This is a genomic window from Gulosibacter sp. 10 (genome assembly GCF_900163695.1).
Lineage (GTDB): Bacteria > Actinomycetota > Actinomycetes > Actinomycetales > Microbacteriaceae > Gulosibacter.
Window position 1 is genome coordinate 56,041 of record NZ_FUIC01000016.1, and the last position, 57,671, is coordinate 113,711.

The following is a 57,671-nucleotide window of genomic DNA, read 5'->3' on the forward strand; positions in this document are numbered from 1 at the left end:
ACTGGTAAGACGCTGCTCGCGCGGGCCGTGGCGGGCGAGGCGGCCGTGCCCTTCTACTCCATCTCCGGCTCGGACTTCGTCGAGATGTTCGTCGGCGTCGGCGCGAGCCGCGTCCGCGACCTCTTCGAGCAGGCCAAGCAGAACAGCCCGGCGATCATCTTCATCGACGAGATCGACGCGGTCGGCCGCCAGCGCGGCGTCGGCATGGGCGGCGGCAACGACGAGCGCGAGCAGACGCTCAACCAGCTGCTCGTGGAGATGGACGGCTTCGACGCCACGACGAACATCATCCTCATCGCCGCCACCAACCGGCCCGACGTGCTCGACCCGGCGCTGCTGCGCCCGGGTCGCTTCGACCGGCAGATCGGTGTGGACGCGCCCGACATGGAGGGACGCGCCGCGATCCTCAAGGTGCACGCGCAGGGCAAGCCGCTCGCCGACGACGTCGACCTCGGCATCGTCGCGCGCAAGACCCCCGGCTTCACGGGCGCGGACCTCGCGAACGTGCTCAACGAGGCGGCGCTGCTCACGGCCCGCATGAATGCGCAGATCATCGACGCCCGTGCGATCGACGAGGCCATCGACCGCGTGATCGCCGGCCCCCAGCGCCGCAGCCGGGTGATGAACGATCAGGAGAAGCTGATCACCGCTTATCACGAGGGCGGGCACGCGGTGGCGGCCGCCGCGCTGCGGCACACCGACCCGGTGACGAAGATCACGATCCTGCCGCGCGGCCGCGCGCTGGGCTACACGATGGTCGTGCCGCTGGAGGAGAAGTACTCGGTCACCCGCAACGAGCTGCTCGACCAGCTCACCTACGCGATGGGCGGGCGCATCGCCGAGGAGATCGTGTTCCACGACCCGACCACCGGCGCCTCCAACGACATCGAGAAGGCGACGAAGACGGCGCGCAAGATGGTCACCGAGTACGGCATGTCCAACACCGTCGGCGCGCTCAAGCTCGGCGACAACGAGGGGGACTCGCCCTACTCGCAGTCCACAGGCTCGCCGTACTCGGACTCGACCGCGCACGTGATCGACCGCGAGGTGCACGCGCTGCTCGAGAACGCGCTGCAGGAGGCCTGGTACGTCATCAACCGCAACCGAGGGGTGCTGGACCGGCTGGCCGCCGAGTTGCTCGAGTACGAGACCCTCGGGCACGAGCGGCTCGAGGAGATCTTCGCCGACATCGAGAAGCTGCCCGAGCGCCCGCAGTGGCTCTCGAGCTCCGAGCGGCCCGTGAGCGATCTGCCGCCGGTCGAGCTGAAGCCCCACCTGCCGGTGGACGAGCTGGGCCAGGGCGGCGGTCACCGCGGCGGCGCCGCGAACTCGCAGCGTCCGGAGTAGCCGATGGCGGTCGATCGAACCCGCGCCGCGGCCGCCATCCGCGAGTTCCTCGCGGCCTGCGGCCTGGCCGAGGACGATCCGCGCCTGACGCGCACCCCTGCGCGCGTGGCCGCGGCCGCCGAGGAGCTGTTCGCGGGGGAGGGCGCCGACCCGGTGCCGGCCCTGCGCGAGGGGCGGATCTCCGTGGACGCCTCGGCGGATGCCGCTGCCGGCGCGGCTGCCGGGGGCGGTGGCTTGTCGGACGGCGCCGCCTCGGCGAGCGCCGCTCCGGATGGCGTCGCGGAGGGCGATGTCGCGGCAGGGGACCCTGGTGAGGGGGACAGGGGCGGCGCTGAGGACGGCGCCGCTTCGCCGGCCGATGCCGGCGTTCCCGTCTCGGCGGAAGATTCGGCCGGCAACCTCGTGCTGGTGCGGAACGTGCGCTTCCGGTCGATGTGCGAGCACCACCTCCTGCCCTTCGACGGCTGGGTGCATCTCGCGTACCTGCCGGGCGACTCGATCATCGGCTTCGGCCGGCTCTACGACCTCGTCGAGACGGTGTCGAGCCGGCTGTCGCTGCAGGAGCGCCTCGGCGAGGACCTCGTCGAGGCGATCATGGAGGGGCTGGACGCGCTCGGCGCGCTGGCCGTGGTCGAGGCGCGTCAGGGGTGCGTGGCCGATCGCGGGCCGCGCCAGGCCGACTCCGATTCGGTGACCCTCGCGGCGCGGGGCTCCCTGCTCGACCCGCAGGCGCGCGCCGACGCGCTGCGGCTCATCTCCCTCGGAGGCCAGGACCGCGAGTAGCGTCCGCTGCTCCGCTGCTCCGCTGCTCCGCTGCTCCGCTGCTCCGCTGCTCCGCTGCTACGGCGAGCGCGCCGCTGCGGGCGCCCCGCCGCGCCTGGCCGCGCCCGGAACCGCGCGCCCTGGCGGTTATACGTCGCCGTCGAGCCTTCAGATCCTGGGCTGTCGGGTGCTCGACAGCCGCTACTGCCGCTGTCGGCGGTCATCGCCGCCCTTGATCTGCACTAGGAGGGCTATTTCGGAGCCATCCCCGTCATATGGAGGGGATGGCGTCGTCAGTGCCCTCCTAGTGCAGATTCACGTCGCCGCCCCGTGACGGGCGGGGTGTAGGAAGCAGCCCTGGGGGAGAGCGGCTTCGGGGCAGAAAAGCTTCGCAGAACAGCTTCACGGAGCAGCGCACCCGCGGGGGCAGCGCACTCCCCGGGAGCAGAGCGGCTTCGGGGAGCGGGGCACCCCTTGGGCAGAGCAGCTTCGAGGAGCTGGGCAGCTCCGGAGGTAGAGCCGCTTCGAAAACCCCGACAGTCCTGGGCACGGAGCAGCTCCGAAAGCAGCACCCCGGGAGCAGGACAAAATCCGGAAAGCGTCCGCGGCCGTCGCAGCCCGCCTCGGCATTGCGCACTGGAATACATCTGTATACAGTTGCATTCCGAAGGGGTGATGCGCCTCGTCTGGAGGGGGTGATGCGTCTAGGCAAGCGGATTTCCGCGACGACGCCGCTCACGCCGAGCGCTTTGCGGAGTCGTGAACGCTCGCCGAAGGGCGGCCGCAACAGGCCCCTCGAGAGCGGCGGGCCAGGACCGCCCGCCCCTCCGCAGTGAACCCCACCCGACCATCGCGCCGACCGATCCGACGCGGACGACGACAACCCCGGACTCTACCGGGACGAGGAGAACCATGACTGCACGAGCACACGACCGATTCGACGTCATCGTGGTCGGAGGTGGGAACGCGGGTTTCTCGGCGGCCCACGCCGCCGCGGAGCGGGGCCGGCGGGTCCTGCTGCTGGAGCGCGGCGAGGAGGACATGGCCGGCGGCAACAGCTTCTACACGGCCGGCGCCACGCGCATCAACCACGAAGGCCTCGAGAACCTCCAGGAGTTCGTCGAGCCCGACGACCGCCACGCCGCGACCGAGGTGCCGCCCTACAGCAAGGAGGAGTATCTCGCCGACCTGAAGAAGGTCACCGAGGGACGCACCGACCTCGCCATGGCCGAGGTGCTCGTCGACGAGGCGCAGGACGCCGTGCGCTGGCTGCACGGCCTCGGCCTGCGGTACCGGCTCATGTACGAGCGGCAGGCGTACGAACGGCCCGATGGCTCCTACCTGTTCTGGGGCGGGCTACACGTCGGCAACGTCGGCGGAGGCGAGGGGCTCATCGAGGATCACACCCGCGTGGCCGGGGAGCTCGGCACCGAGATCCGCTACGGGGCGCGGGCTACCGACCTGCTCGTCGAGGAGGGCGCCGTGGTCGGCATCCGCTACGAGGACGGCTCGGGGCAGGAGCACGAGGTGCGCGCCGGCCGCGTCATTCTCGCCGCGGGCGGCTTCGAGTCCAGCGCCGTGATGCGGCGCGAGCACCTCGGCGACGGCTGGGAGCACGCCAAGGTGCGCGGCACGCCGTACAACGTCGGCGACATGCTCAAGGCGGCGCTGGCGATCGGCGCCGCACGCGGCGGCGACTGGCAGACCTGCCACAGCGTGCAGTGGGACGCGAAGTTCCCCGAGAACGAGAGCAACCGCGAGTTCACCAACCGCCTGACCCGCCAGAGCTACCCGCTCGGCATCATCGTGAACCGCGAGGGCCGCCGATTCCTCGACGAGGGCGCCGACTTCCGCAACTACACCTACGCGAAGTACGGCAAGGAGATCCTGCGGCAGCCGGGCTCGATCGCATACCAGGTGTTCGATGCGACGCTCCGTCCCAAGCTCCGCGAGGAGGAGTACGACATGCCCGGCATCGGCGTGATCACGGGCGAGACGCTCGAGGAGCTCGCCGCGCGCATGGATGTGGACGCCGAGGCGTTCCTGGGCACCGTCGCGGAGTTCAACGCGGGCATCGCGAAGGAAGCCGAGTTCGACCCCACCGTGCTCGACGGCCGCGAATCCGACGTCGTGCCGCCCAAGAGCAACTGGGCCTGGGCGATCGAGAAGGGGCCGTTCTACGCGTACCCGGTGACGTGCGGCATCACGTTCACGTTCGGCGGGCTCAAGGGCGACCTCGACGGGCGCGTGCTCGACGAGCGCGGCGAGCCCATCCCCGGACTGTTCGTGTGCGGCGAGATGCTCGGCGGCCTGTTCAGCAACAACTATCCGGGCGGCTCCGGCCTCGCCGCGGGGATGGTCTTCGGCCGCCGCGCGGGCGCGGCCGCCGCCGATTCGCCGGAACCGGGGCAGGATGGTGCATAGATAGGCAGACCGTGAGGGAAGGGAGCGGGCCAGTGGGCGTGTACGACGAGATCCGTGCCGCGATCATCGATGGCAGGTTCCCTTCCCACCAGGTTCTGAGCGAGAGCTTCCTCGCGAACGAGTTCGGCACGAGCCGCACCCCCGTGCGCGAGGCGCTGTACCGGCTCGAGCACGAGCAGCTCATCGAGCGCGCCTCGCGAGGGGTCCGGGTGCGCGATTCGTCGCCCGAGGAGATCCTCGACATCTACGAGGTGCGGATCACCCTCGAGGGGGCTGCGGCGAGGGCGGCCGCGCATCGCGCCACCGCGCTCGACCTGGCCCGACTGCGGTCGGCGCAGGAATCGATGCGGGATGCCGACGCCGGGGCCTCCGAGCGGTTCAACTCGAATCGCCGGTTCCACGAGGCGATCTGGGAGGCGAGTCACAATCCCACGCTGATCGACATGCTGCAGCGCCTCGACCTGCACCTCATCCGGTACCCCACCACGACGCTCACATACCGCGATCGGTGGGAGGAAGCGCTGCAGGAGCACGAGGAGCTGCTCGAGGCGATCGAGCGCCGGGATGCGGAGCGGGCGAGGGAGATCGCCGAGCAGCACATGACGGGCGCCCGCGAGGCACGGTTGCAGATGTACGCCGACGCCGAATAGCGGGCCCGGTGCCGGTGGCGCGGAGGCCCGCCTGCCGAGGGCGGCTTTCGTCCGCTCTCGCATGGTCCTCCCCGCTGCGCTCTGCTTTGCCGTGCCCCGCTGCGCCGAGCGCTCGCGGTTTCGATCTGCACTAGGAAGGCAGTTTCGGGCTCATCCCTGCGATTTCGAGGGGATGGTGCTGCCAGTGCCCTCCTAGTGCAGAAATCCCTCCGCGCGGCGGGACGACGGCGCCGCCGTGATGGGACAATGGGCGCATGACCTCACCCGTGCCGCTCCCGACGCCGCGCCCCGAGCTGATGGCCGTGCTCAACGTCACACCGGACTCGTTCTCGGACGGCGGCCTCGTAGAGGCGGCGAGCGCCGCGGACCGCACCGAGAAGGCCGTCGCCAAGGCGCTCCGGCTCGTCGACGAGGGCGCCACGATCATCGACGTCGGTGGCGAATCGACGCGTCCCGGAGCCCGGCGCGTCCCGCAGCAGGAGGAGTCCGCGCGGGTGGTGCCCGTGGTGGCGCGTCTCCTCGAGGCGGGCATCCGGGTGTCGGTCGACACGATGTACGCCGAGACCGCGGCCGCCTGCCTGGACCTGGGCGACGTGTTCATCAACGACGTCTCGGGCGGCCTGGCCGATCCGGCGATGCTCGCGACCGTCGCCGGACGCGGCGGCCGCTTCATCCTGAGCCATTGGCGCGGCCACTCGGTGGTCATGAACGAGCTGGCCGTCTACGAGGACACTGCGCAGGAGGTGCACGCCGAGCTCGTGCAGATGCGCGACCGCGCGCTCGCGGCGGGCATCGCCGCCGAGCGCATCGTGCTCGACCCGGGGCTCGGCTTCGCGAAGGACCGCGACGACAACTGGGCGATCCTCAACCGCTTGGACGACTTCCTGGCGCTCGGGCATCCGCTGCTCATCGGCGTGAGCCGCAAGCGCTTCATCGGCGCGCTGCTCGAGGAGGGCGCGCCCGTCACCGACCGGGATCTGCCGACGGCGGTGATCTCCGCGCTGTGCGCCGTGAGGGGCGTGTGGGGCGTGCGGGTGCACGACGCCCGGGCGACGCGGATCGCGATGGATGTGGTGACGGCGTGGTCGGCGGGCGCTGACCACGGGGCGGAGGCCCGCCGTGCGACGCCGTCGGAACCGGCGGCGGAGGACGGCGACGCGCTGATGCTGCCGGAGAGCGGGCCGACGATCGTCGGCACCGTCGGGGGCGCCGCCCCGGCGGATGACTCGGCTATCGGGAGGGACCAGTGAGCGAGATTCCGGAAGCGCACGGCGAGGCGCCGACGACCGGTGCGGCGCAGCCCACGGCGGGGGATGCGGGAAGCGGCGCGGCGCATCCGGCCGAGCAGGCGATCCGGCTGATGCCCACGAGGCCGGGGCCGGCCGCGCATCCGGCGCTGCCCGCGCCGGAGCTGGACCGCATCGGGATCTCGCGGCTGCACGTGCACGGCCGCCACGGCGTCTTCGCGCACGAGCGCGCGTCGGGCCAGGACTTCTACATCGACGCCGAGGTGTGGATCGACACCCGCGCGGCCGCGCAGACCGACCACATCGAGGACACGCTGCACTACGGGCACCTCATGCGGGCGCTGTACGAGGTGGCGATGCTCGAGCCGGTGGATCTGCTCGAGACGCTCGCGGAGCGGCTCGCGGCGGTGACGTTCGCGTTCGCGGGGCCGCAGGCGGTGCGCATCACGGTGCACAAGCCGCAGGCGCCGGTGAAGCTGCGGTTCGAGGACGTGACGGTGTCGGTGCTGCGCTATCGGCCAGAGGGGGCGGAGCCGGAGATGCCGCGGCGCCCGCACGCCCGCGCGGTGATCGCGCTCGGCGCGAACCTGGGGGCGCGGGAGACGGCGATCCGCGAGGCGATGGACGAGGTGGAGCGGCTCGATGGCGTGTGGTCGCGTCGGCGCTCGAGCCTCTACGAGACGCCGGCGCTCACGACGCACGGCATCGACGAGTCGGTGCCCTCGTATCTCAACGCGGTCATGACGGTGCACACGGATCTCGAGCCGCACGCGCTGCTCGATCGGCTGCAGGCGATCGAGGACGCGCACGGCCGGGTGCGGCAGGAGCGGTGGGGGAGCCGCACGCTCGATCTCGACCTGATCGAGCACGGCGGGCTGCAGCTCGCGGACGAGCGGCTCGAGCTGCCGCATCCGCGAACCTTCGAGCGCGCGTTCGTGCTGGCGCCGTGGGCCGAGATCGAGCCGGAGGCGGCGCTCACGGGGCGGGGGCCCATCCGCGAGCTGCTCGCGCAGACCACCGACGAGATCAGGAAGTATCGGCCGTGACCCGCACCAACCCGTGGCTGCTCGTGCTGTTCGCCCTCGCGGGCGGCGCGGTGACGTGGGCGATCGAGACGTGGCTGACGGCGGCGGGGGCGCGGCTGTTCGTCCCGGCCCCGCCGTTCGGGATCACGCTGCTCGTGATGGCGGTGGTGGTGCTGGTGGTGGCGTGGCCCGTGCGCCGCTACACGCAGGCGCTGCGGCGGGCACTGGATGCGCGCGCCGAGCCGGGCGGGGAGGATGCGGCGAAGAGCGAGGCGGCGGCCCGGGAGGCGGCGCGGCTGCGGGTGGATCCGTTCTGGGCCACATTCGCGGTGGCGCTCGCGAAGGCGGGCAGCATGGCGGGCAGCCTGTTCGCGGGATGCGGCGCCGCGGTGATCGCCTGGCTGGCGACCCGCACCGTGGTGGGCGGAGGCGTGGCGGAGCCGGTGTTCGCGGCCGTGGCCTCGGCGGCGCTGGTGGTCGCGGGGCTCGTGGCGGAGTCGTGGTGCGCGCTGCCGCCGGACGACGGCGCCGAGGAGGGCGCCGCGGAGCCGGTGTAGCGGGGCGCGGCGTGCTGCCGGCCCGGGGCCCCGGAGGTGTGGGAGCGCCCCGGCAGGAGTAGTGTCGTCTCGTTATGACAGAACCGTCCGTCCAGCAGTCGACCGCGTCCACGATCCCGCCGAAGCTCGAGCGCTCGCTCAGCAGCCGCCACATCCAGCTGATCGCCATCGGCGGCGCCATCGGCACGGGCCTCTTCATGGGGTCCGGCAAGACGATCTCGGTGGCGGGTCCGTCCGTGCTGCTCGTGTACCTCATCATCGGCGGGATGCTCTACTTCGTGATGCGCGCGATGGGCGAGCTCCTGCTCTCGCGCAAGTCGTACCGCAACTTCGCGGATGTGGCGGGCGACCTGATCGGGCCGTGGGCGGCGTTCTTCACGGGATGGACGTACTGGTTCTGCTGGGTGGTGACGGCGGTGGCGGATGTGATCGTCATCGCGTCCGTGTACGTGGTGCACCTCGCGCCGGCGATGCCGTCCTGGGCGATCCCGGTGATCGCGCTCTCGGTGATCGTCATCCTCATCGGCCTGAACCTGCCCACCGTGCGGGCGTTCGGCGAGACCGAGTTCTGGTTCGCGATGGTGAAGATCGTCGCGATCCTCGCGCTCATCGTCGTCGGCGTCGTGCTGATCCTCCTCGGCTACGAGAGCGAGCACGGCACCGCGAGCTTCGCGCACCTCTGGACGGAGGGCGGGTTCTTCGCGACCGGGTTCGTGGGGTTCGTGGCGGCGTTCCAGATCGCGACGTTCGCGTTCGTGGGCATCGAGCTGGTGGGCACCACGGCCGCCGAGACGAAGGACCCGGAGCGCAACCTGCCCAAGGCGGTGAACTCCATCCCGATCCGCATCCTGCTCTTCTACATCGGCTCGCTGGTGGTGCTGATGTCGGTGATGCCGTGGACGGCCTACGACGCCGACAACTCGCCGTTTATCCAGGTGTTCGACGCGGCGGGGCTGCCCGCGGCCGCGGCGATCGTCAACCTCGTGGTGCTCACCTCGGCGATGTCATCGGCGAACTCGGGCATCTACTCGACCTCGCGCATGGTGTACGGGCTCGCGACCACCAAGGATGCGCCGGCGATGTTCAAGCGCCTCTCGAAGCGGCGGGTGCCGCAGAACGCGCTCTTCCTCACCGGTGTGATGCTGCTGTCCTCGGTGGCGCTGCTCGTCTTCGGGCTGGGGGAGTCCACCGGGTTCTCGGTGGTGACCACGGTGTCCTCGCTGTGCTTCATGTTCGTGTGGAGCATGATCCTGATCAGCTACATGGTCTACCGGCGCAGGCGGCCGCAGGATCACGCCGCGAGCACGTTCCGGATGCCGCTGGGGCGGGTCATGCCCTGGGTGGTGCTGGCGTTCTTCGCGTTCCTGCTGTGGGCGTTCACGGGTGCACCGGACACGCTGGCGGGCCTGATGGCGACGCCGGTGTGGTTCGTGATCCTCGGCATCGGCTACCTCGTGCTGCGGCGGAGCCCCGCGCACGTGCAGGCCCGCAAGCTGCACCGCACCTACGCGGCGCGCGAGCTCGCGCGCGCGGAGCAGTGGCGGCGGGGTGGGATGACGGAGGATGCGCGGGGATAGCCGTCGCGTCGGCGGTCGTTGCGGAGAGACGCGAGGTTGTGGGTTCCGGCGGGAATGACGGATCCCGTAGAGCCCTCGCCGACTTCACAGATCGGCCTCATTTCAAAGCAATACTTGACAGTATTGTCCCATTGTTGAACGGATGTGTTCCAACGATTTGGATATGGACTATCCGCAGTGACAGCGTCGTTCGTGAGGAGCACGAATCTGCCGAGGTGTCGACGGTGCTCTCCGCATCCCGCGCCGGGACTCGACCCGGAGTGGTGAGGTGCGCAGCGCCTCCGCCCCGGGTATTCGGAGTGCCCGGAAGCGACGGATCGATCACGAGCGCGTTCTGCTGCGGATCGCACGGCGCGGCCGATCGCGACGTGTTGCACGGTAACTCGGGCGAAGACCGCCCGCGGACGAAGGGGTCCCGTTGTCAGCAACTCAGATTCACGGACAGCACGAAACCGCATTGCCGCCGTTGAGGAAAGGCGCCTACAGCAAGCGGCTCACCACGGTCACCATGGTCGCCACGTTGGGAGGCCTGCTCTTCGGCTATGACACCGGCGTGATCAACGGCGCGCTGCTGCCGATGACCGCCGAACTCGGACTGACGGCGTTCACGGAGGGCGTGGTCACGAGCTCTCTGATCTTCGCCGCAGCCGTTGGCGCCATCCTCGGCGGCAGGATCTCGGATGCATGGGGGCGGCGCAAGACCATCATCATGCTCGCGGTGCTCTTCTTCATCGGCGCACTCGTCTGCGTTTTCGCGCCGGGATTCGGCGCGATGGTGCTCGGCCGCATCCTGCTCGGCTTCGGGGTGGGCGGCGCCTCCACCGTCGTCCCCGTGTTCCTCGCAGAACTCGCCCCGTTCGAGATTCGAGGTTCGCTCTCCGGGCGCAACGAGGTGATGATCGCGGTGGGCATCCTGGCCGCTTTCGTGGTCAACGTCATCATCGCCAACGTCTTCGGCCACCTCGACGGCGTGTGGCGCATCATGCTCGCCGTCTGCGCCGTTCCGGCTGCCGGGCTCTTCTTCGGCATGCTGAGGATGCCGGAATCCCCGCGATGGCTCATCGCCAAAGGCCGGTACGACGATGCGCTCGCCGTGCTCAAGACGATCCGACCCGAGGAGCGGGCGGTAGCGGAGCTCGCCGATATCCGTGCCACCGCCGAGGCCGAGCAGCGCAAGGAGAAACTGGACTGGAAGGCTCTCTTCCGCAACAAGTGGGTGCTCCGCATCGTGCTCGTAGGCATCGGACTCGGCGTCTTCCAGCAGTTCACCGGCATCAACTCGATCATGTACTACGGCCAGGTCGTGCTCATCGAGTCCGGTTTCGAGGAATCGGCCGCACTGATCGCGAATATCGTTCCCGGCATCATCGGCGTCGTCGGAGGCTTCATCGCGCTCTGGATGATGGAGAAGATCAACCGGCGTACCACACTGCTGATCGGCTACTCGCTGACCACCGCATGCCACTTCCTCATCGGCATCGCATCGAACGTCTTCCCGGTCGGCGACCCGGCTCGCCCGTTCGTGATCCTCATCCTCGTGGTCGCCTTCGTGGGGTCGATGCAGACCTTTCTCAACGTCGCCACCTGGGTACTGCTCAGCGAGATCTTCCCGATGCGCATCCGCGCGTTCGGGATGGGCGCCGCAGTGTTCATGCTCTGGCTCGCGAACGCGTTCCTGAGCCTGTACTTTCCCACGCTCGTCGCCGCCATCGGTATCTCGGGAACCTTCTTCGGATTCGCGGCGGTCGGCGTGCTGGCGGTGGTCTTCGTGTACTTCGCCGTGCCGGAGAGCCGAGGACGCAGCCTGGAGGAGGTGGAGGAAGGCGTCACCACCGGCGCCATCTATGTGACCAGGGGCAAGAGGAAGTAGCCGCCCGAAGACGCTGTCCGGCGCCGACGGGGAAGCCGTGGACATATTTGTCAAACGCTTGTCCGATTTTGCCCCAAGGCATTGACTGTTCACTATCACCTAGACAAAGAAGTCAGCGGAAGGACGAAAACGTGACCAATACGACCACCAATTCCGGCATCCCGACTGCACGGAGCGTGGATCACCTGGGACTGACGGTGCCCGATCTCGAGCAAGCGGTCGAGTTCTTCACCGCCTACCTGGGCTGCGAGGTGATCTGGCGCTACGGGCCCTATGGCGATGACGGCGACATGATGCGGCGACAGCTGAACGTGCATCCCGAGGCGACGGCGCGAATCGCCTTCCTGCGCATGGGGCCGACGTTCAACCTCGAGCTCTTCGAGTACTCGGCCCCGGATCAGGTGAAGCAGGTGCCGAGGAACAGCGACTACGGGGGCAATCACCTGGGCATCTACGTGGACGACATCGAGGCGGCCGTGGACTATCTGCGTCAGGTGCCCGGCGTGATCCTGCAGGAGGGGCCGAACCTGAACGGCGGCGATGATGATCCCGCCGGGCTGAGCTTCTGCTACTTCCTCACTCCGTGGGGTGCGCAGCTGGAGCTCGTATCCGCGCCGAACGGCATGGCGTACGAGCGGCGCACCGATAGGCGCACCGCGCCGCCGGCCGAGTTCTGGCACTGCGGAGGCGCGACCGTGACGCGCCGCGACGACGAGGGGAACTGACCGATGAGCAACACTCCGAAGATCGGCGACACGGACCTGGCGGAGCTGCTGGCACGGGCCGGACGCCGTATCCGCGTCGGCATCGTGGGCGGCGGCACCGATTCGGTGATCGGCGGCATCCACATGCTCACGCATCGGGTCGACGGGCTCGCCGAGCTCGTGGCAGGGGCGATGAGCATCGACGAGGCGGTGGCGCTCTCCTCGGCCGAGGCGCAGCTCATCAGCCCCGAGCGTCGCTACACCGACTGGCGCCGGATGCTCGAGGCCGAGCGGATACGTGAGGACGGCATCGACGCGGTGATCATCGCGACGCCTCCGCAGGTGCATGCTGAACCCGCCATCGCCTTCCTCGAGGCGGGCATCCACGTGTTCTGCGAGAAGCCCCTCGCCTCGAACGTGGAGGAGGCGGAGCGGCTCCGCGAGGCGGCGGACGCCTCCTCGGCGCTGCTCGCGCTCAACCACTGCTATAGCGGATATCCGATGGTGCGCGAGGCCAAGGCGCTCATCGAGCAGGGCAAGCTCGGCGCGATCACCCTCGTGGAGGGCGAGTACGGCGTCGGCGTCGGCGCGCTCCTGCGGGAGCCCGAGGGCGATGCCCCGAAGCACTGGCACTTCCGCCCGGGGCCGATGGGCAAGGCCGTGGTGCTGGGCGAGATCGGCAGCCATCTCCACCATCTGGCGGAGTTCGTGGTGGGCGACCGGGTCCGCGACGTGCGGGCCGAACTCCAGACCATCGCTCCGCGCAGGGAGGTGTTCGACAACGCCTATCTCAGCATCGGGTTCGAAGGCGGCGCGGTCGGGCGGCTCTGGTCGAGCTACGTCGCGGCGGGGCAGGAGCACGGGCTGCGGCTGCGGGTCTACGGCAGCGAGGCCTCGCTGGCCTGGAGCCAGGAGACACCGGAGGAGCTGCGCATCCTGTACCCCGACAACGGCGCGCAGATCATTACGCGCGGTTCGGCGAACGTCACCGCGGCCGCGCGAGATGCGACGCGCATCCCGCCCGGGCATCCCGAGGGGTACGTGCTGGCGTTCGCGAACCTGTACCGCGAGTTCTTCGCCGCGCTGCTCGCCCGGCTCACGGGCGATTCGGCGGCGGCCCGGGTGGACGGCTGGCTGCCGACCGCGGAGGACGGGGTGCAGACGCTCCGGCTCATCCGCGCCGCCGAGCAGTCGAACGGCGAGGACACCCGTGTGGCGCTGTCCTCGGTGTGATGGAGGAGCGATGACTCGAACGCATCAGCCGACGTCCCGATATGAGGCGGAGCCGAGATGATGAACCGGAACGCGGTGCAGGAGGAACGTTCTGCCTCGCCCGCTTCGACGGGGCATGTGGCGCGCGTGCTCAACGCGTTGGAATCCCTGGCCACCAAGGCGCACACGGTGAACAGCCTGGCCGAGGAGCTGGGGGTGCACCCGCGTACGGTACGGCGGATGCTCGAACCGCTCATCGAGCTGCAGTACGTAGGACTGACCGGAAAGGAGGAGGGGCAGCCGCAGTACCGGGCGACGCTGAAGATCGCGACGCTCGCCGAGCGGCTGATCCGTGATTCCGACCTGCTCAAGGTGAGCGCTCCGTTCGTCGCGAAGCTGCGGAACCTCACGGGGGAGGCCTGCCACTTGAGCATCGGGGCGCGTGAGGGCGTCAGTCACATCCTGCAGGAGGCAGGCCAGAGCCTGGTCTCGGTCAAGCCCCGAGCAGGCGAATACGTGCCGTATCACGCCACGGCGGTGGGCAAGGCGCTGCTCGCCTTCGACCCGCGCTGCATGGACTACCTCCCCGAGCATCTCGTCGCCTACACGCGGCACACCCTGACCACGATGATGCAGCTGCAGCAGAATCTGGCCGAGATCCGTCGCACGGGAGTGAGCCATGACGCGCTCGAGAACAGCATGGAGTTGCGGTGCATGGCTGCCCCGGTGTGCGACGCGAGCGGAGTCGTGGCCGCGATCGGGGTCTCGGCGCCATCGTCGAGGTTCACCGAGGACCTGGTGCCGATGGTCTCCCGGCTCGTCCGCGGCGTCGCGTCCGATCTGTCCAAGGCGCTCGGCGGCGATCTGGAATCGATGATCTCGTCCGAATGACGCGGTCGATTCCGCAATGAGTTGAACGAACAGCAAAGGAGCTATTCCGTGAAGATCGGAATCATCACTACGGCACTCTTCGACAGAGACCTCGAAGGGGCGCTGGATACGGTTGCGGGTCTCGGCGTCTCGCAGGTCGAGATCGCCGCGACCGGAGGGTTCTGGCCCGACCGGCATCTGAACCCGGTGGCGGCGATGCGCGATGAGGGCATCGTCGATCGAGCCAAGGACGCGCTGGGCGAGCGGGGGATCGAGGTGTCCGCCATCTCCATCCACGGCAACCCGCTGGATCCGAACCCGGAGGCGGCCGAGTCCTACGCCCGGCAGTACCGCGCGACGTGCGAGCTCGCGGAGCGGTTCGGTACCGACCGCGTCTCGCTGCTCGCCGGGCTGCCCGGCGCGGGGCCGAGGGACGAGGTGCCGAACTGGATCGTGTTCCCGTTCCCCACCCAGCTGGGCGATGCGCTGGAGTGGCAGTGGCACGAGCGGGTCCTCCCGTATTGGCAGGAGGCGGCGGAGCACGCGAAGGCGCATGGCGTGCGGCTGTGCTTCGAGATGGTGCCGAACGATTGCGTCTACAACCCGGAGACGCTGCTGCGGCTCCGGGGCGAGATCGGCGAGGTCGTGGGCGCGAATTACGATCCCTCGCACTTCCTGTTCCAAGGAATCGATCCGCTCGCGGCGATCCGCACGCTGGGGGAGTCGATCTACCACGTCCACGCCAAGGACGTGGCGTCGAACCCGCATGTGCAGGCCAGCCGGGGCGTGCTCGACCCCACTTCCCTCGGCGCGACGGCGCAACGCTCCTGGGCGTATCGCACGCTCGGGTGGGGCCACGGCGCGGACTACTGGACGGACCTGATCACGCAGCTGCGAGTGAGCGGCTATGACGACGTGCTCTCGATCGAGCACGAGGATGCGCTGCTCTCCCCCGAGGAAGGCATGCGCAAGGCCGTCGAGTTCCTCAAGCCGCTGGTGCCCGCCGAGCCCATGCAGGCGGATTGGACGAGTGCGCTGTGAGCGGGCGTGCGCTGATCGCCGTGACGAGCTTCGCGGCTGCCGTGGATACGTCGTTCGCCGACCGTCTGCGGGCGCACGGGGTCGATGTCCGAGTCGTGACGGGGCTCGGCAAGACCTCGCTCGAGGCGGAGGTCATCGAGGCGGCGGAGGGCGCGAGCGGCATCGTCGCCGGATCGGAGACGTATTCGCGCGGGGTGCTCGAACGGCTTCCCAACCTGCGGGCCATCGTGCGCGCCGGCGCGGGCACAGACAGCATCGACGTCGAGGCGGCGCGCGAGCTCGGCATCGAGGTGGACAGCACGCCCGGCGTCAATGCCGAGAGCGTCGCCGATTACACCCTCGCGATGATGCTCGCGAGCTGTCGGCGCATCCGCGAGAACGATCGCTCGGTGAGAGAGGGCGGCTGGCGGATCCCCGAACAGGGCATCGACCTCCACGAGCGCACCGTCGGGCTGATCGGTTTCGGCGCGATCGGCAGGGCCGTCGCGCGACGGCTCGTCGGCTTCGGCTGCCGAGTGGCGGCGCACGACCCCGCCTGGCCGGAAGGACAGCAGCCGCCGGAGGGCATCGTGCTGATGTCCTTCGACGAACTGCTCGAACAGGCAGAGGTGCTGAGCGTGCACGTGCCGCTCCTGCCCGCGACTCGCGACCTCATCGGCGCGGCTGAACTCGAACGGCTGCCGCGCGGAGCGGTGGTGGTGAACGTCGCGCGCGGCGGCATCGTCAACGAGCCGGCGCTGCGCGTCGCCGTCGATGCCGGGCACGTGTCGGTCGCAGCGGTCGACGTGTTCACGCAAGAGCCCGTGGCTCCCTCCAACCCGCTCGTCGGACACCCGCTGATCCTCACCTCATCGCACATCGCAGCCTTCAGCGAAGACGGCTCGGCCGCGATGCTCGACACCGCCGCCGATCGCGTATTGGCGACCCTACGAACCTAAGGAAGATAATGCCCACCTACACCCAGAACACGGTCGAGCTGACAGTCGGTCAGGCCGTGGTGAAGTACCTCGCAGCCCAGTACACGAGTCGTGACGACGTGCAGCGTCGGCTTTTCGCGGGCGCCTTCGGCATCATGGGGCACGGCAACGTGGCCGGCGTCGCGCAGGGTCTCGCTCAGTTCCCGGATGCGCTGCCCTACCACCAGGTGCGCAACGAGCAGTCGATGGTGCACGCCGCCGTCGCCTTCGCGAAGGAGAGCAAGGGGCTCTCGACGTTCGCCTGCTCGTCCTCGATCGGCCCCGGCTCCACGAACATGGTGACGGGCGCCGCCACCGCTACGGTCAACCGACTCCCGGTGCTGCTGCTACCGAGTGATATCTACGTCACCCGGCGGCAGGGGCCGGTGCTGCAGCAGCTGGAGCATCCGCTGGCCGGCGACGTCTCGGTCAACGACGCCTTCCGCCCGGTCAGCCGCTATTTCGACCGCATCTCGCGGGCCGAGCAGCTGCTCACGGCGCTGCCGGAGGCCATGCGCGTGCTCACCACTCCCGGCGAGACAGGCGCCGTGACGCTCTCCCTACCGCAGGACCTGCAGTCGTTCGCCCACGAGTTCCCCGTCTCCTTCTTCGAAGAGCGGGTGTGGGACGTCGACCGCGCGCCGGCCGCGGAGCGCGCGATCCATGAGGCGGTCGAGCTCATCGGCGCTGCGCGGCGTCCGCTCGTCGTGGCGGGTGGCGGACTCCGCTATTCGGAAGCGGAGCAGGCGCTCCACGACTTCGTGCACCGCCTCGGCATCCCGGTGGTCGAGACCTTCGCGGGTCGGGGCTCCGCGCTGGTGGAGGACGACCTCGCCCTCGGCGGTTTGGGCGCCACCGGCAACGTCGCGGCCGGACGGATCGCCGCCGAGGCTGATCTCGTGATCTGCATCGGCACGCGGCTGAATGATTTCATCACCGGTTCGCACACGGCCTTCCGCAACCCGGACGTGAAGTTCATCAACGTCAACGTCTCCCGCTACGACGCGCTCAAGAACGGCGGCGTCCCGGTGGTGGGCGATGCCCGGGTCGTACTCGAGCACCTCGGCGAGGTGGTGGCGGAGTGCGGGCGCACCTCCGAGGCCTACCGACAGGAGGTCGCCGAGGTGCGGCGCGCCTGGCTCGCGGAGCGCGAGGCGGTATTCGCGCCGAGCGGCGTCCCCGTTCCCCCGCAGGCGGAGGTGGTGGGCGCGATGCTGCGGCATGCGCGGCGCGGCGATCTCGTGATCGCTGCGGCCGGCGGTGCGCCGGGCGATCTGCAGCGCGGCTGGGATGCGACTGAGGGGCGTGACTGCCATCTCGAGTGGGGCACCTCGTGCATGGGCTACGAGATCCCCGCGGGCATCGGGGCCCGGTTCGCGCGTCCGGAGGGGCGCATTTCGGTGTTCATCGGCGACGGCACGTTCATGATGCTGCCCTCCGAGATCGTCACCGCCGTGCAGGAGGGGATCGACCTCACGATCGTGCTCTCGGAGAACCACGGCTTCCAGTGCATCCGCGATCTGCAGCTGGCCACCACCGGATACGACTTCGGCAACGAGTTCCGCGTCCGCGAGGGCGAGGCGCTCACGGGCGAGTACCTTGGCCTGGACCTGGGCAAGGTCGCCGAGGGACTCGGTGCGAAGGTGCATCGAGCCGCCGACGCCGGCGAGCTGGAGCGGCTGCTCGACGAGACCCGCGACGCGGCGGGGGTGACGCTGCTGCTCATCGAGACCGATCGCCGCCGCACGCTGCCCGACGCCGATGTCTGGAACGAGGTCGTGCCGCCCGAGGTGGCGAGCGTGGGCACGGGCGAGGCGCTGCATCGCGAGTACCGGGAGGTCCGGGACGAGCGGCAGATGTTCTATTACTGACCGGAATCGCGCCGATGGCGGGATTCGCAGCACGGGCTCCGAAGGCGGGGCCCACGACACGACGATTCGCAGGAAAACAGATTCGCGGTACGCGAGAAGGAGTGGAGCAATGGGATACGTAGTAGTAGTAGGGGGAGCCGGAGGCATCGGCAGCGTGACGGTTCGACGGCTGCTCGCCGACGGACATGGCGCGGCTGTCATCGACGCGGCGCCGGTGGAGGCGGCGGACGAGCGGCTCGACCCGATCCGTCGGGAGTACGGCGAGGTGCCCTACGTGCGGGCGGACATCACGTCGCAGCAGTCGGTCGAGGAGGCATTCGACGCCATCCCGTCGTTCGACCGCGTAGTGGTGTCGGCGGCGATCGTGCAGGAGGAGCCGTTTCTCGAGGTCTCGCACGACGTCTTCCGCAAGCATCTGGACATCAATGTCTATGGGTCGTTCAATGTCGGCCAGGCCGCTGCGAAGCGGTTCCGAAGGGATGGTACGGAAGGCCGGATGGTGTTCTTCTCCTCCTGGGTGCAGGACTACCCGTGGCCGGACATCACCTCGTACAGTGTGAGCAAGGCCGGGGTGAAGCAGCTCGTGAAGATGATGGCGCGGGAACTCGCTCCGCTCAAGATCCGGGTGAATGCGATCGCGCCGGGCATCGTGGATTCGGGCATGGCCCGGTATTCGCTCGATCACGATCCGAAGTACGCGGCCCGGGTGAACGGGCGCATCCCGCTCGACGAGCTGCAGCAGCCGGAGGACATCGCGGCAGGGGTGTCGTACCTGCTCTCGGAGGATGCCCAGGCGGTCACGGGCACGACGCTCCTCGTCGACGGGGGGCTCTCGCTGTTCAAGTTCGACGCCCCCGGGGCCGAGGAATGACGGGGAATCCATTCGCCTCGAGCCGGGGCGGGCCTCCGGGCGCCGGGGTCTTCGTCAACACGGGGAGCCCGGTCAACGCGGAGATATGCGTGCGTGCGGGCTTCTCGTGGGTGATGGTGGACCTCGAGCACGGGATCGGCGACGAGGGCTCGCTGGTGCCGATGCTGTGGGCGACTCGAGCCGCGGGCGGTTACGCGCTGGTGCGCGTCGCCTCGCACGATCCCGCTCGGATCGCCCGCGTGCTCGACCTCGGGGCCGATGCGATCATGCTGCCCTCGGTGGATACCGCCGAGCAGGCTCGGCGCATCGTGGCGGCCGCGACCTGGCCGCCGCACGGGGAGCGCGGCGTGAGCCTGCAGAGCCGGGCGGGCGACTACGGCTCGCTGAGCCACGCGGAAGTCTCGAACCAGGACCGGCGCCCCTACGTGGTCGTGCAGATCGAGACGCCGGAAGGGCTTCGCAATGTGCGCGAGATCGCCGCGGTGGACGGCGTCTCGGCGCTCTTCCTCGGCCCCACCGACCTCACGCACAGCATGGGGATCCCGGGGCGGTTCGACGTGCCGGAGTTCCGCGAGGCGGTGGCGGCGGTCGCGAAATCTGCTGCGGAGGCGGGAAAGACCGCGGCGGTGCTCGCCGCGGATGCGGTGGCCGCCGAGCGGTATCGCGAGGACGGCTATTCCCTGATCGCGATCGGCTCGGACGGCGGCTATCTCAAAGCAAAGGCTCAATCGGTGCTCGCCGACGTCGGCTGACGCGGCGGCGAACCGGAAACGGAGAAGAATCATGAAGATGCACATCGCCGGAAACTGGACGGATGGGCCTGCGGCGCAGCAGGTGATCAACCCGTTCGACGGCTCCGTGATCGACGAGGTGCCGGCCGCGGACGCGGATGCGGTGGACCGGGCCATCGCCGCGGCCTACCGAGCCTCGGAGCGCGCCCGGTCGGCGCCCGCGGCGGAGCGCCAGGCGCTCATGAACAGGGCGGGCGCACTCGCCGACGAGCGGGTGCCGGAGCTCGCCGAGACGATCGCCCGGGAATGCGGCAAGACGCTTCGCGAGGCGACCGTGGAGGCGTCCCGGGCAGGCGACCTCATCCGCCTCGCCGGCCACGAGGGTGCGCAGCTCTACGGCACCGGCCTGCCGCTCGACGCGCATCCCGGCGCCGGCACGCAGCGGCTGGGCTTCACGCTGCGCGAGCCCTGCGGGGTGGTGGCGGCGATCACGCCGTTCAACTTCCCGCTGCTGCTGGTGCTGCACAAGATCGCACCGGCGCTGGGCGCCGGCAACGCGGTCATCCTCAAACCCGCCTCGCACACGCCGCTCACGGCGTTGCAGCTCACGGAGATCTTCCTCGACGCCGGTTTCGATCCCGAGCTCGTGTCCTGCATCACCGGGTCGGGAGGGGTGATCGGCGACGCGCTCTCGGCGGATGAGCGGGTGCGCAAGATCAGCTTCACCGGCAGCACGGAGGTGGGCAATCGCATCACGCAGCGGGCGGGGGTGAAGAAGCTGTCGCTCGAGCTCGGGGCGAGCTGCCCGACGGTGGTGCTCGATGACGCCGATGTGGAGAAGGCGGCGAGCGCGATCGCGGCGGGCGGCTACGCCAATGCCGGCCAGGTCTGCATCTCGGTGCAGCGGGCGATCGTGCAGGAGGGCGTCTACGGCGACTTCCTCGATGCGCTCAGCGCCAAGGTCCGCGACCTGCGCACGGGCGATCCGTTCGCGGAATCCACCGATGTGGGGCCGCTCGTGAGCGAGCGCGAGGCGGAGCGCGTCGAGCGCAGCATCCGGGCGTCCGTGGAGCGCGGCTCGGAGCTCCTGCTGGGAGGGGAGCGCAGCGGTGCGCTGCTGCAGCCGGCGATAGTCGCGAATGTCGACGTGCACGATCCGCTCAGTCAGGAGGAGCTGTTCGGCCCCGCGGTGGCGGTCACGAAGGTGGCGAGTGTGGACGAGGCGATCGCCGCCGCCAACGGCACCAGGTACGGGCTCGGTGCCGGAGTCTTCACGGGGAACCTCGGCAGCAGCATTCGCTTCATCCGCGAGGTGCGCGCGGGGGTGGTCCACGCGAACTGGACTCCGCTGTGGCGGGCCGATTTGATGCCGTACGGCGGCATGAAGGCGAGCGGTATCGGCAAGGAAGGCATCCGCTCGTCGGTGAGCGAGATGACGGAAGAGAAGACGGTTGTCCTGCACGGCGATGTGTAGGACGAGACGAAGGAGAAGACGATGACGGAGAACACGCTGCCCGGACGTCGGGTACTGATCACGGGCGGATCGGGCGGGCTGGCGGTGCCGACCGCGGAGCTGCTGCTGCGCGAGGGTGCGGTCGTGACGTTGTTCGCGAGGAATGAGGAGAAGCTGGCCAAGGCGCGGGCGGAGCTCGAGCCGGTCGCTGCGGGCAACCTCCGGGTGTTCGCGGGCGACACGACCGAGGAGGACGACGTTCGCAGGGCAGTGGAGTTCGCGGCCGATGGCGCGGCGCTCGACGGCCTCGTGACGTGCGCCGGGATGAGCCAGCAGGTCCCGATCACGGAGGTGGGGTTCGAGGAGTGGCGCAAGGTCGTCGACCTGAACCTGTTCGGCAGCTTCCTCGCGATCCGCGAGGCGGCGAAGGCGATGTGCCGGCAGCGCTCGGGCACCATCGTGGCCTTTTCGTCGATCGCGGCGGCGGTGACGCACCGCTACGTGTCGGCGTACTCGGTGAGCAAGGAGGCCGTGGACTCGCTCGTGAAGAACGCCGCGGACGAGCTCGGGCCATGGGGGATTCGGGTGAATTCGGTCCGCCCCGGCGTGATCCTGACCGAGATGTCGGAGGACCTCGTCGCCGACGAGGAGCTGGCGGGCGACTATGTCGAGCAGACGCCGCTGGGACGCTTCGGCGAGCCGGCCGAGGTGGCTTCGGTGGTGCGGTTCCTGCTCAGCGATGAGTCGTCCTGGGTCACGGGCACGACGATCAGCGTGGACGGGGGCCAGCACCTGCGCCGCGGACCGAACCTGACCGGCTATCTGGGGATCGAACTGCCGGGGTAGGGGCTGGTAGGGGGCACGCCGCCGATCTCGACTTGGGAGCCGGGTTGGCGGCGTGGTGCATTCGGCACCGGGAAACGTGATGCTCGTGTCTTCGCCCAGCATTGATCGGTGCGAAAAAGCCGGTACCGTCTTGTGAGTTGGGTGGGAACGGACCGGGTTGTGCGTTTTCCTGCCCTCACCTGGGCTCGAAACCCTTGTGAAAGATGAACGCTCGCCCGATGACCTCCGTAGAACAGCGCCGAAGCAGTCGTAGGCAGGGCCGGCAGAAACTCGGACAAGGACTGCCCGAACGCCGGTTCCGCCCCGAGCTGCACGGCGTACGAGGACTGGCGATTCTCGGGGTGGTGCTGTTCCACTTGTTCGGCGCCGGGCGGATCTCGGGCGGCATCGATATCTTCCTGGCGATCTCGGGTTACCTGTTCTCCGCGATGCTGCTGCGCGAGGCAGTGGCGACAGACGGCCGGATCGCCATGGGCCGGTATCTCGGGCGCCTCGCGAAGCGCATTCTCGCGCCGGCGGCGATCGTGGTCGTGGCGACTCTGGCGATCGGGCTGCTCGTCTCACCCGTCACGAGCCACACGCAACTATGGGCGGAAGCACGTGCATCGCTGCTGTACTTCGAGAACTTCGAGCTGATCAACTCGCAGCTGGCGTACGGAGCGGCCGGCCCGGAGACCTCGCCGTTCCAGCACTTCTGGTCGCTCTCGGTGCAGGGCCAGTTCTATCTGGTGTGACCGATCGTGACCGTCATCGCCGTATGGCTCGCGAAGCGCCTCAAGCAGCCCGCCGTACGAGTCATGGCCGTGCTCATCGGGATCGTGCTCATCGGCTCCTTCGGGTACGCGTTCTACGTCGGCGGCTTCAACCAGGACGAGGCCTACCTGACGTCTGCGACGCGCGCGTGGGAGCTCGCGTTCGGCGGTCTTCTCGGCCTCCTGGGCGCAGGACTGGCGCTGCCCGGATGGATGCGCATTCCGGCAGGCTGGATCGGCGTCGGCCTGATCGTGTCGTCAGGTTTTGTGCTTGACGGGGCACAGCTCTTCCCAGGACCGTGGGCGCTGTGGCCGCTACTCGGTTTGACGCTCGTGCTCGCGTCGGCAGGCCCCGGCGGCGCTGCCAGCGATTCACGGGCAACCGCAGCGCGTTTCATGTCGAACCGAGCCTTTGCGTGGATCGGCGACCACGCATACGGACTATATCTCTGGCATTGGCCGCTGTTGATCTTCTACCTGGAAATCCGTGCTCGCGAGGCGGTCGGCATCCGCGGAGCCGCCTTGATATTCGCGGTCTCCCTGGTGCTGGCCATCGCCATGCGTCGGTTCGTCGAGCTGCCGCTGCAGACCTGGTCCCGTCCGAAGTCGAATGCATCGGCTCCGGCACGGAACAGAGTCGCCCTTGCATCAGCCATGGTCGTGCTGCTGATCGGAGGTGTGGCATCAACCACGGTGATTCACATCAAGGACCAGGAGCCTGCCGCGGTATTCGAGGATTGGGATTGGGAAACTTACCCGGGCGCTCTCGCGGTTGACGGAGAGCCGGTTCCGGACGCTGCCGCAGTTCCAAGCCTCGATGCCCTGTCGGGGATGCGCCCCGACTACTACGGGTGGGATTGTCGCCAGCCGGGAAATGATAATCCGGGAACTGAGCAAGTACGTATTTGTGAGGATCCTGACGCACCGGAAGAGCCGTCGGCTACTGTAGTCCTGGCGGGTGGGTCGCACGCGGGACAATGGCATCATGCGTTCCGCGCGCTTACCGCCGAGTACGGGTGGAAATTGAAAATCGCGGACCGAGGGTCTTGCTTCTTTCATGTTTCGGATGGTCCGGAAGTGGCGAAATGCATGGAATGGCAAGGGGACTTTATAGATTGGGTTGATTCGGAGGGAGTCGACCTCGTGGTCACTCCCGGGTCGAGGATCTCCCCGGAGGATGCTACGGAGTACATTGCGGAGGGTGCGGTCGGCCGTTGGACGGCGATTCGCGCGGCTGGGGCAGAAATTTTGTTGATCAGAGGCACCCCGCCATCAACCTTCAGCGCAGCTGACTGTCTTGCCTCTGATAATTCTCCGGAGACGTGCGGTCCGCTGGTCGGAGAGATTTCCAGTCTGAGTCCGCTTGAAGACCTGGACTTGCCCGAAGAAGTCTCGGTAATTGATGTGCTGCCACATGTCTGCCCCGCAGCGTTCGAAGAGGATGGGGAGCGGTGCTCCGCAGTCGTGGGAAACGTAGTCGTATGGTACGACGCGTCGCATATGACGCCCGTCTACGTCGAAACGCTCACGCCGGTTCTTGAAGTGCATCTTCGTGATGAGGTCCCTTGGCTGTTCGAGTGAGAGCGCTGGGTGGCGGGTGCTTTCATCGCCAGTTGGCGCCAGCGCAGGACGTGTGAAGCATTGGTCGCTGCAGCTGAAGGGGGCCATGGTTGAGGAGCGGAGCGGTCGCCGGTCCTGAGACGGCGACGATGTAGGTACACTTATCCAATGCGTAGGGTCAGGGATTGCGAGCGCTGGGGCCCGGCGAAGACGTACGGCAGCGTTGCCGACTTCCTTGCCGCCCGCCCCGCTGCCGGGCTGAACTCGGTCGAAGTCGGCGGGCGGTATTTGGACGTTCTCGTAGAGGATCGAAAGTCTCCGGTCACTATTGTTGCGTTCCACAGTGCGCTCACGAAATCAGTCAAGGCGATGCCTGCCTTCAGCGGCAGGCAGGTCGCCGCTGCGGCAGGAGTGAATCTGGTTGCAGTCTCGGATCCGACTATTGAGATGGGTGATATCGACCTCGCCTGGTTTTTTGGAAACCGCGACACCGGCCCCCTGGTCGAGGTGTTCGCGCCTCTTATCAAGCATGCGGCACGCTCTCTCCGGTCTCGGCGGATAATACTTTTCGGGTCATCGGGTGGTGGCTATGCTGCGATCAATTTTGGGAGTCAGTTTCCGGGGGCGATCGTCTTGGCGCTGAATCCAAGGCTTGACCTTGCGGGCCCGCCGTTGCCGAATTTTGATCCATATTTTGAGATCGGTCACGGATCGCTCGATGATAGTTCGCGTCACGTTATTTTTGACAAGTTTATTTCGCCAAGCATGCGGCAAAAGTATGCAAGTGGCTTGCCTTTCCATCTTTGCATTTTTCAAAACACGGGTGATCACTACTTCAAAAAACAATTCGAGCCGTTCGTGGAGGGGCTTGCTGGGGATGATTGGCTGCACGTGCGTACCGAATACACCGGAAAGGGTCATGGTGCGGTGCCCAAGCAGGTCCTGAGTGAAATGATTTCCGGGTTGACGCGACCGGGTGCGGTGCGCGATTCTATAAGGGCAGCTGGATTTGTCACTCCGGAGGGCGGGCATGCAGTGTCGGCGGGGTCCAGGATTCAAAGGTTCGGTCATTCGCTGAAGAGACTGTTTATTTCTTATTGAAGCCTGTTTGTTGATTCATGCATTTGCCTGGATAATCGGGCCCGGCTTGCGGTGGAGACTTCCACATGGGGCGCCGCCGCTCGACGAAGTGCTTCCGTGTGGATGGTGCACGTTCCGACGCTGAGCCGTCGGCAGGTATCCATCGGTTCGACTCCCGATGCAGCGTCGTTGTGGCGAGGCGGCGTAGTCTGATGGTCTGGTCACCCCGAACGTGTGAGAAAGGCAACGGGTGCGCATTCTCCTCCTGACCCACTACTTTGCTCCGGAAACCGGCGCACCTCAGCGGCGTTGGGGCGCATTCGTCCGCGAGTTTTCGGAGGCGGGGCACGAGATCGCGGTGATGTGCCCACCGCCGCATCACCCCGAAGGAAGGGTGCCGAAGCAGTACCGGGCTTCGCTCCGTCCGGGAAGCTCCCAGCGCGAACGGCAGCGGGTGCGGGTCTTCAGAGTGGGGTATCTGCCGCATCGCGGAGATATCGTGACGAGAACGATGGACCACCTCGTAAGCTCTTGCAGCTCGATTCGCCGGGCTCGCAAGGTGGCGCGTCAGGGGATCTTCCGCCCGGATGTCGTCATAGCGACCGCCCCGGCTGTCCCCACGCTCCTGGCAGGCCAGCGCCTGGCGAGGTATTTCGCCGTGCCCTTCATCGCGGAGATGCGCGATGCGTGGCCAGACCTCGTAACGCATGTGGGAGGAGCGACCGGTGGCAGCCTGAAGTCATCGATCAAGGAGCTCATTCACAAAGGAGTCTCCCGTCTGCAGCGTTCGGCGGATGCGGTCGTTACCACTACCGAGTCCTTCGCCGATGTGCTGCGGCACCGAGGCGTAGCGACAGTGGAAGTGATTCGGAACGGTGCGTATCCGAACGTATTCGCCCAGTTGCCGGCGATCACTGATGATCACGCTGATCTCCGCGTGCTGTACATGGGGACCGTCGGGCGCAGTCAAGGGCTCGACGTGGTTGTCCGGGCCGTGCATCGTCTGCGAGAAGAGGGCTTCTCTATCAGCGCCCGCATCATCGGATCGGGCCATGAGCGGAACGAGCTCATCGAATTGAACGAGCGGCTCGGCAACCCCGTGGACATCCGCGGCCCCGTCTCTGCGGCAGAGGTCGTGGACCATTACGCATGGGCAGATTCGACGATCGTGTCGTTGAAGGATTGGGAACCATTCGCCTGGACCGTGCCGTCGAAACTGTACGAGCTCCTGGCGACGGGACGTCACGTTACGGCGGTTCTGGCGGGTGAGGGCGCGGATATCGTGCGGGAAACCGGTGGTGGCGACGTCGTCCATCCCGGCGATGCTGAAGGGCTTGTTCGGCTTTGGTCGGCGCTTATCGAGGACCGTTCTCGGCTGCTAGTCGGAAACAGCGGTAAAGAATGGGTTCGACAGCACGTGCTGTTCAGAGGGCTGGCCGGTACATACCTTGAGATGCTCGAGAGCGTCGTAGAGAACAACCCCGCCGGCCGCCGAGATGTAAACTCGAGCCCTTGAGCGCGGCCGAAGACCTGCCGATGCGGTCAAACTTTTGATCATGAACCTGAAAGGGCAGACGAAACGATGAGTCTCAAGCGTCCGTGGCTGCAGCGGTTGTGGCTCACCGGCCAGAGCGTTGCCGAGTACACGGTCGATGACCCGGTGCAGTTGGCGCTGCAGGTGTCTCGCCGGATGCCTCCGGCGCTTCGTTCTGCAGCAGGCAACTCGCTTGCGAGGCTCGGGTCTGCCGCCCGCGGACCGGTCGAGGCGATCGGCCGCGAAATGGCTGGTGACCGCGAAGCGGCTGAGCTGTCGCTCGAGCGGAACGTCGATATCGTGAGCTCGAGGTCAGGATCGCGCAAAGCCCGTCGGGTGATTCCGCATCTCGCCGACCTGGCGTTGGCGATAGGGCAGCCGGATCGGGCCCGAGCTCTGCTGGAAGAACTTCCCCTGTCGGAGCGCCGGGCGCCTTGGTACGCGACTGCTGCGAGGATTGCACTGTATCTCGGCGATCATGACGCCGCGGTCGAAATGGCGAGCCGACACCCGTACAACGAAAAGCTTGCAAAGCGGATGATCGGAGAGCAGGAGATCTTCTCGGGTTATCCGATAGTCCTGCCCGTCGAGACCGGATATCAGCCAGAAGAAGGCCGTGTGCTGCACGTCCTCACGAATTCGCTTCCGCATACGGGAAGCGGCTATGCACAACGAAGCCACTCGGTTCTTCGTTCGTTGAAAACTGAAGGCTTCGAGGTCTGTGCAGTGACACGCCCAGGCTATCCGGTGCAAATCGGCGTCCCGTGGGCGGCTGAACGAGACGTGGTCGACGACATCACCTACTGTCGGCTGCTTCCCGGTCGACTGGGGCAGGGGCTCAGGGAACGTCTTGAACAATTCGCGGCGCTGCTCGCCCACGAGGTGCGAGAATTCCGGCCCAGCATGCTGCATACTACGACCCACTTCGTGAACGGTCTTGTGACCGGCGCCGTCGCACGTGCCTTCGGAATTCCTTGGGTCTACGAAGTCCGTGGCCAACTTGCGGACACATGGGCCGCCACGAGAGGTCCCGGCGCAATGGAATCCCAGCGGTATCGTCAGTTCGTGGAACGCGAACTCGCGGTTGCGGGTGCTGCGGATGCCGTTGTCACGTTGGGGGATCGGATGAAGGAGTCCTTGGTTCGTGGCGGTATCGACGCGGAGAAGATCTCAGTGTGCCCGAATGCAGTAGGAGCGCCATTCACCGATGAGCCGCCCTCCCGATCGGAAGCACGAAGAAGGCTCGGCCTGGAAGCCGACGCCGAGTATGTCGGTACGGTCTCCAGCATCGTCGATTACGAGGGGCTGGACCTTCTCGTACGAGCCGTTGCCAGGTTGGCTCCATCGCATCCTCGTCTCCGCCTGCGCATCGCCGGTGACGGAGTGGCACTGCCGGGGTTGAAAGTGCTTGCAGAGAGGCTCGAGATCGCGCATCTGTGCGACTTTCCAGGCCGTGTTCCGCGTGCGGAAGCGGTGTGGCACCACGCCGCGCTCGATATCTTCGTGGTGCCCCGCAAGGACCTGCCGGTCACTCGCAGCGTTACGCCCATGAAGTCGGTCGAGGCATCCGCGCTCGGTCGCCCTGTCATTGCATCGAACCTGCCGGCTTTGGAAGAGCTGGTCGTGAATGGAGTGACGGGGGCGCTGTTCGAGCCGGAAGATGTCGAATCGCTCGCAGGAAGCCTGGCAACGCTTCTCGATGCTCCAGATCGTCAGCTCCGGATGGGCGAAGCTGCGCGGAGATGGGCCCTCGAAACGCGGACTTGGACGGCGAACGCCGAGATCTATTCCACGATCTACAGCCGGCTCGGCGTGCGACGCCCGGGGGCTTGAGACCTGCCGTCCTGCGTTGACTGTTGGTGCGGAGGCATGTGTCGCTATCCTTGGTTCCGTGGCGCAACACCATCGCACTGCTACCGGTGTTCCGCCGAGCCGCCGTTCGTGGCGTACCCTGTCGCCATGCTGTTTTCAGCGGGCGCTGTCGCACCGGTCAACGAGCCTGTGACGAAGTAATTGTTGATGGAAGGTTTGAATATGACTACATCCGAGCGGGCAACTGTCGAGTTTGGGACGGTCTGCGTAGTCGGGTTGGGCTACATCGGACTGCCGACGGCGGCGTTCATCGCTTCGCGGGGTCCGAACGTGATCGGCGTGGATGTGAACGAGTCGTTCGTCGAGCGCATCAACAAGGGCGAGGTGCCGTTCTTCGAACCGGACTTCGAAGACCTGCTCAAGAACGTCGTGAACGAGGGCAAGCTGCGCGCGCAGACCGACACCCCCTGGGCAGAGGCGTACATCGTCGCCGTCCCCACACCGTTCCGCGAGGATTATTCGGTCGACACGAAATACATCGAAGCGGCAGGCGCCAAGATCGCTGCGCAGCTCAAGGGCGGCGAACTCATCGTTCTCGAGTCGACCTCTCCTCCTGGAACCACCGAGAAACTCGCGGAGCTCGTGCTCGGACAGCGTCCTGATCTCACCAGCGAAGACGGCCTCGAGAACAGCATCTACTTCACTCATGCCCCGGAACGGGTCCTTCCCGGGCGAATCATGAAGGAGATGGCGGATAACGATCGCATCATCGGGGGCGTCACCCCGCACGGTGCGCAGTTGGCACGCGATCTGTATGCGACTTTCGTTGAGCGCGGCGAACTGCTTCTGACCGATGCGAAGACCGCTGAGATGGCCAAGCTTACGGAGAATTCGTTCCGCGACGTCAACATCGCTTTCGCTAACGAGCTCTCGATCATCTCGGAGAAGCTCGGCATCGATGTGTGGGAACTCATCGAACTCGCCAACCATCATCCGCGTGTGAACATTCTTCAGCCGGGTCCCGGTGTGGGCGGACACTGCATCGCAGTGGATCCGTGGTTCATCGTCAACGCCGCGCCGACGGAATCCCGTCTGATTCGGACTGCGCGCGAGGTGAACGACAGCAAGCCCACCTACGTCATCGACAAGGTTCAGGCCCTCAGCGATCGTTTCAAGGATCCGGTGGTAGCGGCCCTCGGCATCGCCTTCAAGGCGAATATCGATGATCTTCGCGAATCGCCTTCTCTCAACATCGTCGACGACCTTGCCGATCGCATCCCCGGGGCGGATCTCCGGGTTGTGGAGCCGAATGTCGAAGAGCTTCCCGAGCGACTCGCAAAGCACGAGAACGTGCGCAAACAGGACCTCGAGACGGCGATTGCCGATGCCGACATCATCCTCCTGCTCGTCGATCACGATGAATTCAAGGGGGTCGATTCGGCCGTGCTGAACGAGAAGGCCGTTATCGACACCAAGGGCCTGTGGCGCTAGCCGCTTGATGCGGGTCGTCGAAGGCGGCGGCATACGGCGCAAACGATAGGGGCGTCGACGCACCTAGGGCGTCGACGCCCCTTGTGATTCCAGAGCTCCGTTGTTAGTCCGGCAAGGACTTGACGGGCGTTGCCCAGGCTGACGACGCTCATCGGACGCGTGTTACCTTATGAGGATTGTGAACGTGCACCGTAGGGGAGCGCCTCAGGGCGGTGCTCATCGGGAAGACCCTGGATTGCGAGGAGAGCGCATGCGCCTGTTGGTGACCGGCGGTGCCGGCTACATCGGTGCTCACTTCGTCGCACTTGCGGTGGAACGAGGCTTCTCGGAGATCATCGTGGTGGACGATCTGTCCACGGGCCTACGGCGTCGGGTACCCGCTGAGGCGGCTCTGCACGAGTTCGACCTGGCTGCTGATGACTCCGTGCCGCGGCTCGCGAGTCTCCTTCAGGACGCTCGAACTCAGGCAGTCGTGCATTTCGCTGCGAAGAAGGTCGTCAGCGACTCGGTTTCGTTCCCCGAGGAGTACTTCCGCACGAACATCGGGGCCACGCTGAACGTACTCGAGGCGATGCGCGAGGCCGGAGTGCCGCATCTGGTCTTCTCATCTTCAGCCGCCGTCTACGGCGAGCCCGACTCGCGGGTCGTATACGAGTCGGAACCATGTCAGCCCATCAACCCCTACGGGCAGTCGAAGTATGTGAGCGAGCTATCCCTCGCCAACGCCTCTCGAGCTTGGGGGCTCAAGGCAACGGTGCTTCGGTACTTCAATGTGGCCGGCGCGCGAAACTCGTTGTTGGCAGACACCACGACGACCAACCTGATGCCCGCAATACGAGACGGCATCACGCACAGTCGTGTTGTTTCGATCTTCGGAGACGACTATGACACGCCAGATGGCACGTGCATTCGCGACTACGTGCATGTCGAGGACCTGGTCGAGGCGCATCTGGTGGCGCTCGAACGGTTGAGCAGCGAGCAAGACGCCGGTACTCGGGCGTACAACGTCGGAACGGGAAGCGGCAGCAGTGTGTTGGAGGTCGTCGAGAGCTTCAACCGCATTCCCGGGATCCAAGTCCCGTACCAATACCAAGACCGAAGGCCCGGCGACCCCGCTGCGCTCATCGCCAATGTTGACAAGATTGAATCCGAGCTGGGCTGGAGAGCCCGGTTCACGACGAACGATCTTGTGGCGTCTGTGGTGGAGTTTCCGCCACTCCACGTAGAGGAGGCCGTCGAACCTTGAACGCCTTGGATTACCTGTTCCGCCGGCCGAGCATGATCGCCATGAACCGGGCTCGTCGCAGTTTCATCCTGCAGGACACGATCTCAGTTCCTGGTGAGGGTAAAATCGAGATCGAGGACGGTTCGATCTGGAAGCGGCGACGTAAGCGAAGCCTCGCGCGGAAGATGCACGGCTGGCTTTTCTACTACTATTTGCGCCCATTCCATGATGGCGATGACTCTGCTGTGCTTGAGAAGCTGATCGGTCTACTGCGTTACTGGAGGGAGGCTGTCGGCCTCCCCCCTTCTCGCATTCCAATGGCTTATCATGACGAGACGACTGCTCAACGCGTTATTGCGCTAACATGCTTGCTCCAAGACTACTCGGAGCTCCTGGGCCCGGATGAAAAGGCGTTCATCGAGCAAATTCTTCAAGAGAATTCCAGAATGCTTGCCGACGAGGAATTTCACAGCACTGGCACGAACCACGGGATGTACCAGGATCTTGCATTGGAGGTCGTGAGCCCGCACCTTCCGGATGGTGAAGAGCTGTCTTCACTGGCCACTTCGCGCCTCAACTCATACTTTGCGGACGCGTTCACCGAAGATGGCGTGCACAAAGAGCAGTCTCCCGAGTATCACATTATTGTGAGCAGTCACCTGCGCAGATACGTGGACTTTCTCGAGCAGCGGCAAGACCCTCGAGCGGGAAAGCTGCACGATATATGGCACGCTTCCGAACGGTACGCGATTATGAGCATTTCCCCCCTTGGGAAATTTGCTCCGGTGAGTGACACCACTGCTCGAGCGGTAATATCCTCTGGGTATGCTGCAGCCTATGATTCACCGGAGTTCTTGTATGCGGTTTCTCAAGGAGCTCTTGGGGTTGCACCGTCGGACACCTGTTATGTAGCGGAGAGCACTGGTGTCGCGATCTACCGACAGGACTGGAGCGACCTGGAATCCACGTACCTCTACTTCAGCGCAGCATATAATTCCGACTACCACAAGCACTCCGATGAGCTGAGCGTCTATCTCGTGCATCGAGGTATCGAGGTGCTTCGCGAGGCGGGGCCCAACGGATATGAAATGCGAGACCCGTACACCGAGTACGCGTTCTCCAGTTTTGGCCATAACACCCTTATCGTGAATGGCGAAGGGCTTTCGAGGGTTGAGCCCGATGATATGGGCAAGGTAGCGCTTGAAAGCGTGCCTGCGGCCGACGCAGTTGCATTCTCCGTGGAGGGGAGGAATCTTAGGTACACGGATGTCGAGCATGTCCGTCAAATCACCGTGCCGCAGTCGCAAGCCGGGGTGGCAGCTAAGACCATTGTGATCGAAGATGTTGTAAAGGGGCAAGGCGGCAATCATTACGAATTGTTGTGGCACTTCGGGCCCGAGGTTCATGCGACGCTCTCGGAAGGCGTCGTCCAGCTTATGGATAGCCGTGGGCGCCAGTTGGCGGAAATCAGCGTGGACTCGAATGCATCCTTCTCGGTTGATGCTGTCAGGGGGATTGAAGAGCCGATGATTCAAGGATGGTACTTTCCTGAAATGGGGAGTCGTGCCCCCGCTGACACCCTTATCGTCTCGTTCTCCGGCAGCGAGAGCCGACTCCGTACCGAGATCACACTTCATTGACCTGTTATCGATAGACTTGCAAGGATATAAATGCTAAAATTATTCCGGAGATTTACCCGCAAGCAAAAGGCGGTAATGGGTTTCTTTCTCCTGGCTGCCGTTATCGCTTCTGTCGCAGCTTTTTGGCTTGACGATACCATTCTGATTGTTTCTCTATTCTGGCTGCTCGCGCTGAGTGTTTTTATCATGATTATGTTTATTCGACGGCTCAACGCGGCAATAGCCCGTGTTCGTCGTGATCCCGGAAGTCTGCTAAAAAAAAAGAACGTTGAGCCGCGGAGCCGGCTAGAGTCCTCCAAGGACATCGAGACACTCCGCAAGGAGCTCCGTAGCGGCAAACGGCCGGCAGTCGTCTTTCCGCTCGCGAAGAAGATTCTTCAGCAGGCCGGCGGGATCAGGGAAGCCGGCCAGGTGCTCGGACACCTGAAGTCCGATCTGCCTCTCGCCACCTCGGAGCGCGAGTTCATCGAACGCGTGCGATCGTTGAACAGGTATCTCGACGCGGAGTATGAGCTCCCGCAGCAGCACCACACGTACAACTACGTGCCTGCGAAGGACAAGGTTCTGTATGCGGTGGGCATCTCGCCTATCTCAGTGAGCAACGGGTATACCTCGCGTACGCAGGGCGTGGCCACGGGCATGGCGAGCCGGGGACTCGACGTGGTGGTCGCCCCTATGCCGGGGAAGCCCTGGGACAAGGGGCCTCAGCCCGGGTATCGCGTGCCCGGAGAACACCGTCGTTTCACCCGGGCGATCAACGGCGTGACGTACGCGCATAATCCGGGCGGCAAGGCATGGGAAGGCGACATCGACGTCTTCTTCCAGATCAGCGCCGACGCCTATGTTCGCGAAGCGCTCATCGACAAGCCTGAATTCATACTCGCGGCCTCGAACTACCTCTCTGCGCTGCCGGCCCTTATCGCGGCTCGTCGTCTCGGCATCCCGTTCGTGTACGAGATGCGAGGTTTCTGGGAAGTGACCGCGGCATCGGTGAACCCTGCCTGGGCCGACACGGATCAGTACGCGCTCGACCGGAAGTTTGAGCTGTTCGTCGCGCAGAATGCGGATAAGATCGTCGTCATCACCGACGAGATGAAGCAGGACCTCATCGAACGCGGAGTCGACGGCGCGAAGATCTCCGTCGCGCCGAACTGCGTCGACCCGGAGAAGTTCGCCCCGCTCGGCAAGGACCTCAACCTCTGTAAGAGGATCGGGTTCGAGCGTCCGGAACTGCCGGTCATCGGCTTTGCCGGAAGTGTTACCGACTACGAGGGGCTCGACCTCGTCGTGCAGGCACTTGCCGATCTGAAGGAAGCCGGCAAGGAATTCAATTTTCTCCTGATCGGCGGCGGAAAGCACCTGCCGGTGCTCCAGAAGGAGATCGGACGGCTCCGTCTCGATGCCGAGACGCGACAGATCAGCGGTATCCCGAATGAACAAATGCCGGTGTATCTCTCGAGCATCGATATCTTTCCGCTTGCGCGGCAATCGCTGCCCGTCACGGAGCTCGTCTCGCCGCTCAAACCGCTCGAAGCCATGGCGACGGGTGGAGCGGTGCTGCTTTCGGACGTGTCGCCTCACGGAGTCTTCTACGGCGAGAACCAGGATCGTGCGCTCAAGTTCGACAAGGGCGATGCGTCGAGCCTGCGGTCACAACTCGAGCGACTGCTCGATGATGCCGAGCTTCGGCGTCGTCTCGGTTGGAACGCTCGCGAATGGATCTTGGAGAATCGGCAGTGGTCCCATTCGGGTGCCGTGTTCGAAACGGTGTTCCGCGGTCTTCGAGCGGAGTGGAAGCGTGCTTCATCGGCGGATGCTGAGGCGCCCTTGAAGTCGTACACCGTCGCCTTCATCGGCGATGTCTTCACCACGGATACCTTCGTGCCTGAACTCACCGCGGTGCGCGTCACCCCCGATGATTGGCGTGAGCAGTACAAGGCGCAGAAGATCGACGCCTTGTTCATCGAGTCCGCCTGGCGGGGGAACGACGGGGCATGGACCGGAACCGTGGGCTACTACGACGACGAGACGCACGCGCCCATCGTCGAGCTCATCGAGTACAGCCGTGAGAACGGTATCCCGGTCATGTTCTGGAACAAGGAAGATCCAGTGCACTTCAACCGGTTCAAGCGCACTGCGGCCCTGTGCGACTACGTCTTCACGACTGATGCTCGGACCATTCCCGCCTACAAGTCGCTCGAGGCGAACCGTATCAAGGTCGTCGCGTCGGCTCCGTTCGCAGCGCAGCCGCTCCTGCACAATCCGCTTCCCACGACCCGTGAGAAGGAAGACACGATCGCGTACGGCGGCACCTATTACGGAGACAAGTACGCGACGCGCAAGCAAGGGCTCGACTTCCTCTTCTATGAATCGGCACCGTACGGGCTCGCGATCTATGAGCGCATCCACAACGACCCGAACTCGCCGTACAAGCTGCCGGAGCGTTTCAAGCGGTACGCCCGTGAGAGCCTCAGCTACCCGGAGATGTGCCAGGCCTACAAGGCGCACCCGATTCACCTGAACGGCAATTCCGTGGTCGATTCGCCTTCGATGTTCTCGCGAAGGGTCGTGGAGATCACGGCTTCCGGTGCGAGCGTCCTGAGCTCGCCCGGGCAGGGGGTCGACGAGACCCTGGCCGGAACCGTACCGACGGTTTCCACGGCTGAAGAGGCCTTCGGAGCACTGCGGCGCTGGAAGGAATCGGAGCAGGTACGTCATCGTGATCTCTGGCGATCGCTGCGCCACGTGTACGAGGCTCACACCTGCGCGCATCGACTCGTCTACATGCTGCGCGTCGCAGGGCTTTCCGTGCAGAGCCCGCGTCTGGAACGGTTCGCGGTTGAATGCTCAGTCGAGGACGTCCTCGTCTTCGAGCAACAATCAGTCAGGCCGGATCTCTACCTTCTCGACTCCGAACCCACGCAAGAACTTGCGGGTCTCCCCGTTCGGCACGTACTGGCAGAACGACGCGGTTCTGAATTGCGCGAACGCGGTATCGACCATGTCATCCGTGCGCAGCGCCCGGTCGGCAAACTCGGCAACCACGATGTCGAGGATCTCGTCAGCGCTCTGCGGTTCGGCCAATGGAAGGCGGTCGGAAAGCGCGCGGTACGCTGGGACAAGGGGGATCCCTATGTTCCGATCGCAACGTTGAACGCGGATATCAATCAGCGCATCGTCCTCTACGGGCTGGAGGCCTACGAGTCCATCACGGCTGGGACCGAACCCGTCCTCGACGATGGCGAGGTATTCGCCTGGCAGGTGGTTACCGAAGCATCGGAGCCGAAGTCAGATTCGATCATCGAACAGGCGGGCAAGCCGACCGTGCTGATCGCTGGCCACGACTTCAAGTTCTTCCCGCAGATCAGTGCTGCTATTCAAGAGGCAGGTCACAAAGTCCTGGTCGACCGCTGGCAGGGGCATGCGATCCACGACGAGGAGTACAGCCGCAAACTGCTTGCCGAAGCGGACGTGATCTTCTGCGAGTGGGCTTTGGGTAACGTGCGGTGGTACAGCCAGAACAAGCTACCCGGCCAGAAGCTCATCACTCGTCTGCATGCGCAGGAACTGCGCACCCGCCATTTGGCTGATGCGAATATCGACAACATCGATACGTTCGTCTTCGTGTCGCCGGTAGGAATGCGGCGGGCGCAGGTGCTGTTCGGAATCCCGTCGTCGAAGTGCGTGGTGATCGGCAACACGTTTGATTTCGATCGCTTCGACTCCTACCGTCCCGACATCAACGCGAAGAATCTTGGATTCGTGGGCTCGGTGCCGCAGTCGAAGCGCTTCGACATCGCCCTGGATATCGTCGAGCAGTTGGCGGCTGAGGACCCGGAAGTCAAATTGCTCGTGAAGGGCAAGGAATACACCGAGTACGAGTGGCTCTTGAAGCGGCCTGCGGAGAAGGCCTTCTTCGAGGAGCAGTATCGCCGCATTGGGCAGTCGTCCGCGTTGCAGGAAGCCGTCGTCTTCGGCGGCCACAGCTCGGACATCGCCGCTTGGTACAACTCCGAGCCCGGTTTCGTGCTGTCGACGAGTGATCACGAGGGGACGCATCAGGCGATCGCCGAAGGCGGCGCCGCGGGGTGCGTGCCGATCATCTTGCCGTGGGCAGGCGCCGAGCTGGTGTACGGCCGGCGCTGGCTGGTGCGTGACGCCGAGGAAGCCGTGGCGCGTATCCGCGAACTCGTAGCGGATCCGGAGAAGTTCAAGACCGAGTCCAACGCGGTGCGTGAATACATGTACGAGCATTTCCGTCCGGAACGGATCGGTCGAGAAATCGTGAATCTTCTGTAGCAGGTACGTGGGCAAGAAGCCGCCGTCACAAACGGGTGACGGCGGCTTCTGCGTTATGCGGTGAGCAGTTACTCGCTGCTGTGGACCGGCGAGAAATCCGGAAGCCGTTGGCCGACGCCGAGGAGTTCCGCGATTGCGGCGACCGATCGTTCGGCGGCTTTACCGTCACCGTACGGGTTGACCGCGTTCGCCATCTCGCGGTAGGCGGTGTCGTCATCCAGCAGCCGAGCCGATTCCGCGACGATGCGCTCCTCATCGGTCCCGACCAGCCGCACGGTGCCGGCTTCGATCGCCTCGGGGCGCTCGGTGTTCTCGCGCATGACCAGCACCGGCTTGCCCAGGCTCGGAGCCTCCTCCTGCACACCGCCCGAGTCGGTGAGGACGAGCGCGGCACGTCCCATGAGCTTCGTGAACTCGTTGTAGGGCAGAGGGTCGGTCACGATGATGTTCGAACGACCCTCGATGTGGGGGAAGACGGCATCGCGGACGCGAGGGTTCAGGTGCGCGGGCAGCACGAAATTGATATCCGTGTATTGCTCGGAGAGGCGGCGCATGGCTTTGCCGATGGCGGACATCGTGTCGAGATTCTCGCGCCGGTGCGTGGTGATGAGTACCAGGCGCTGCCCGCTGTCCGCCGCCTGCTGGAGCCGTTCATCGGCGAACGTGGTGTTCCAGGCCGTGGCTTCCAGCAACGCATCGATGACGGTGTTGCCGGTGACCGGCACCGTCGAGGCGTCCACCTGTTCACGAAGCAGGTTTTCCCTCGACTCGGCTGTCGGCGCGAGGTGCAGAGAAGCTACTCGGCTGATGAGACGACGGTTCGCCTCTTCGGGGAAAGGCGAGAAGAGGTTGCCGGTTCGAAGTCCGGCCTCCACATGAACGACCCTGACCTCTCGGTTGAACGCGGTAATGGCGGCGGACATCGCGGTCGACGTGTCGCCGTGCACGAGAATCGCGTCCGGCCGCTCTTTTTCGATCACCGCGTCGAGTTCTTCGACGACCCGGGAGACGATCTGGTTCAAGGATTGGCCGGGGCGCATGATTCCCAGGTCGTACTTGGGCGTGATGCCGAACATCGAATTGACCTGATCGAGCATCTCGCGATGTTGGCCCGTCGAGACTGCGAACGCGTCGAAGCGATCATCGGCCTCAAGGGCGGTCACGACCGGGGCGACCTTGATGGCCTCCGGGCGAGTGCCGTAGACGGTGATTACCTTGGGTACAGTCACGTGAGCATTCCTTTAGCGCTGGGGGTCGAGAGATCGTCCTGAGGGGAGTGTATGGGATGCGAATCAGGCATCCCGATCCATGTCATCGGCCTCATCGTCTAGTTCATCATCGGTGTTGGCGGACACGATCGCCTTCGGCGGGATCGAGCCGTCGAGGATCTGCTGCGTCCGGTCCTCCAACGTCTGTCCGTACTTCTTGCGGATCCACGCGCCTCGCCGTTCTCCGCGACGTTTGAGCGCGCGGAGATACTCCTCATAATGGGGGAGTACCTCATCGGTGCCGCCGTCTTCGATGATCTCCCCCTTGTCCATCCAGATGACTCGGGTGCAGAGGTCCCGGATTGCGGGCGCCGAGTGGTTGACGAGAAAGCCGGTTCCCGAGCGGGAAATGAGGTCTCGCATGGCCTCGTTCGAACGCTCTTTGAAGGCGCCATCGCCCGTCGAAAGGGCTTCGTCGATCATGAGGATCTCCGGGTCGGCGGAAACGGAGATCGCGAACCGGAGACGGGCCACCATGCCGGACGAGTATGTGCGCATGGGCATGTAGATGGATTCGCCGATGTCGGCGAGTTCTGCGACGCGGTCTATTCGGGATTCCGCATCGTCGGGTGAGAGCCCCATCGCGAGCAGGCCGATCCTGATGTTGTCGAGGCCAGTGAGTTTCGGCATCAACGCGGCGCTGACTCCCATGAGCTGCGGCTTCGACTTGGCGAGGACCGACCCCGAGGTCGGCGTCTCGAGTCCTGCCAGGACTCGCAGAAGGGTGCTCTTTCCCGAACCGTTTCGGCCGACGAGGCCGATGAACTCCCCTTTGAACGCGACGAGTGAAACACCGCGGAGGGCTTCGACGGTGGACTTCGTGCCGCTCGAGCCGAAGAGGCGCCGGCGCTTGTCCCGGTTGCCGACACGAACCCTGTAGGTGAGCCGGATGCTGTCCGCGAGCATCGTCAGTTCATTCGGGGTTTCCGCAGTGTCACTTGTACTGGTCACGGCTGTACGATTCCTCTCCCTGCCAGAACACGAAAAAGCCCACGATGAGAAGGCCCACGGCCCACGCGCTGAGCGTGATCCATTGCTGCGGATCGGGGAACGTGCCGTCGATCAGGATGCCTCGGTAGGACTCGAGCAGGACATACACGGGGTTCAGCTCGATCACCGTCAGGAGCGCAGGCACCTTCTCCGCGAGATTGCCGATCGGAAAGATCACACCGGACCCGTACATCAGCAGCCGGGTGAGGAACGGCATCGTGCGGCTGACGTCCGGAAGCACCGTGCCGAGTCTGGCGAAGATGAGCGTGAGGCCGAAGTCCAGGAGGGTCTGGAGGAGTAGCAGCACCGGGAATAGGAGCCATGCCAGTTCCGGAAGCTCGTGCGGGGGCATTCCCATGATGATCACGAACATGACCAGCAAGGCCGGGATGCGCTGGAGAAAGTCGTATACGAGGTCCGCGAGCGGGAGCGCCATCCGGGGGAATTGGAAGGCCCGGATCATCGCCTTCGACGAGCTGATCGTCTTCGTCCCGGTCGAGAGCGCCGTGCTGGTGTACTGGTACATGAACACGCCGATGATGATGAACGCGACGAAATTGTCCATGCCGCGATCCAAGCCGAGCAGCACGCCGAAGATCAGCCAGTAGAACGTTGCATCGAGCAGGGGCTTGAAAATGAGCCAGAGCGAGCCGAGACGGCTGTCGTCGTTGTCGGTCATCACTCGACTGCGCGACTGCAGCCAGATGAAGTGTCTCCGCTGCCAGAGCTGCTTGACATAGCGTCCGAGCGGGGGGCGTCCAGTAACCTCATGGAGGTCATCGATGCCGTACATGCTCTGGACAGTTGCGGCGAACTTGGACCCCTCGAGGCTCCTCAGAGTCCGCTGCTCGTGCAGCGATCTGCTTGCGCCCGCCTCATCTGAACGAGTCTTGCTCACTAAGCGACACCAACCTCAGGGTAAACCGGCGCCGTCGGCATCGGTACTGATGTGTAAGAGGCTAATTCTAGTGGTCGATCGTCTGACATGGCGAGGGCGAGCAACGTGTGTGATGGTTAAGGGCTTGTGGGTGGGATCGGACGCATCCGCCAAGAGTAGGGATGGTTGATGGCGAGGACGAAACGGACGATCAGACTCAAGGAGATCGCCCCCAACAGTTACAGCGAGAAGACTCCGGCTCCGCAGTACATGCAGCGCACTGACGGATCCCTCGAGTTGAAGGCGTACGTGGCCCGCGGAGACGACCGCGGGTTCCTGCGGACCGGCAACCAGCTGGTAGCGGGTCCGCCGATCGTGTTCATGGGCGGTTCGTTCGTCGAATCGATGTACGCGGATGAAGACAAGCGGTTCGTTTCGCAGATCGAACGGCGTCTGCATGCGAAGGGGTACGGGTATCGATGCCTCAACGCCGGATACTCGGGCTCGACTACGCTGCATTCGTTCAATGTGCTTGTCAACAAGATCCTGCCTATCGTGCGGGAGGCGGGGACCGTGGTGTTCTTCCTGCCGCAGACCGATAGCTTCATCGTCGGTACTAAAGGGAGCTACTGGAACGGAACCAAGCGGTTCGCGACCCTGCTCCCCGCCGATGAACCATCCGAGCAGAGCGGTTGGAACGACCTGCATGCGACTCGTGCGATCCTGCGGCTCGTCGTTGCGGCGTGCAAGAACTTCGGTGTCGACCTGGTCCTTGCGGCCTCGCCATTCCGTGACGCGCCCCATGGTGACGACCCTTACCTGGCGAACAAGCTCCGCCCGGCAGAGCGTTACGAACGTGTTCAAGCGCTTCGCGCAGAACTTGCGCATATGCCGTGCTCGGTGGGGCGGGAATCCGCAGTACCCGCAATCGATGGCCATGCTCTTCTCTCAGGACAAGCGCAGTACTTCTACGATGATCTGCATCTCAACGATGAGGGGCAGCAGATGTTCGCCGAGTCCTTCGCGACCGAGCTGATGAAGCACCTCGAACGTCGTCGACGCCCCATCTGGAGCGCGCGGAAGCGTCGGCTCAAACGATTCGTCAAGAGGATGATCGTGCGCAAGCGGTGACGCATGGCATATGTGAAGCCGGAGCTGTGCGAAGCCGATGCAACCGCACGGGCTGATCCCAACCCTTCCGCCCCCTCGCATACACTTGGGCCGCACCGACCTTAGGCAACGGGGGAGTAATGAGCGGTCTCGACCATCCGAACATCCAGTGGCGACGCGTATCGAACAAGTACGCCACGCTCTGCGCCTTCAACTACGCGGTGCCGACGGTGATCTTCGCCGCCATCGCGATCGGGCTCAGCTTCATCCCCGACAACGGCTGGTGGTGGCTCTTCGGCGCGATCCCCGCCGTGCTCTTCGCGAGCCAGATCTTCTTCGTCGTCGTCCGCGCACGCGCGATCGGCTACGCGCTGCGCCAGGACGACCTCGTCTACCGCGCGGGCATCCTCTGGAGCCGCATGGTCGCCGTCCCGTACGGCCGCCTCCAGCTCGTCGACGTGCACCGCGGCCCGATCGAGCGGATGCTCGGACTCGCCACGGTCAAGACCGTCACCGCCGCGGCCTCCACCCAGGTCGCCATCCCCGGCCTTCCCTATGCGGAGGCCGAGCAGCTGCGCGACCACCTCATCCAGGTCGCCGAGACCCGCCGGGCAGGCCTGTGATGTCGCAGCAGAACCCTCCGCAGGGCCGTCCACCGCAGCAGGGAGGTTCCGGGAACGGTCGGCAGGGGCCCGGGCATCCGGCCCCGAACGGCGACGGCGGCCAGCACGCCCCGGGCCGCTGGCCGCAGCACGGGCAGCAGCCGTATCCGCAGCAGCACGGCGGCGGACACCAGCAGCCCGGCATGCCGCCGCAGCCGGGACAGCCGCCGGCCGGATTCCCGAACCAGCCGCCCCAGCCCGGCGGGGGAGCCCGGCCCGGCTCCGCGCCGCAGCAGTACCAGGGCGGACCGCCCCCGCACCCGGGCCAGCAGCATCCCGGCCAGCAGGGGCCCGGTCAGCATCACCCCGGGCAGCAGGGCGCCCCGCAGCAGCCGCTCGCGACCAGCCTCGCCGACGGCGACTGGCACCAGATGCACAAGCTCACGCCGTGGCTGAACTTCGGCGGCGGCATCATCGCGAGCTTCTTCATCCTCTTCTGGATCCTCGTCTCCCTCATCGGCTCGATCTTCGACAACGAGCTCGACTTCCCCCTCGGCGCGGTGCTCGGGCTCGCGGCGCTCGGATTCGTGATCCTCGTCGCGCTGATCGGCGTCATCGTCTTCCTCGACTTCAAGAACCGGCAGTTCCGGCTCACGAGCGAGGTCTTCGAGCTGCGCAGCGGCGTGATCGGCAAGAACAACCGCCAGGTGCGCCTCGACCGCCTGCAGTCGGTCAACCTCACCCGGCCGCTGCTGCCGCGGCTGCTCGGCCTCACCCAGCTCGAGACGAGCGGCGCCGGCAAGGACAGCGACATCAAGCTGCAGTACCTGAGCAAGGACCAGGCCGAGTCCCTGCGCACCGACGTGCTGCGCCGCGCATCGGGCGCGAAGAAGCGCAAGCAGCACGGCTACTCGGCCCCCGCCCCCGGCCAGCAGCAGGTCCCCGCGGGCGCTCCTCCGGCGCCGGGGCGGAACGCGCCCGGCGCGGCCCCCGCCGGCCACGCGCCCGCGCCGCAGCCGCACCGCCGGCGCACGCTCAGCGACTACATCGACGCCGCCGTGGACGACTTCTCCTCACCCGAGCTCGCCGAGGGCAGCGTGCCGCAGCAGGCCGTCGTCAACGTCGCGCCCGGTCGGGTGGCCGGCGCGACCTTCCTCAGCATGGTCGTCACTGCCATCGTGCTGTTCGTGTTCGGCCTGATCATCGGCCTCCCGCTCGCGATCATCCTGAGCGCCTCCATCGACAACGTCTCGTTCGGCGTCGTGTTCATCGCCGCCGTCGCCGGCGCACTCGGCATCGGCGTCTTCCTGCTCATCATCGGCGGCATCGCCGCGGTGAGCACCCTCATGAGCTCGATGAACTACACCATCGCCGGCACCAGCGACGGCGTGCGCATCGGCCGCGGCCTGCTCAACCAGACCAACGACACCGTGCCGCCCGGCCGCATCCACAGCGTGCAGCTGCGCCAGCCCTGGCTCTGGCGCAAGTTCGGCTGGTACGAGGTGCGCGTCGACCGCGCCGACCTGCAGAACAGCGCCTCCTCGGACAGCAACGAGCAGTCGCAGAACCTGCGCCGCCAGGTGATCCTGCCCGTCGGCACCTGGACCGACGCGCAGCGCGTGCTCTCCCTCGTGCTGCCCATGCACATGAGCCAGCACACCGCGGAGATCCTCACCACCGCGATGAAGCCGGGCCCGCAGCCCACCTTCATCCCCACGCCCTCGAAGGCGCGGATCCTCCACCCGTTCACCTCGCGCCGCCTCGGCTACGCGATCGACCGCGGCGTGATCTACCTGCGCAAGGGCTACTTCGACCGCCGCATCGCGATGATCCCCGGCGAGCGCATCCAGTCCATCACGCTGCACGACAGCCCCATCCAGCGCGGCCTCGGCGTCGTCTCGCTGTGGATCAACACCGTCGGCCGCGCCGTGACCACGCGCCTGCCGAACGTGGACGCCGCCACCTCGACGCAGCTCTTCGACCAGCTCGAGAGCCTCGCCATCGCCCGCGCCGCTGCCGACACCTCGCACCGCTGGAGCGAGGCCGCCGCGCGCACCGCGCTCGCGACCGCGCACATGGTGGCGCAGGATGCGCAGGCCAGCGGCCAGCGCGTCGACCCGTACACGATGCGCGTGCTGGAGGCCGAGGCGGCCTGGCAACGCGAGCAGGGCGGGCAGGATGCGCAGGGGCACGGGCAGGCGCCGACCGGGGCCACCGGGTCCGGGGGTTCGGGGCAGCGTCCCGGTTCCCAGGGATCCGGGCCTCAGGGGGCTGATCCTCAGGGCTCCGGTTCGCGCGGGCCCGATTCGTACGGGCCCGGCGCGCAGGGGCCTGGCCCTCAGAGCGCCGGCCCGCACGGCTCCGGTCCTCAGGGGCACGGTTCGGCGCAGCCGTTCGGCGGACCCGCGGGCGGGCAGCCCGGCGGCTGGCAGCCTCCGGCCTCCCCTCCGGCTCCCGCGGCTCGGCCGGCGCAGCCGCCGTACCCGCCGCAGCCCGGCCGCGAGGACGCCGCAGGATCGCAGCCGCGCCCGGCGCAGCAGCCCGCACCGGACTCGCCGCGGCGGCAGGGCGCCCAGGACGGTCCGGCGCAGCAGCCGGCGCCCGGCGCGCCGGGGTCGGCTTTCGACGGATCGGGCCGTCCCGATCGGGGCGCGCCCGGGCAGGGCGCGCCCTACGGGCAGCCTCCTTGCCCGTCCGAGACCCCGCATCCGGGCGATCCATCGCGCGAGGGCAGGCCGCCCCAGCAGGGCGCCGCGCCGCAGTACGGCACCGCACCGCAGCATGACCGGGCGCCGCAGCCGAGTCGGCCGCCGTACGCCCCGCAACAGCCTCCGCAGCCCGGCGCCGATCAGGCTCCGCGCTCCGCGCAGCCGCAGGGCGAGCCTCGCCCCGAGGCCGCTCCGGAGCCGCCGCTCCGTCGCGATCGCCGGCGCGGTCCCGGCGCGGGTCAGGGCCCCGAGGCAGGCGCATCCGATCGGCCGGCGACACCGCCGCAGCCGAGCGGGTACACGCCCGTGCCGCCATCGGCCCCGCAGTACCCGCCGCAGGCGCCTGCCGGTTCGCAGCCTGATCAGCAGCCTCCTGTCACCAGGCCGCGTGATGAGCGGCCGAGCCCGCAGTACCCGCCCCAGGCGCCCGTAGGCCCGCAGCCGGATGCGCAGCGTCCCGTAGCCGAGCCGCGAGATGAGCAGCCGAGCCCGCAGTACCCGCCGCAGGCCCCCGGAAGCTCACAGCCCGAACCGCAGCATCCCGCGGGGCAGGCGCCCGACGAACGGCGAAGCTCCGGGCACGATGAGGAAGGCGCCGAACCCTCGGCCCCCGACGCGCCGCGCGAGACCGGCGGCGACGAGCTCCCGCCGCTGCCCCCGCTGCCGCCGCACGGACCGGCGCGGTGAGCGCATCCGAGCGCGACGGACGGCTGGGCGTCGGCATCGTCGGCGACGAGCCGACCGCGGCCGTCCTCGCCCGGGGCCTGGCCGGAGCGGGCCACGCCATCATCGGCGCGGCCATCGACGACGACCAGGCACTCGAGCGCGCCGAAGCCCTGCTTCCGGGGCTGCAGCGGCTCGCCGACCGGCAGGTGATCGAGCGCAGCGAGCTCGTGATCCTCGCCGAGCCCGAGGAGCGGCTCGAGCGCCGGGTGCGGGAGCTCACCGACGCCGGCGCGTGGGTGCCCGGCCAGCTCGTGATGCACAACCTCGCGGGCCACGGCACGCGCATCCTCGGCGCCGCGCTCGACCGCGGCGCCATCCCGCTCGCCATCCACCCGGCCATCGACATCACCGGCACCTCGCTCGACCTCACGCGTCTCCGCGAGGGATGGTGCGCCGTCACCGCGCCCCGGCCGGTGCTGCCGATCGCGCAGGCCCTCGTCGTCGAGCTCGGCGCCGAGCCCGTCGTGATCGCGGAGGAGGACCGCGGCACCTACGCCGAGGCCATCGAGACCGCCACCTCCTTCACCCGCTCGATCGTGAAGCAGGCCACCGCGCTGCTCGCTGGCGTCGGCGTCGAGCAGCCGGGCTTCGTGCTCTCGAGCCTCGTGCGCTCGGCCGCCGACAACGCCCTCGCCGACGCGAGCCCGGAGCTGCCGGAGGGGCTGTAGGGCAGTCGACGGCCGCCCCGCCTCGCGACGACCGCCGAGTAGGCTCGTCCCCGTGACTCGAATCCTCCGGACCGTGACCGAGACCCGCGCGGCGATCGCCGAACTCGCCGCCCGAGCCGGAGCCGAGCCCGACAAGGCCCGTCTCGCCCTCGTGCCCACCATGGGCGCCCTGCACGACGGCCACCGAGCGCTCATCCGCCTCGCGCGGGAACGGGCCGAGATCGTGATCGTGTCGATCTTCGTCAACCCGCTGCAGTTCGCGCCCGACGAGGACCTCGACCGCTACCCGCGCACCCCCGAGGCCGACCTCGCGGTGCTCGAGGCCGAGGGCGTCCACGCCGCGTTCATGCCCGCCGTCGCCGAGATGTACCCCGACCTCGAGCACGTCACGACGGTGTCGGCGGGCGAGGCCGGGCGCATCCTCGAAGGCGAATACCGGCCCACCCACTTCGACGGCGTGCTCACCGTCGTCGCCAAGCTCTTCAACATCATCCGCCCCGACATCGCCGTGTTCGGCGAGAAGGACGCCCAGCAGCTCGCGCTCGTGCGCCGGATGGTGCGCGACCTCGACTTCCCGCTCGAGATCGTCGCGCATCCCATCGTCCGCGAAGCCGACGGCCTGGCCCGCTCGAGCCGCAACGCCTACCTCGGCGAGGAGGAGCGCGGCATCGCCCTGACCCTCAAGCGCGCGCTCGACGCGGTCGAGGCCGCCGCGCCCCGCGGACGGGACGACGCCATCGCCGCAGGCCGGGCGGTCTACGACGCCCAGGCATTGGCTAGCATGGACTACTTGGAGCTCGTCGACGCCGCCACATTCGCGCCGATCGACGACACGTTCGCAGGCGAAGCGCTCGCGCTCACCGCCGCCAGAATCGGCACCACACGACTCATCGACAACCGGCCGGTCGCGATGCGCCACTAGCGCACGCGCGCCGGCCCACCGCATCCGGCCACTCGAACCCGCGAGGAAAACAGCATGGCAAACACGCCTGACCAGCACGAACCGCTTACCGAGCAGGAAGCATCCGAGCAGAAGCAGGTGCGCCTCGACAAGCGGGAGCGCATGATCGAGGCCGGGCTGCCCGCATACCCCATCTCCCTGCCGATCACCACGACGATCGACGAGGTCGTCGCCGGCCACCAGGGGCTCGAGGCCGACGTGAAGACCGGCGACATCGTCGGCGTCGCCGGCCGCATCGTGCACCTCCGAAACACCGGCAAGCTGTGCTTCGCCGCCCTGCAGTCGGGTACGGGCGCGCGCATCCAGGCGATGATCTCGCTCGCCGAGGTGGGCGAGGAGGCGCTCGCGCAGTGGAAGGAGTTCGTCGACCTCGGCGACCAGATCTTCGTCGCCGGCGAGGTCATCACCTCCCGCCGCGGCGAGCTCTCGATCATGGCGACCGAATGGCGCATGGCCGCGAAGGCGATCCGCCCGCTGCCGAACCTCCACACCGAGCTGAACGAGGAGACGCGCGTGCGCCAGCGCTACCTCGACCTCATCACCCGGCCCGCCGCGCGCGACATGGTGCGCACCCGCGCGCTCACCAACGCCTCCCTGCGCGACACCTTCACCCGGCACGGCTTCCTCGAGGTCGAGACGCCGATGCTTCAGACCCTCCACGGCGGCGCCGCGGCGCGTCCCTTCTCCACGCACTCCAACGCCTTCGACACCGAGCTCTTCCTCCGCATCGCGCCCGAGCTCTACCTCAAGCGCGCCCTCGTGGGCGGGCTCGAGCGCGTCTTCGAGATCAACCGCAACTTCCGCAACGAAGGCGCCGACTCGACCCACTCGCCCGAGTTCGCGATGCTCGAGGCGTACCAGGCCTACGGCGACTACAACTCGATCGCCGACCTCACCCAGGAGCTCGTGCAGAACGCCGCCCGCGCCGTCTCCGGCGACGGCAGCTGCGTCGTGACCTGGGCCGACGGCACGCAGTTCGACCTCGGCGGCGACTGGCCGCGCATGTCGATGTACGAGTCGCTCTCGGAGGCCGCCGGCGTCGAGGTCACCCCCGAGACCTCGGTCGAGGAGCTGCAGGCGCTCGCGGACCGCGAGGGCGTCGAGCTCTCGCTGCCCAACCACGGCAAGCTCGTCGAAGAGCTCTGGGAGCACTTCGTCAAGGACCGGCTCGACAAGCCCGTGTTCGTCATCGACTTCCCCGTCGAGACCTCGCCGCTCACCGCCGCCCACCGCAGCAAGCCCGGCGTCGTCGAGAAGTGGGACCTCTACGTCCGCGGCTTCGAGCTGGCCACCGGCTACTCCGAGCTCATCGACCCCGTCGACCAGCGCGCCCGCTTCGTCGAGCAGGCCCGCGAATCCGCCCGCGGCGACGACGAGGCCATGCAGCTCGACGAGGACTTCCTCGCCGCGCTCGAGCACGGCATGCCTCCCGCCGGCGGCATGGGCATGGGCATCGACCGCCTGCTGATGGCCCTCACCGGCCTCGGCATCCGCGAGACCGTGCTCTTCCCGCTCGTGAAGTAGGCATTCGCCACCACGCCGCCCCGCAGGGTTCTTTCCTGCGGGGCGGCGTCGCGTTTCCGGCGAGGAACGGTGCCGAGGAAGCCTCTACCGCTGGACCTGCAGTAAGACGTCTGCGACGAAGGCAAGCTCTCGTTTCTGACGGGGTGGCTGCAGCACAAACGTCTTATCGCAGAGCACCTCGCTAAGAACCAGTTGACGCCTGTGGCAGGGAGGTCACTCCGCTCATGTGTGCGAGAACCGGGCAGCCCCGCATAGCTGTGCCGCTTGCCGTGCGCCTTTCCGTCGATTTAAGCCGGGACCTGCACTAAGACGTTCCTGACGGAGGTACGTCTTCGCAGAGACGGACTTGTGCCTGCAGCGGACGTCTTACTGCAGATTCGGGTGGTCCGGCTAGCCCTGAGGTTGTGGACGGCCGAATATCCACCTGTTGTGCAGTTGCCACCGTCTTCCTGCGGCCGGTGCAGCCACTATCGGCGCATGGATCTGCAGGCACTGCTCGAGCAAAGGCATGGAGTGGTCACCGCTGCGGAGCTGCGGTCGATCGGCGTGACGCGTCATGGCACGGGACTGCTGCTCTCGGGCGGAACGCTTCGGCGCATCGCACGAGGACGGTATGCGGTTCCCGATCCGCTCGATAAATACGGGCGGGCTCGTGCGCTCAACGGTCTCGTCACCTGTGTGAGCGCGCTCGCGGACCATGGCCTCTGGGTTCCAGAACGGTCAGGTGCTCATCACGTTCGAGTGACCCGTGAAGTCGCGCAGCGCATCATCAGCGATCCGGTCGCTCGTAGCATCGCCCCCAGAACCGAACTGCATGTGCTCCCGCGCCGCATACCGGGCGCCGTGTCAAGTCGGGGGAGGGGGCGGTGCAGCGCCCTGCGCCACCCGCCGGTCGACTCCCTCTGGCACACGATCCTCACCGCTGCGCACTGCTGCGAGGTCGACGAGCTCGTCGCGGTGCTCGAGTCGGCGATGCGCCGCGGCGTCGCGCAGGAGGACATCCTCGCGGCGGCGGGCCACGGCAACGCGCGCCTCCGCCGTGCCGCGGGACTGCTCGAGCAAGGTGCGGAATCCGGGGCCGAGTCGATCGCGAGAGTGCGGTTGCGGGCACTGCGGGTGCCGATGCGCATCCAGGCTCGGATCGGCCGCTGGCCGGTGGACCTGCTACTCGGCGAACGGCTCGTCATCGAGATCGACGGCCGCAGCTACCACTCCGCCGAGCACGACTTCCTGCGCGACCGCGTGAAGGACCGCGAGCTGCACGAGCTGGGCTGCACCGTGATGCGGTTCACCTATAGCGAGATCATGCGCGACTGGGAGGCGTGCTTCGCGCAGATCCGACGGTTCGTCCGGGCAGGACGTCACCGCGCGCCGGGGAGGGGCCCGCTGCCGCCGATTCGCTGAGGGCGCGGCGACACTCCCTCGGAGGTTGCGGCGGCGACGCCCGCCCGGACGCGGCGACGGTGGCGCCTGCCTGGACGCCGTGACGGCAATGCCCGCCCGGAGGTCGCGACGGCGACACCTGCGTGGAGGCTGCGTGGTGGAGTCTGCGATGCTGAGGCCCCGGAGGCCGTGACGGGGCGGCGCCTGCGTGGTGGAGGCTGCGACGGTGGCGCCTGCCTGGACATTGCAATGGCGACGCTCGCCTGGAGGCTGCGACGTTGACGCTCCGGAGGCCGTGACGGGGCGAGGCACGCTCGAAGGCTGCCGACGCCGCGAAGGCTGCGACGGCGACGCCAACCGTAGAGGTCGGGCCCTTCTGGGACTAGACTGGCCGGGATATGACGCAAGAATGGTGGCTCAACGCGCTGTGGTCGGTGACCCCGACCATCATCATCGGCATCCTCTTCGGCCTGATCCTGTACGCCGCCATCAACGCCGACCGCAAGGTGCGCCGCGAACGGGCGAGCATCGAGCAGGAGGAGCGCGCCCGCTTCGAGCGCGAGCAGCAGGCCGAGGCGGCCGGCGCGGAGCCGCCCGCCGCGACCCCGTAGCCGTACCCCCGCACCCTGAGAGCCCTCGGGAAAACATCAGTAATCGTGGGGATTCGCCTCCTACCCTGAGGTGGTCCAGCAGGGGATGACGCTTGCTTCATCCCCGGTTTCAGGCCGTGCATCGAGGGGAGGAACGTGCGTCGAGCCATGATCACGATCGCCGCGGCGGTCTTCCTCGCAGCCACTACGAGCGGCTGCACGAGCGCATCCCCGCAGGCGGTGGACGGCTCCGCAGAGTTCGACGACGTGGTCGACCGGATCGAGTCGCTCGAGGGCGTCGAGCACGTCGAGCTGTACGCCAACGAGCGGACCTCGGCCGCGAGCCTCTCGGTGATGCTCGACGGCACCGTGGAGACGGGGCCGCTCGAGGAGATCGGCGCGGCCGTCTCCGGATTCGTGTCCACCGCGAACGACCGCGGCTACCAGGCGTCCGAGCCGCTCGTCCGCCACGAGAGCTCCACGTTCTCCTACTTCAACGGCGTCGACCCCGAGATCGTCGGCGAGCAGCTCGGCTATTGGATGGCCCTGCAGCAGTTCGGCGCCGAAGCGGTGAAGGTCCGCACCTACACCGGCAACGTCGATGTGCCCGCCTCCGGCCTCCACGCCGATGAGCCCGCCGAGCCGGTGCAGCAGCAGCCGCCCCGGTACGTGCTCGTCGAGCTCCCCCACGACGAGAGCACCGCCGCGCAGACCGACATCCTCAGCGGCCTCGCCTCCGTCCGCGACCCCGGCGCGACCGGCGGGCAGTGGGACTTCCTCAACCTCGCCCCGAACACGAAGGGCCAGTACGCCTCACCGAACTTCCCCTCCTCGACCGAGCTCTCCTATGCGGTGACCGCGGGCAACCACTTCGCCGAGGTCGCCGGGATGGCGAACATCGAGGTGGTGCGCGACCGCGGGCACGATACGCCGCTGCAGATCCGCATCGCCGTCTTCGACGGCTCGATGGACGGCGTCGACAGCGCCGCGGCGGAGGAGGCCTTCGCCCGGACCCAGGCCTGGCAGCAGCTCAACACCCTCATCGCGATGCTCGAGAGCGCGGGCTCGCTCGACTACGGCGTGGAGGTGCTCGCCAACCCGCTCTCGGACGGCGGCAACTTCCAGCTCGAGTTCTCGGTGCACGGCTGCCAGTTCACGGGCGACCCCGACTGGCCCGTGCTCGCGGGCGAGCTCGACCGGGTCTGGCACGAGAACCGAGCCGCCGAGCGGAAGGACGCGAACCCCGGCTGCGACGCCGCGCCGACGCCCGATGAGGGGACTCCCGAGGCCGGCGACACCGACGGCGATGCGGGGGCGGACGGCGGCCAGGCCGCGCCGAGCGCCGAGGGCGGCGAGGACGCGGACGGCGATGAGGACACGGACGACACGACCGCGCCGGGCACGACCGGCGAGGATTCGGCGCACGAGGGCGATTCCCACCCGGAGGACTCGCGGCCGTAGCGCTCGGATCCGCGTGCTGTAGGGCGGCTGCGCCCGGACGCACGCCGAGGGCGAACAGGGGCGCGAAATCGAGGCGCCCCGAAGTACGCTCGAATTCAACCTGGCCACCGGTGCAGCACTGGCGCCGGAAACCAGCCCGAAGGAGTCATCCGCAATGTTTGAACGCTTTACCGACCGCGCACGTCGCGTGATCGTCCTCGCCCAGGAAGAGGCAAAGCTGCTCAACCACAACTACATCGGCACCGAGCACCTGCTGCTCGGCCTCATCCACGAGGGCGATGGCGTTGCGGCGAAGGCGCTTGAGTCGCTGGGGATCTCGCTCGAGGCGGTCCGCGACCAGGTCCAGGACATCATCGGCAAGGGGCAGCAGAAGCCGAACGGGCACATCCCGTTCACGCCCCGCGCCAAGAAGGTGCTCGAGCTCTCGCTCCGCGAGGCGCTGCAGCTCGGCCACAACTACATCGGCACCGAGCACATCCTGCTCGGCCTCATCCGCGAGGGCGAGGGAGTCGCGGCGCAGGTGCTCGTCAAGCTCGGCGCCGACCTCAACTCGGTGCGCCAGCAGGTCATCCAGCTGCTCGCCGGCTTCCAGGGCAAGGAGCCCGTCGCCGCGGGCGCGGAGAACCAGTCCTCCTCGCAGCAGACCGGCTCGGCCGTGCTCGACCAGTTCGGCGAGAACTTCACGCAGCTCGCGCGCGACTCCAAGCTCGACCCGGTCATCGGGCGCGAGAAGGAGATCGAGCGCGTCATGCAGATCCTGTCGCGCCGCACCAAGAACAACCCCGTGCTGATCGGCGAGCCCGGGGTCGGCAAGACCGCCGTCGTCGAGGGCCTCGCGCAGGCGATCGTCGCGGGCGAGGTGCCCGAGACGCTCAAGGACAAGCAGGTCTACGGCCTCGACCTCGGATCGCTCATCGCCGGCTCGCGCTACCGCGGCGACTTCGAGGAGCGCCTCAAGAAGGTCACCAAGGAGATCAAGACCCGCGGCGACATCATCGTGTTCATCGACGAGATCCACACCCTCGTGGGCGCGGGCTCGGCCGAGGGCGCGATCGACGCGGCGAACATCCTCAAGCCCATGCTGGCCCGCGGCGAGATGCAGACCATCGGCGCCACGACGCTCGACGAGTACAAGAAGCACTTCGAGAAGGACGCGGCCCTCGAGCGTCGCTTCCAGCCGATCGTGGTGGACGAGCCCTCGGCCGCCCACTCGATCAACATCCTCAAGGGTCTCCGCGACAAGTACGAGGCGTTCCACAAGGTGACGATCACCGACGAGGCCATCGTCGCGGCCGTCAACCTCTCGGACCGCTACGTCTCCGACCGCCAGCTGCCCGACAAGGCGATCGACCTGATCGACGAGGCCGGCGCCCGCCTGCGCCTCTCGGTGCTCTCCTCTCCGCCGGAGCTGCGCGAGCTCGACGAGAAGATCGCGAAGGTCCGCAGCGACAAGGAGGAGTCGATCGACCTCCAGGACTTCGAGAAGGCCGCGTCCCTGCGCGACGACGAGAAGCAGCTGCTCGGCGAGCGCCTGCGCCTCGAGAAGCAGTGGAAGGCCGGCGACGTGAAGGCCACCGGCACGGTCGACGCCGGGCTCATCGCCGAGGTGCTCGCCCAGGCCACCGGCATCCCGGTGTTCAAGCTCACCGAGGAGGAGACCGCCCGTCTCGTGTTCATGGAGGATGCGCTGCACCAGCGCGTCATCGGCCAGCGCGAGGCCGTCTCGGCCCTGTCGAAGACCATCCGCCGCACCCGCGCGGGGCTCAAGGACCCGAACCGCCCCTCGGGCTCGTTCATCTTCGCGGGCCCCACCGGCGTCGGCAAGACCGAGCTCGCCAAGGCGCTCGCGGAGTTCCTCTTCGACGACGAGTCGGCGCTCATCACCCTCGACATGTCGGAGTTCGGCGAGAAGCACACCGTCTCGCGGCTCTTCGGCGCCCCTCCAGGGTTCGTCGGCTTCGAGGACGGCGGCCAGCTCACCGAGAAGGTGCGCCGCAAGCCGTTCTCGGTCGTGCTCTTCGACGAGATCGAGAAGGCCCACCCGGACATCTTCAACTCGCTGCTGCAGATTCTCGAGGAAGGCCGCCTGACCGATGGTCAGGGCCGCGTGGTCGACTTCAAGAACACCGTGATCATCATGACCACGAACCTCGGCACGAAGGACATCACCGGCGGCCCCGTCGGCTTCCAGGTCGAGGGCGACAGCGAGACCTCGTACGAGCGGATGAAGGCGAAGGTCAACGAAGAGCTCAAGAAGCACTTCAAGCCCGAGTTCCTCAACCGCGTCGACGACACGATCGTGTTCCCGCAGCTCTCGCCGAAGGAACTGCTCGAGATCGTCGACCTGTTCACCAAGCGCCTCGCCGAGCGCATGCTCGACCAGGACATGACCGTCGAGCTGACGACGGGCGCGAAGGAGCAGCTCATCAAAGTCGGATACGACCCGTCGCTGGGCGCGCGCCCGCTGCGCCGCGCGATGCAGCACGAGGTCGAGGACCAGCTGTCGGAGCTCATCCTCCGCGGCGAGCTCCGCGGCGGCGACCACGTGAAGGTCGACTACGAGGACGCGAAGTTCGACTTCGACGTGCAGCGCAAGGAGCGCCAGCGCGTCGGCGCCGGCTCGGGCTTCGTGAACTCGGAGGGCGTCGTGGAGACCAACGCGGATGCCGGCGCCGCCGGCATCGCCGAGGGCTCGGCCGCGACCACCGATCGCGACAACTAGCCGGTCGAACGCCGGAACGGCCCCGGGGAGCACTGCTCCCCGGGGCCGTTCCGCATGTGGCGGCTAGTGGTGGAATCCGCCGTCGCCCTCGTCCGGCGCGGCGCCCCGCTCCCGGCGCTCGAGGTAGTCCGTCTCGGCCTTGATATCCGCGACCAGCGTCCGCGCGAGGTCGCGGCTGAGCCCGTTGCGCACCACGATCCGCTGCACCGTGATGTCGGCGAGGTCGGCCGGCAGCGGATAGGCGGGGATGAGCCAGCCGCGCATCCGCAGCCGGTCGGAGAGGTCGTAGAGCGTCCAGCCCCGATCCTCCGACTCGGACAGCCGCCACGCGAACACCGGCAGATCCTCCGCGGCGTTCCACAGCTCGAACTGCGGGAGCGCGCCGATCTCGGCGGCGAGGTACCGGGCCACGTCGATCGTGGCCTGCTGCACGCGGCGGAACCCGTCGAATCCGAGGCGCAGGAACAGGTAGTACTGCAGCAGCACCTGCGCGCCGGGCCGCGAGAAGTTCAGCGCGAACGTCGGCATGCTGCCGCCGAGGTAGCTCACGTGGAACACGAGATCCTCCGGCAGCGCCTCCCTGCTGCGCCACACCACCCAGCCGAGGCCCGGATAGACGAGGCCGTACTTGTGCGCCGAGACGTTGATCGAGGCCACCCGCCGGACCCGGAAGTCCCACTCCAGCTCAGGCTGCAGGAAGGGCGCGATCATGCCGCCCGAGGCCGCGTCCACGTGGATCTCGATATCGAGCCCGCGCCGCCGCTCGATCTCATCGAGCGCCTCCGCGATCCGCTTCACCGGCTCGTACATGCCCGTGTAGGTGACGCCGAGGATCGCGACCACGCCGATGGTGTTCTCGTCCACGTACCGGTCGAGGTCGTGGCCGTCGAGCACCCGATGCTCGGGCGTGATCGGCACGTAGCGGGGCTCGACGTCGAAGTAGTTGCAGAACTTCTCCCAGCACACCTGCACCGCGGAGGAAAGCACGAGGTTCGGCCGCTCCGTCGACTCGCCCCGGAGCCGGCGCCGGTGCTGCCAGCGGCGCTTGAGCGCGAGGCCGCCGAGCATGCAGGCCTCCGAGGAGCCGACGGTGGAGGTGCCGAGGGCGCGATCCCCGTCGGGCGCGTGCCACAGGTCCGCGAGCATCCGCCAGCAGCGCGACTCGATCTCCGCGGTGGCCGGATACTCGTCCTTGTCGATCATGTTCTTGTCGGCCGACTCCGCGTAGAGGCGGTTGGCGTGGTCCTCCATCCACGTGCCGACGAAGGTCGCGAGGTTGAGCCGCGCGTTGCCGTCCAGCATCGCCTCGTCGTGCACGAGCTGATAGGCGGTCTCGGGCAGCGACTCGCCGTCGGGCAGCCGCGTTCGGGGCAGCTCGGTGGCCTCGCCGGGCCGCGCGAAGAGCGGGTTGAGCTCGAGCTGCTCGGAATCGTCGTGGGCGTGATGGCGGGGCATGACGGTCCTCCTCTTCCTCGGCGGGAGGCGCAGCGCCGCCTTCCGCGGTCGATCTTGCCGCGACCATACGCGGGCAGGTTGAGCGGATGCGGATGGCCGGGCTCAGGAGGCCGGCTCGGCGGGATAGGCGACCCGCGCGTCCGCGCCGATCACGGCGCCGGCGCTCAGCTCGGCCGGGTTCGCCTGATGCTGCCCGAGCACATGGACGACCGCGCGGCCGTGCGCGAGCAGGTGGTCGGCGATGAGCCGCCGGTGGCAGCGCCACCACACCGCCTCCGAGCACATCACCGCGCAGCGCTCCGCCGCGCCCCAGCCGAGCAGCACCTTGAGGTCCTCGTGGAACGCGTCGGAAAGCGCGTGATCCGCGTAGTTGTGGAAGCTGCGGTTCTGCCACCAGCCGTTGACCTCGAAGGGCACGGTGCGGCTGACCGGGCGCCGACCCGTGAGCGCCTCGAGCCGGCGGAGCCGGATGCCCTCGCGGTCGAGCGACTCGGCCAGGGCATCCGCGTTGAACTGCGGATACCGGTTCGAGCCGGCGAGCTTGCGGACGTCGACGACCGAGCGGATCGAGTGCTCGCGGAGCAGGCCGATGAACTCCTCGATCGAGTGGTTCGAATGGCCGATGGTGAACAGCCCGGCGCCGGGAGCCGTGTCGGTTCCGGCGCGGGAAGACGCGTCCTCGGGCATGCGGCCTCCTTCCTGCGCTGCCCCTCCATGGAATCACGGGCGGCTGCGGAGCCCGCGCAGGCTCGCATGCCGCCGGCCGCGTCCGCCGCGCATCCGACCGGAACTAAGGTGGAGCGCATGAGTGCTCGGAGTGCTGGCGACCAGGCGCCGCTGTGGCAGGTGCTGTTCGTCGCGTTCCTCCCGACGTTCATCTACTCGATCGGGCAGGGCGCGATCGTGCCCATCATCCCCACCGTCGCCGCCTCGCTCGGCGCGGATGTGGCCTTCGCGGGCTTCATCGCCGGCTCGCTCATCATCGGCCAGGCGCTCGGCAACATCCCCGCCGCGGCCGTCGTGCGCAAGGTGGGGGAACGCCGCGCCATGATCATCGCCTCGCTCGCGACCGTGCTCGGCGCCTCCATCTCGTTCTTCGCCACGTCGACGTGGATGCTGCTCGCGGGCATCGCGCTGCAGGGGCTCATGACGGCGACCTTTGCCCTCGCGCGGCAGTCGTTCCTCTCCACGTACGTGCCGCTGCGGTACCGGGCCCGCG

44 protein-coding genes (2 of these 44 only partly in view) are annotated in these 57,671 nt (G+C 67.0%); 39 read left to right on the forward strand and 5 right to left on the reverse strand.

The window, feature by feature from the left end:
• The 28 genes from ftsH to FM112_RS06680 form a co-directional block, all read left to right on the forward strand.
• Positions 1–1,347, forward strand: the 3' portion of a protein-coding gene (ftsH, locus tag FM112_RS06550; protein WP_087005326.1) for an ATP-dependent zinc metalloprotease FtsH. The gene continues 627 nt to the left of window position 1, outside the view; only the last 1,347 of its 1,974 coding nucleotides appear in the window; its start codon lies off the left edge, out of view; it ends in the stop codon at positions 1,345–1,347.
• A 3-nt stretch (positions 1,348–1,350) separates the two neighbouring features.
• Positions 1,351–2,130 carry a GTP cyclohydrolase I gene (gene folE, locus FM112_RS17155; protein WP_087005329.1) on the forward strand — a complete coding sequence of 260 codons (780 nt, stop codon included), beginning with the start codon at positions 1,351–1,353 and terminating at the stop codon, positions 2,128–2,130.
• An 891-nt stretch (positions 2,131–3,021) separates the two neighbouring features.
• Entirely contained in the window at positions 3,022–4,533 is a 1,512-nt protein-coding gene (tcuA, locus tag FM112_RS06560; RefSeq protein ID WP_087005333.1) for an FAD-dependent tricarballylate dehydrogenase TcuA, read from the forward strand.
• Between the two features lie 32 nt (positions 4,534–4,565).
• Positions 4,566–5,183: a GntR family transcriptional regulator gene (locus FM112_RS06565; protein ID WP_254910398.1), complete on the forward strand. Its 618-nt coding sequence runs from the start codon at positions 4,566–4,568 to the stop codon at positions 5,181–5,183.
• A gap of 254 nt (positions 5,184–5,437) precedes the next feature.
• Positions 5,438–6,433, forward strand: a complete 996-nt coding sequence (gene folP, locus FM112_RS06570) for a dihydropteroate synthase (RefSeq protein ID WP_087005336.1) — start codon at positions 5,438–5,440, stop codon at positions 6,431–6,433.
• Positions 6,430–7,476 (forward strand): 2-amino-4-hydroxy-6-hydroxymethyldihydropteridine diphosphokinase, encoded by a 1,047-nt coding sequence (folK, locus tag FM112_RS06575; protein ID WP_087005339.1) that lies wholly within the window; start codon positions 6,430–6,432, stop codon positions 7,474–7,476. The genes folP and folK overlap by 4 nt, the downstream gene beginning before the upstream one ends.
• Positions 7,473–8,012 (forward strand): DUF3180 family protein, encoded by a 540-nt coding sequence (locus FM112_RS06580; protein WP_087005342.1) that lies wholly within the window; start codon positions 7,473–7,475, stop codon positions 8,010–8,012. The genes folK and FM112_RS06580 overlap by 4 nt, the downstream gene beginning before the upstream one ends.
• Positions 8,013–8,086: 74 nt before the next feature.
• Positions 8,087–9,589 carry an amino acid permease gene (locus FM112_RS06585; RefSeq protein ID WP_087005345.1) on the forward strand — a complete coding sequence of 501 codons (1,503 nt, stop codon included), beginning with the start codon at positions 8,087–8,089 and terminating at the stop codon, positions 9,587–9,589.
• Positions 9,590–10,007: 418 nt separating this feature from the next.
• Positions 10,008–11,459, forward strand: coding sequence for a sugar porter family MFS transporter (locus tag FM112_RS06590; RefSeq protein ID WP_087005348.1), 1,452 nt, complete (start codon positions 10,008–10,010; stop codon positions 11,457–11,459).
• 131 nt (positions 11,460–11,590) lie between these two features.
• On the forward strand, positions 11,591–12,184 hold the full coding sequence (locus FM112_RS06595; RefSeq protein WP_087005351.1) for a VOC family protein: 594 nt from the start codon (positions 11,591–11,593) through the stop codon (positions 12,182–12,184).
• Between the two features lie 3 nt (positions 12,185–12,187).
• The gene (locus FM112_RS06600; protein ID WP_087005355.1) at positions 12,188–13,396 is read left to right on the forward strand and encodes a Gfo/Idh/MocA family protein; all 1,209 of its coding nucleotides are present in this window, start codon (positions 12,188–12,190) and stop codon (positions 13,394–13,396) included.
• 57 nt (positions 13,397–13,453) lie between these two features.
• Positions 13,454–14,266 carry an IclR family transcriptional regulator gene (locus FM112_RS06605; protein WP_087005359.1) on the forward strand — a complete coding sequence of 271 codons (813 nt, stop codon included), beginning with the start codon at positions 13,454–13,456 and terminating at the stop codon, positions 14,264–14,266.
• 48 nt (positions 14,267–14,314) lie between these two features.
• A complete protein-coding gene (locus tag FM112_RS06610) occupies positions 14,315–15,286 on the forward strand; it encodes a sugar phosphate isomerase/epimerase (RefSeq protein ID WP_176386707.1) in 972 nt (323 codons plus the stop codon).
• Positions 15,283–16,224, forward strand: a complete 942-nt coding sequence (locus FM112_RS06615; protein WP_176386708.1) for a phosphoglycerate dehydrogenase — start codon at positions 15,283–15,285, stop codon at positions 16,222–16,224. The genes FM112_RS06610 and FM112_RS06615 overlap by 4 nt, the downstream gene beginning before the upstream one ends.
• 8 nt (positions 16,225–16,232) lie before the next feature.
• Positions 16,233–18,113: a 3D-(3,5/4)-trihydroxycyclohexane-1,2-dione acylhydrolase (decyclizing) gene (gene iolD / locus FM112_RS06620; RefSeq protein ID WP_087005368.1), complete on the forward strand. Its 1,881-nt coding sequence runs from the start codon at positions 16,233–16,235 to the stop codon at positions 18,111–18,113.
• Positions 18,114–18,222: 109 nt separating this feature from the next.
• Positions 18,223–18,984, forward strand: a complete 762-nt coding sequence (locus tag FM112_RS06625) for an SDR family NAD(P)-dependent oxidoreductase (RefSeq protein ID WP_176386709.1) — start codon at positions 18,223–18,225, stop codon at positions 18,982–18,984.
• Positions 18,981–19,736: an HpcH/HpaI aldolase/citrate lyase family protein gene (locus tag FM112_RS06630; protein WP_087005375.1), complete on the forward strand. Its 756-nt coding sequence runs from the start codon at positions 18,981–18,983 to the stop codon at positions 19,734–19,736. Before FM112_RS06625 ends, FM112_RS06630 begins: the two co-directional genes overlap by 4 nt.
• A 31-nt stretch (positions 19,737–19,767) precedes the next feature.
• Entirely contained in the window at positions 19,768–21,189 is a 1,422-nt protein-coding gene (locus tag FM112_RS06635; protein WP_087005378.1) for an aldehyde dehydrogenase family protein, read from the forward strand.
• Between the two features lie 21 nt (positions 21,190–21,210).
• Entirely contained in the window at positions 21,211–22,014 is an 804-nt protein-coding gene (locus tag FM112_RS06640; protein WP_087005381.1) for an SDR family NAD(P)-dependent oxidoreductase, read from the forward strand.
• A gap of 218 nt (positions 22,015–22,232) precedes the next feature.
• Entirely contained in the window at positions 22,233–22,748 is a 516-nt protein-coding gene (locus FM112_RS06645; protein WP_176386710.1) for an acyltransferase, read from the forward strand.
• Between the two features lie 6 nt (positions 22,749–22,754).
• Positions 22,755–24,347 (forward strand): acyltransferase family protein, encoded by a 1,593-nt coding sequence (locus FM112_RS06650; RefSeq protein ID WP_140400597.1) that lies wholly within the window; start codon positions 22,755–22,757, stop codon positions 24,345–24,347.
• 147 nt (positions 24,348–24,494) lie between these two features.
• Positions 24,495–25,427: a hypothetical protein gene (locus FM112_RS16815; RefSeq protein ID WP_140400598.1), complete on the forward strand. Its 933-nt coding sequence runs from the start codon at positions 24,495–24,497 to the stop codon at positions 25,425–25,427.
• Between the two features lie 229 nt (positions 25,428–25,656).
• Positions 25,657–26,922 (forward strand): glycosyltransferase family 4 protein, encoded by a 1,266-nt coding sequence (locus FM112_RS06655; protein WP_087005390.1) that lies wholly within the window; start codon positions 25,657–25,659, stop codon positions 26,920–26,922.
• 66 nt (positions 26,923–26,988) lie between these two features.
• On the forward strand, positions 26,989–28,773 hold the full coding sequence (locus tag FM112_RS06660) for a glycosyltransferase family 4 protein (protein WP_087005393.1): 1,785 nt from the start codon (positions 26,989–26,991) through the stop codon (positions 28,771–28,773).
• Positions 28,774–28,974: 201 nt separating this feature from the next.
• Entirely contained in the window at positions 28,975–30,243 is a 1,269-nt protein-coding gene (gene wecC, locus FM112_RS06665; RefSeq protein ID WP_087005396.1) for a UDP-N-acetyl-D-mannosamine dehydrogenase, read from the forward strand.
• 250 nt (positions 30,244–30,493) lie between these two features.
• Positions 30,494–31,489 (forward strand): UDP-glucose 4-epimerase GalE, encoded by a 996-nt coding sequence (gene galE / locus FM112_RS06670; protein WP_087005399.1) that lies wholly within the window; start codon positions 30,494–30,496, stop codon positions 31,487–31,489.
• Positions 31,486–33,108: a heparinase II/III family protein gene (locus tag FM112_RS06675; RefSeq protein WP_087005402.1), complete on the forward strand. Its 1,623-nt coding sequence runs from the start codon at positions 31,486–31,488 to the stop codon at positions 33,106–33,108. The genes galE and FM112_RS06675 overlap by 4 nt, the downstream gene beginning before the upstream one ends.
• Positions 33,109–33,183: 75 nt before the next feature.
• Complete coding sequence (locus FM112_RS06680) at positions 33,184–37,407, forward strand: glycosyltransferase (RefSeq protein ID WP_176386711.1); 4,224 nt, start codon at positions 33,184–33,186, stop codon at positions 37,405–37,407.
• A 68-nt stretch (positions 37,408–37,475) separates the two neighbouring features.
• On the opposite strand, the gene wecB is transcribed toward FM112_RS06680, so the two are convergent.
• The 3 genes from wecB to FM112_RS06695 all read right to left on the reverse strand — a co-directional run bounded on the left by wecB (position 37,476) and on the right by FM112_RS06695 (position 40,458).
• The gene (gene wecB, locus FM112_RS06685) at positions 37,476–38,636 is read right to left on the reverse strand and encodes a non-hydrolyzing UDP-N-acetylglucosamine 2-epimerase (RefSeq protein ID WP_087005408.1); all 1,161 of its coding nucleotides are present in this window, start codon (positions 38,634–38,636) and stop codon (positions 37,476–37,478) included.
• Between the two features lie 63 nt (positions 38,637–38,699).
• Positions 38,700–39,581, reverse strand: a complete 882-nt coding sequence (locus FM112_RS06690; RefSeq protein ID WP_087005411.1) for an ABC transporter ATP-binding protein — start codon at positions 39,579–39,581, stop codon at positions 38,700–38,702.
• A gap of 28 nt (positions 39,582–39,609) precedes the next feature.
• Positions 39,610–40,458: an ABC transporter permease gene (locus FM112_RS06695; RefSeq protein ID WP_087005414.1), complete on the reverse strand. Its 849-nt coding sequence runs from the start codon at positions 40,456–40,458 to the stop codon at positions 39,610–39,612.
• 273 nt (positions 40,459–40,731) lie between these two features.
• On the opposite strand from FM112_RS06695, the gene FM112_RS06700 reads away from it, so the two are divergent.
• From FM112_RS06700 to FM112_RS06745, 10 genes are all read left to right on the forward strand, one after another.
• Positions 40,732–41,673 carry an SGNH/GDSL hydrolase family protein gene (locus FM112_RS06700; protein WP_087005417.1) on the forward strand — a complete coding sequence of 314 codons (942 nt, stop codon included), beginning with the start codon at positions 40,732–40,734 and terminating at the stop codon, positions 41,671–41,673.
• Positions 41,674–41,792: 119 nt separating this feature from the next.
• Positions 41,793–42,275, forward strand: coding sequence for a PH domain-containing protein (locus tag FM112_RS06705; protein WP_087005420.1), 483 nt, complete (start codon positions 41,793–41,795; stop codon positions 42,273–42,275).
• Complete coding sequence (locus tag FM112_RS17665; protein ID WP_087005423.1) at positions 42,275–45,649, forward strand: PH domain-containing protein; 3,375 nt, start codon at positions 42,275–42,277, stop codon at positions 45,647–45,649. Before FM112_RS06705 ends, FM112_RS17665 begins: the two co-directional genes overlap by 1 nt.
• Positions 45,646–46,356, forward strand: coding sequence for a DUF2520 domain-containing protein (locus FM112_RS06715; protein WP_087005426.1), 711 nt, complete (start codon positions 45,646–45,648; stop codon positions 46,354–46,356). Before FM112_RS17665 ends, FM112_RS06715 begins: the two co-directional genes overlap by 4 nt.
• 52 nt (positions 46,357–46,408) lie before the next feature.
• Positions 46,409–47,278 (forward strand): pantoate--beta-alanine ligase, encoded by an 870-nt coding sequence (gene panC, locus FM112_RS06720; RefSeq protein WP_087005429.1) that lies wholly within the window; start codon positions 46,409–46,411, stop codon positions 47,276–47,278.
• A gap of 54 nt (positions 47,279–47,332) precedes the next feature.
• Complete coding sequence (gene lysS / locus FM112_RS06725; protein ID WP_087005432.1) at positions 47,333–48,841, forward strand: lysine--tRNA ligase; 1,509 nt, start codon at positions 47,333–47,335, stop codon at positions 48,839–48,841.
• 741 nt (positions 48,842–49,582) lie between these two features.
• Positions 49,583–50,245 (forward strand): endonuclease domain-containing protein, encoded by a 663-nt coding sequence (locus FM112_RS06730; RefSeq protein WP_176386712.1) that lies wholly within the window; start codon positions 49,583–49,585, stop codon positions 50,243–50,245.
• A gap of 377 nt (positions 50,246–50,622) precedes the next feature.
• Positions 50,623–50,835 (forward strand): hypothetical protein, encoded by a 213-nt coding sequence (locus FM112_RS06735; RefSeq protein WP_087005438.1) that lies wholly within the window; start codon positions 50,623–50,625, stop codon positions 50,833–50,835.
• A gap of 147 nt (positions 50,836–50,982) precedes the next feature.
• Entirely contained in the window at positions 50,983–52,275 is a 1,293-nt protein-coding gene (locus tag FM112_RS17160) for a hypothetical protein (RefSeq protein ID WP_087005440.1), read from the forward strand.
• Between the two features lie 154 nt (positions 52,276–52,429).
• Entirely contained in the window at positions 52,430–54,997 is a 2,568-nt protein-coding gene (locus FM112_RS06745; RefSeq protein WP_087005442.1) for an ATP-dependent Clp protease ATP-binding subunit, read from the forward strand.
• A gap of 63 nt (positions 54,998–55,060) precedes the next feature.
• Here the strand turns inward: FM112_RS06745 and FM112_RS06750 are convergent, their stop codons facing one another.
• Together FM112_RS06750 and FM112_RS06755 are read right to left on the reverse strand one after the other, a co-directional pair.
• Positions 55,061–56,452, reverse strand: coding sequence for a glutamate decarboxylase (locus FM112_RS06750; protein ID WP_087005445.1), 1,392 nt, complete (start codon positions 56,450–56,452; stop codon positions 55,061–55,063).
• Positions 56,453–56,554: 102 nt separating this feature from the next.
• Positions 56,555–57,139, reverse strand: a complete 585-nt coding sequence (locus FM112_RS06755) for a DUF488 family protein (protein ID WP_087005448.1) — start codon at positions 57,137–57,139, stop codon at positions 56,555–56,557.
• 117 nt (positions 57,140–57,256) lie between these two features.
• Between FM112_RS06755 and FM112_RS06760 the strand changes: the two genes are divergently transcribed.
• Positions 57,257–57,671 carry the 5' end (the start) of an MFS transporter gene (locus FM112_RS06760; protein WP_087005471.1) on the forward strand. 842 nt of this gene lie beyond the right edge of the window, so 415 of the gene's 1,257 nt are visible here — the first part of the coding sequence; its start codon is at positions 57,257–57,259; its stop codon lies off the right edge, out of view.

Bases quoted from the DNA above. Each gene is read 5' to 3' on its own strand.
- FM112_RS06645 (WP_176386710.1), top strand. From the start codon at position 22,233: ATGACCTCCGTAGAACAGCGCCGAAGCAGTCGTAGGCAGGGCCGGCAG.
- FM112_RS06690 (WP_087005411.1), bottom strand. From the start codon at position 39,581: ATGCTCGCGGACAGCATCCGGCTCACCTACAGGGTTCGTGTCGGCAAC.
- FM112_RS06695 (WP_087005414.1), bottom strand. From the start codon at position 40,458: ATGTACGGCATCGATGACCTCCATGAGGTTACTGGACGCCCCCCGCTC.
- FM112_RS06585 (WP_087005345.1), top strand. From the start codon at position 8,087: ATGACAGAACCGTCCGTCCAGCAGTCGACCGCGTCCACGATCCCGCCG.
- galE (WP_087005399.1), top strand. From the start codon at position 30,494: ATGCGCCTGTTGGTGACCGGCGGTGCCGGCTACATCGGTGCTCACTTC.
- FM112_RS06745 (WP_087005442.1), top strand. From the start codon at position 52,430: ATGTTTGAACGCTTTACCGACCGCGCACGTCGCGTGATCGTCCTCGCC.
- FM112_RS06660 (WP_087005393.1), top strand. From the start codon at position 26,989: ATGAGTCTCAAGCGTCCGTGGCTGCAGCGGTTGTGGCTCACCGGCCAG.
- FM112_RS06630 (WP_087005375.1), top strand. From the start codon at position 18,981: ATGACGGGGAATCCATTCGCCTCGAGCCGGGGCGGGCCTCCGGGCGCC.
- wecC (WP_087005396.1), top strand. From the start codon at position 28,975: ATGACTACATCCGAGCGGGCAACTGTCGAGTTTGGGACGGTCTGCGTA.
- FM112_RS06750 (WP_087005445.1), bottom strand. From the start codon at position 56,452: ATGCCCCGCCATCACGCCCACGACGATTCCGAGCAGCTCGAGCTCAAC.
- FM112_RS06755 (WP_087005448.1), bottom strand. From the start codon at position 57,139: ATGCCCGAGGACGCGTCTTCCCGCGCCGGAACCGACACGGCTCCCGGC.
- FM112_RS06735 (WP_087005438.1), top strand. From the start codon at position 50,623: ATGACGCAAGAATGGTGGCTCAACGCGCTGTGGTCGGTGACCCCGACC.
- FM112_RS06600 (WP_087005355.1), top strand. From the start codon at position 12,188: ATGAGCAACACTCCGAAGATCGGCGACACGGACCTGGCGGAGCTGCTG.
- folE (WP_087005329.1), top strand. From the start codon at position 1,351: ATGGCGGTCGATCGAACCCGCGCCGCGGCCGCCATCCGCGAGTTCCTC.
- folP (WP_087005336.1), top strand. From the start codon at position 5,438: ATGACCTCACCCGTGCCGCTCCCGACGCCGCGCCCCGAGCTGATGGCC.
- FM112_RS06625 (WP_176386709.1), top strand. From the start codon at position 18,223: ATGGGATACGTAGTAGTAGTAGGGGGAGCCGGAGGCATCGGCAGCGTG.
- FM112_RS06635 (WP_087005378.1), top strand. From the start codon at position 19,768: ATGAAGATGCACATCGCCGGAAACTGGACGGATGGGCCTGCGGCGCAG.
- FM112_RS06705 (WP_087005420.1), top strand. From the start codon at position 41,793: ATGAGCGGTCTCGACCATCCGAACATCCAGTGGCGACGCGTATCGAAC.
- FM112_RS06605 (WP_087005359.1), top strand. From the start codon at position 13,454: ATGATGAACCGGAACGCGGTGCAGGAGGAACGTTCTGCCTCGCCCGCT.
- lysS (WP_087005432.1), top strand. From the start codon at position 47,333: ATGGCAAACACGCCTGACCAGCACGAACCGCTTACCGAGCAGGAAGCA.
- FM112_RS16815 (WP_140400598.1), top strand. From the start codon at position 24,495: ATGCGTAGGGTCAGGGATTGCGAGCGCTGGGGCCCGGCGAAGACGTAC.
- FM112_RS17665 (WP_087005423.1), top strand. From the start codon at position 42,275: ATGTCGCAGCAGAACCCTCCGCAGGGCCGTCCACCGCAGCAGGGAGGT.
- FM112_RS06680 (WP_176386711.1), top strand. From the start codon at position 33,184: ATGGGTTTCTTTCTCCTGGCTGCCGTTATCGCTTCTGTCGCAGCTTTT.
- iolD (WP_087005368.1), top strand. From the start codon at position 16,233: ATGCCCACCTACACCCAGAACACGGTCGAGCTGACAGTCGGTCAGGCC.
- FM112_RS17160 (WP_087005440.1), top strand. From the start codon at position 50,983: ATGATCACGATCGCCGCGGCGGTCTTCCTCGCAGCCACTACGAGCGGC.
- FM112_RS06700 (WP_087005417.1), top strand. From the start codon at position 40,732: ATGGCGAGGACGAAACGGACGATCAGACTCAAGGAGATCGCCCCCAAC.
- FM112_RS06640 (WP_087005381.1), top strand. From the start codon at position 21,211: ATGACGGAGAACACGCTGCCCGGACGTCGGGTACTGATCACGGGCGGA.
- tcuA (WP_087005333.1), top strand. From the start codon at position 3,022: ATGACTGCACGAGCACACGACCGATTCGACGTCATCGTGGTCGGAGGT.